This window comes from Pseudomonas sp. P7548, from assembly GCF_013386585.1.
Taxonomy (GTDB): Bacteria; Pseudomonadota; Gammaproteobacteria; order Pseudomonadales; family Pseudomonadaceae; genus Aquipseudomonas.
In genome coordinates this window covers 168828-223318 of the sequence record NZ_JACARO010000015.1, presented here as the reverse complement: position 1 = coordinate 223318, position 54491 = coordinate 168828, and the positions used below count along the sequence as shown (strand labels likewise).

59 protein-coding genes (2 of these 59 cut by a window edge) are annotated in these 54491 nt (G+C 62.4%); 30 read left to right on the top strand and 29 right to left on the bottom strand.

Going from position 1 to position 54491, the window contains the following annotated elements; genetic code table 11:
* From ahcY to HX803_RS08975, 5 genes are all read left to right on the top strand, one after another.
* Nucleotides 1-727, top strand: partial view of an adenosylhomocysteinase gene (ahcY, locus tag HX803_RS08995; protein ID WP_178920075.1) — the 3' portion only. It extends 683 nt beyond the left edge of the window; 727 of the gene's 1410 nt are visible here — the last part of the coding sequence; the start codon falls outside the window, past its left edge; it ends in the stop codon at nucleotides 725-727.
* Between the two features lie 171 nt (nucleotides 728-898).
* Nucleotides 899-1744 carry a methylenetetrahydrofolate reductase [NAD(P)H] gene (gene metF / locus HX803_RS08990; protein WP_178920074.1) on the top strand — a complete coding sequence of 282 codons (846 nt, stop codon included), beginning with the start codon at nucleotides 899-901 and terminating at the stop codon, nucleotides 1742-1744.
* 78 nt (nucleotides 1745-1822) lie between these two features.
* Entirely contained in the window at nucleotides 1823-2905 is a 1083-nt protein-coding gene (locus HX803_RS08985) for a hypothetical protein (protein ID WP_178920073.1), read from the top strand.
* Nucleotides 2906-2968: 63 nt separating this feature from the next.
* Nucleotides 2969-3772: an ABC transporter substrate-binding protein gene (locus HX803_RS08980; RefSeq protein WP_178920072.1), complete on the top strand. Its 804-nt coding sequence runs from the start codon at nucleotides 2969-2971 to the stop codon at nucleotides 3770-3772.
* Between the two features lie 221 nt (nucleotides 3773-3993).
* Nucleotides 3994-5871: a DEAD/DEAH box helicase gene (locus tag HX803_RS08975; protein ID WP_178920071.1), complete on the top strand. Its 1878-nt coding sequence runs from the start codon at nucleotides 3994-3996 to the stop codon at nucleotides 5869-5871.
* A gap of 185 nt (nucleotides 5872-6056) precedes the next feature.
* On the opposite strand, the gene HX803_RS08970 is transcribed toward HX803_RS08975, so the two are convergent.
* Together HX803_RS08970 and HX803_RS08965 are read right to left on the bottom strand one after the other, a co-directional pair.
* Nucleotides 6057-6635, bottom strand: a complete 579-nt coding sequence (locus tag HX803_RS08970) for a YceI family protein (protein ID WP_178920070.1) — start codon at nucleotides 6633-6635, stop codon at nucleotides 6057-6059.
* Between the two features lie 32 nt (nucleotides 6636-6667).
* Nucleotides 6668-7219, bottom strand: a complete 552-nt coding sequence (locus HX803_RS08965) for a cytochrome b (RefSeq protein ID WP_176996734.1) — start codon at nucleotides 7217-7219, stop codon at nucleotides 6668-6670.
* 272 nt (nucleotides 7220-7491) lie between these two features.
* On the opposite strand from HX803_RS08965, the gene HX803_RS08960 reads away from it, so the two are divergent.
* Both HX803_RS08960 and HX803_RS08955 read left to right on the top strand, forming a co-directional pair.
* The gene (locus HX803_RS08960) at nucleotides 7492-8898 is read left to right on the top strand and encodes an adenosylmethionine--8-amino-7-oxononanoate transaminase (RefSeq protein ID WP_178920069.1); all 1407 of its coding nucleotides are present in this window, start codon (nucleotides 7492-7494) and stop codon (nucleotides 8896-8898) included.
* A gap of 162 nt (nucleotides 8899-9060) precedes the next feature.
* Nucleotides 9061-9780: a 16S rRNA (uracil(1498)-N(3))-methyltransferase gene (locus HX803_RS08955; RefSeq protein ID WP_178920068.1), complete on the top strand. Its 720-nt coding sequence runs from the start codon at nucleotides 9061-9063 to the stop codon at nucleotides 9778-9780.
* 142 nt (nucleotides 9781-9922) lie between these two features.
* Here the strand turns inward: HX803_RS08955 and HX803_RS08950 are convergent, their stop codons facing one another.
* From HX803_RS08950 to HX803_RS08940, 3 genes are read right to left on the bottom strand one after another with little or no spacing between them, the layout of a single operon-like run.
* Nucleotides 9923-10825 carry a transporter substrate-binding domain-containing protein gene (locus tag HX803_RS08950; RefSeq protein WP_178920067.1) on the bottom strand — a complete coding sequence of 301 codons (903 nt, stop codon included), beginning with the start codon at nucleotides 10823-10825 and terminating at the stop codon, nucleotides 9923-9925.
* Between the two features lie 24 nt (nucleotides 10826-10849).
* On the bottom strand, nucleotides 10850-11200 hold the full coding sequence (locus HX803_RS08945) for a RidA family protein (protein WP_178920066.1): 351 nt from the start codon (nucleotides 11198-11200) through the stop codon (nucleotides 10850-10852).
* Nucleotides 11201-11209: 9 nt separating this feature from the next.
* Complete coding sequence (locus HX803_RS08940; protein WP_178920065.1) at nucleotides 11210-12442, bottom strand: D-amino acid dehydrogenase; 1233 nt, start codon at nucleotides 12440-12442, stop codon at nucleotides 11210-11212.
* 108 nt (nucleotides 12443-12550) lie between these two features.
* On the opposite strand from HX803_RS08940, the gene HX803_RS08935 reads away from it, so the two are divergent.
* Nucleotides 12551-13453: a LysR family transcriptional regulator gene (locus HX803_RS08935; protein ID WP_178920064.1), complete on the top strand. Its 903-nt coding sequence runs from the start codon at nucleotides 12551-12553 to the stop codon at nucleotides 13451-13453.
* 140 nt (nucleotides 13454-13593) lie between these two features.
* Here the strand turns inward: HX803_RS08935 and HX803_RS08930 are convergent, their stop codons facing one another.
* Nucleotides 13594-14211: a hemolysin III family protein gene (locus HX803_RS08930; protein WP_178920063.1), complete on the bottom strand. Its 618-nt coding sequence runs from the start codon at nucleotides 14209-14211 to the stop codon at nucleotides 13594-13596.
* Nucleotides 14212-14449: 238 nt separating this feature from the next.
* Between HX803_RS08930 and HX803_RS08925 the strand changes: the two genes are divergently transcribed.
* Genes HX803_RS08925 through HX803_RS08915 form a run of 3 tightly spaced genes read left to right on the top strand, consistent with a single transcriptional unit; the run spans nucleotide 14450 to nucleotide 16516 of the window.
* The gene (locus HX803_RS08925) at nucleotides 14450-15016 is read left to right on the top strand and encodes a chromate transporter (RefSeq protein WP_176996742.1); all 567 of its coding nucleotides are present in this window, start codon (nucleotides 14450-14452) and stop codon (nucleotides 15014-15016) included.
* A complete protein-coding gene (locus tag HX803_RS08920; protein WP_178920062.1) occupies nucleotides 15016-15558 on the top strand; it encodes a chromate transporter in 543 nt (180 codons plus the stop codon). The genes HX803_RS08925 and HX803_RS08920 overlap by 1 nt, the downstream gene beginning before the upstream one ends.
* A 37-nt stretch (nucleotides 15559-15595) precedes the next feature.
* The gene (locus HX803_RS08915) at nucleotides 15596-16516 is read left to right on the top strand and encodes a LysR substrate-binding domain-containing protein (RefSeq protein WP_178920061.1); all 921 of its coding nucleotides are present in this window, start codon (nucleotides 15596-15598) and stop codon (nucleotides 16514-16516) included.
* A 122-nt stretch (nucleotides 16517-16638) separates the two neighbouring features.
* Here HX803_RS08915 and madM read toward each other — a convergent pair whose 3' ends face one another.
* The 12 genes from madM to HX803_RS08855 all read right to left on the bottom strand — a co-directional run bounded on the left by madM (nucleotide 16639) and on the right by HX803_RS08855 (nucleotide 25408).
* Nucleotides 16639-17403 carry a malonate transporter subunit MadM gene (madM, locus tag HX803_RS08910; protein WP_176996745.1) on the bottom strand — a complete coding sequence of 255 codons (765 nt, stop codon included), beginning with the start codon at nucleotides 17401-17403 and terminating at the stop codon, nucleotides 16639-16641.
* Between the two features lies 1 nt (nucleotide 17404).
* A complete protein-coding gene (gene madL / locus HX803_RS08905; protein ID WP_178920060.1) occupies nucleotides 17405-17809 on the bottom strand; it encodes a malonate transporter subunit MadL in 405 nt (134 codons plus the stop codon).
* Nucleotides 17810-17876: 67 nt separating this feature from the next.
* The gene (mdcH, locus tag HX803_RS08900) at nucleotides 17877-18776 is read right to left on the bottom strand and encodes a malonate decarboxylase subunit epsilon (RefSeq protein ID WP_178920059.1); all 900 of its coding nucleotides are present in this window, start codon (nucleotides 18774-18776) and stop codon (nucleotides 17877-17879) included.
* Entirely contained in the window at nucleotides 18773-19360 is a 588-nt protein-coding gene (locus tag HX803_RS08895; RefSeq protein ID WP_178920058.1) for a malonate decarboxylase holo-ACP synthase, read from the bottom strand. Before HX803_RS08895 ends, mdcH begins: the two co-directional genes overlap by 4 nt.
* Nucleotides 19354-20124 (bottom strand): biotin-independent malonate decarboxylase subunit gamma, encoded by a 771-nt coding sequence (mdcE, locus tag HX803_RS08890; RefSeq protein WP_178920057.1) that lies wholly within the window; start codon nucleotides 20122-20124, stop codon nucleotides 19354-19356. The genes HX803_RS08895 and mdcE overlap by 7 nt, the downstream gene beginning before the upstream one ends.
* Complete coding sequence (locus HX803_RS08885; RefSeq protein WP_178920056.1) at nucleotides 20121-20963, bottom strand: biotin-independent malonate decarboxylase subunit beta; 843 nt, start codon at nucleotides 20961-20963, stop codon at nucleotides 20121-20123. Before HX803_RS08885 ends, mdcE begins: the two co-directional genes overlap by 4 nt.
* On the bottom strand, nucleotides 20956-21255 hold the full coding sequence (locus tag HX803_RS08880; protein WP_017139433.1) for a malonate decarboxylase subunit delta: 300 nt from the start codon (nucleotides 21253-21255) through the stop codon (nucleotides 20956-20958). The genes HX803_RS08885 and HX803_RS08880 overlap by 8 nt, the downstream gene beginning before the upstream one ends.
* Nucleotides 21255-22088: a triphosphoribosyl-dephospho-CoA synthase gene (locus tag HX803_RS08875; protein WP_178920055.1), complete on the bottom strand. Its 834-nt coding sequence runs from the start codon at nucleotides 22086-22088 to the stop codon at nucleotides 21255-21257. Before HX803_RS08875 ends, HX803_RS08880 begins: the two co-directional genes overlap by 1 nt.
* Nucleotides 22089-23759, bottom strand: coding sequence for a malonate decarboxylase subunit alpha (mdcA, locus tag HX803_RS08870; RefSeq protein WP_178920054.1), 1671 nt, complete (start codon nucleotides 23757-23759; stop codon nucleotides 22089-22091).
* 298 nt (nucleotides 23760-24057) lie between these two features.
* Nucleotides 24058-24297 (bottom strand): DUF6124 family protein, encoded by a 240-nt coding sequence (locus tag HX803_RS08865; RefSeq protein WP_178920053.1) that lies wholly within the window; start codon nucleotides 24295-24297, stop codon nucleotides 24058-24060.
* A gap of 330 nt (nucleotides 24298-24627) precedes the next feature.
* A complete protein-coding gene (locus HX803_RS08860; protein ID WP_178920102.1) occupies nucleotides 24628-25047 on the bottom strand; it encodes a hypothetical protein in 420 nt (139 codons plus the stop codon).
* Entirely contained in the window at nucleotides 25025-25408 is a 384-nt protein-coding gene (locus HX803_RS08855) for a polymorphic toxin type 44 domain-containing protein (protein WP_178920052.1), read from the bottom strand. Before HX803_RS08855 ends, HX803_RS08860 begins: the two co-directional genes overlap by 23 nt.
* Nucleotides 25409-25663: 255 nt before the next feature.
* Here HX803_RS08855 and HX803_RS08850 point away from each other — a divergent pair, with 255 nt between their 5' ends.
* Nucleotides 25664-25978, top strand: a complete 315-nt coding sequence (locus tag HX803_RS08850; RefSeq protein ID WP_178920051.1) for a HigA family addiction module antitoxin — start codon at nucleotides 25664-25666, stop codon at nucleotides 25976-25978.
* Nucleotides 25979-26125: 147 nt separating this feature from the next.
* Here HX803_RS08850 and HX803_RS08845 read toward each other — a convergent pair whose 3' ends face one another.
* The 6 genes from HX803_RS08845 to pilG form a co-directional block, all read right to left on the bottom strand.
* The gene (locus HX803_RS08845; protein WP_178920050.1) at nucleotides 26126-26581 is read right to left on the bottom strand and encodes a chemotaxis protein CheW; all 456 of its coding nucleotides are present in this window, start codon (nucleotides 26579-26581) and stop codon (nucleotides 26126-26128) included.
* Nucleotides 26574-32393 (bottom strand): Hpt domain-containing protein, encoded by a 5820-nt coding sequence (locus tag HX803_RS08840; protein ID WP_178920049.1) that lies wholly within the window; start codon nucleotides 32391-32393, stop codon nucleotides 26574-26576. Before HX803_RS08840 ends, HX803_RS08845 begins: the two co-directional genes overlap by 8 nt.
* 185 nt (nucleotides 32394-32578) lie before the next feature.
* A complete protein-coding gene (locus HX803_RS08835; RefSeq protein WP_176996757.1) occupies nucleotides 32579-34630 on the bottom strand; it encodes a methyl-accepting chemotaxis protein in 2052 nt (683 codons plus the stop codon).
* Nucleotides 34627-35151, bottom strand: coding sequence for a chemotaxis protein CheW (locus HX803_RS08830; protein WP_178920048.1), 525 nt, complete (start codon nucleotides 35149-35151; stop codon nucleotides 34627-34629). The genes HX803_RS08835 and HX803_RS08830 overlap by 4 nt, the downstream gene beginning before the upstream one ends.
* Before the next feature lie 12 nt (nucleotides 35152-35163).
* Nucleotides 35164-35529, bottom strand: a complete 366-nt coding sequence (pilH, locus tag HX803_RS08825; protein ID WP_016976047.1) for a twitching motility response regulator PilH — start codon at nucleotides 35527-35529, stop codon at nucleotides 35164-35166.
* A gap of 46 nt (nucleotides 35530-35575) precedes the next feature.
* Nucleotides 35576-35983, bottom strand: coding sequence for a twitching motility response regulator PilG (pilG, locus tag HX803_RS08820; protein ID WP_016972942.1), 408 nt, complete (start codon nucleotides 35981-35983; stop codon nucleotides 35576-35578).
* A gap of 239 nt (nucleotides 35984-36222) precedes the next feature.
* On the opposite strand from pilG, the gene gshB reads away from it, so the two are divergent.
* The 7 genes from gshB (at nucleotide 36223) to HX803_RS08785 (ending at nucleotide 42220) form a co-directional block, all read left to right on the top strand.
* Nucleotides 36223-37176, top strand: a complete 954-nt coding sequence (gene gshB, locus HX803_RS08815) for a glutathione synthase (RefSeq protein ID WP_159960633.1) — start codon at nucleotides 36223-36225, stop codon at nucleotides 37174-37176.
* A 77-nt stretch (nucleotides 37177-37253) separates the two neighbouring features.
* Nucleotides 37254-38159 (top strand): energy transducer TonB, encoded by a 906-nt coding sequence (locus HX803_RS08810; RefSeq protein ID WP_178920047.1) that lies wholly within the window; start codon nucleotides 37254-37256, stop codon nucleotides 38157-38159.
* A 177-nt stretch (nucleotides 38160-38336) separates the two neighbouring features.
* The gene (locus tag HX803_RS08805; protein WP_178920046.1) at nucleotides 38337-38906 is read left to right on the top strand and encodes a YqgE/AlgH family protein; all 570 of its coding nucleotides are present in this window, start codon (nucleotides 38337-38339) and stop codon (nucleotides 38904-38906) included.
* Nucleotides 38906-39343, top strand: a complete 438-nt coding sequence (gene ruvX / locus HX803_RS08800) for a Holliday junction resolvase RuvX (protein ID WP_003195067.1) — start codon at nucleotides 38906-38908, stop codon at nucleotides 39341-39343. The genes HX803_RS08805 and ruvX overlap by 1 nt, the downstream gene beginning before the upstream one ends.
* Before the next feature lie 73 nt (nucleotides 39344-39416).
* Nucleotides 39417-39923, top strand: coding sequence for a bifunctional pyr operon transcriptional regulator/uracil phosphoribosyltransferase PyrR (gene pyrR / locus HX803_RS08795; protein WP_178920045.1), 507 nt, complete (start codon nucleotides 39417-39419; stop codon nucleotides 39921-39923).
* A gap of 24 nt (nucleotides 39924-39947) precedes the next feature.
* A complete protein-coding gene (locus tag HX803_RS08790) occupies nucleotides 39948-40952 on the top strand; it encodes an aspartate carbamoyltransferase catalytic subunit (RefSeq protein ID WP_010207224.1) in 1005 nt (334 codons plus the stop codon).
* Entirely contained in the window at nucleotides 40949-42220 is a 1272-nt protein-coding gene (locus tag HX803_RS08785; RefSeq protein WP_178920044.1) for a dihydroorotase, read from the top strand. Before HX803_RS08790 ends, HX803_RS08785 begins: the two co-directional genes overlap by 4 nt.
* 125 nt (nucleotides 42221-42345) lie before the next feature.
* Here the strand turns inward: HX803_RS08785 and HX803_RS08780 are convergent, their stop codons facing one another.
* Complete coding sequence (locus HX803_RS08780) at nucleotides 42346-42774, bottom strand: TM2 domain-containing protein (RefSeq protein ID WP_178920043.1); 429 nt, start codon at nucleotides 42772-42774, stop codon at nucleotides 42346-42348.
* Nucleotides 42775-43024: 250 nt separating this feature from the next.
* Here HX803_RS08780 and HX803_RS08775 point away from each other — a divergent pair, with 250 nt between their 5' ends.
* A complete protein-coding gene (locus tag HX803_RS08775; protein ID WP_178920101.1) occupies nucleotides 43025-43663 on the top strand; it encodes a C40 family peptidase in 639 nt (212 codons plus the stop codon).
* Between the two features lie 137 nt (nucleotides 43664-43800).
* Here the strand turns inward: HX803_RS08775 and HX803_RS08770 are convergent, their stop codons facing one another.
* Nucleotides 43801-44835, bottom strand: coding sequence for a type IV pilus twitching motility protein PilT (locus tag HX803_RS08770; RefSeq protein WP_178920042.1), 1035 nt, complete (start codon nucleotides 44833-44835; stop codon nucleotides 43801-43803).
* A gap of 57 nt (nucleotides 44836-44892) precedes the next feature.
* On the opposite strand from HX803_RS08770, the gene HX803_RS08765 reads away from it, so the two are divergent.
* The 10 genes from HX803_RS08765 (at nucleotide 44893) to HX803_RS08720 (ending at nucleotide 52234) form a co-directional block, all read left to right on the top strand.
* Entirely contained in the window at nucleotides 44893-45579 is a 687-nt protein-coding gene (locus tag HX803_RS08765; RefSeq protein ID WP_178920041.1) for a YggS family pyridoxal phosphate-dependent enzyme, read from the top strand.
* Between the two features lie 33 nt (nucleotides 45580-45612).
* Nucleotides 45613-46431: a pyrroline-5-carboxylate reductase gene (proC, locus tag HX803_RS08760; protein WP_178920040.1), complete on the top strand. Its 819-nt coding sequence runs from the start codon at nucleotides 45613-45615 to the stop codon at nucleotides 46429-46431.
* 23 nt (nucleotides 46432-46454) lie between these two features.
* Complete coding sequence (locus tag HX803_RS08755; protein ID WP_176996769.1) at nucleotides 46455-47042, top strand: YggT family protein; 588 nt, start codon at nucleotides 46455-46457, stop codon at nucleotides 47040-47042.
* 207 nt (nucleotides 47043-47249) lie between these two features.
* A complete protein-coding gene (locus HX803_RS08750) occupies nucleotides 47250-48389 on the top strand; it encodes a homoserine O-acetyltransferase (protein ID WP_178920039.1) in 1140 nt (379 codons plus the stop codon).
* Between the two features lie 7 nt (nucleotides 48390-48396).
* Nucleotides 48397-49017 carry a methionine biosynthesis protein MetW gene (gene metW / locus HX803_RS08745; RefSeq protein WP_016972957.1) on the top strand — a complete coding sequence of 207 codons (621 nt, stop codon included), beginning with the start codon at nucleotides 48397-48399 and terminating at the stop codon, nucleotides 49015-49017.
* 21 nt (nucleotides 49018-49038) lie between these two features.
* Nucleotides 49039-49473, top strand: coding sequence for a DUF4426 domain-containing protein (locus HX803_RS08740; RefSeq protein WP_159960660.1), 435 nt, complete (start codon nucleotides 49039-49041; stop codon nucleotides 49471-49473).
* Nucleotides 49470-50066, top strand: a complete 597-nt coding sequence (rdgB, locus tag HX803_RS08735; RefSeq protein ID WP_178920038.1) for an RdgB/HAM1 family non-canonical purine NTP pyrophosphatase — start codon at nucleotides 49470-49472, stop codon at nucleotides 50064-50066. The genes HX803_RS08740 and rdgB overlap by 4 nt, the downstream gene beginning before the upstream one ends.
* Nucleotides 50063-51265, top strand: coding sequence for a radical SAM family heme chaperone HemW (gene hemW, locus HX803_RS08730; RefSeq protein WP_256732830.1), 1203 nt, complete (start codon nucleotides 50063-50065; stop codon nucleotides 51263-51265). The genes rdgB and hemW overlap by 4 nt, the downstream gene beginning before the upstream one ends.
* Before the next feature lie 18 nt (nucleotides 51266-51283).
* Complete coding sequence (locus HX803_RS08725) at nucleotides 51284-51607, top strand: DUF3392 domain-containing protein (protein WP_010207241.1); 324 nt, start codon at nucleotides 51284-51286, stop codon at nucleotides 51605-51607.
* Between the two features lie 78 nt (nucleotides 51608-51685).
* The gene (locus HX803_RS08720; RefSeq protein ID WP_178920037.1) at nucleotides 51686-52234 is read left to right on the top strand and encodes an RNA 2'-phosphotransferase; all 549 of its coding nucleotides are present in this window, start codon (nucleotides 51686-51688) and stop codon (nucleotides 52232-52234) included.
* Nucleotides 52235-52410: 176 nt separating this feature from the next.
* On the opposite strand, the gene HX803_RS08715 is transcribed toward HX803_RS08720, so the two are convergent.
* The 3 genes from HX803_RS08715 to HX803_RS08705 all read right to left on the bottom strand — a co-directional run.
* Nucleotides 52411-53223 (bottom strand): hypothetical protein, encoded by an 813-nt coding sequence (locus HX803_RS08715; RefSeq protein WP_178920036.1) that lies wholly within the window; start codon nucleotides 53221-53223, stop codon nucleotides 52411-52413.
* Between the two features lie 78 nt (nucleotides 53224-53301).
* A complete protein-coding gene (trmB, locus tag HX803_RS08710) occupies nucleotides 53302-54027 on the bottom strand; it encodes a tRNA (guanosine(46)-N7)-methyltransferase TrmB (RefSeq protein WP_178920035.1) in 726 nt (241 codons plus the stop codon).
* Between the two features lie 9 nt (nucleotides 54028-54036).
* Nucleotides 54037-54491 carry the 3' portion of a thiazole synthase gene (locus HX803_RS08705; RefSeq protein WP_105521099.1) on the bottom strand. It continues 340 nt past the right edge of the window, so 455 of the gene's 795 nt are visible here — the last part of the coding sequence; the start codon falls outside the window, past its right edge; it ends in the stop codon at nucleotides 54037-54039.

Here is a 54491-nt window from a genome sequence, read left to right as displayed (position 1 = left end):
CTACGGTGACGTGGGCAAGGGTTCGTCCCAGTCCCTGCGTCAGGAAGGCATGATCGTTAAAGTCTCCGAAGTTGACCCGATCTGCGCCATGCAAGCCTGCATGGACGGTTTCGAAGTGGTTTCGCCGTTCATCAACGGCCAGAACGACGGCACCGAAGCGAGCATCGACAAAGCACTGCTGGGCAAGATCGACCTGATCGTGACCACTACCGGTAACGTGAATGTTTGCGACGCAAACATGCTCAAGGCCCTGAAGAAGCGCGCTGTTGTCTGCAACATCGGCCACTTCGACAACGAGATCGACACCGCTTTCATGCGCAAGAACTGGGCATGGGAAGAAGTGAAGCCTCAGGTACACAAGGTTCACCGTACCGGCGCTGGCGATTTCGACCCACAGAACGACGACTACCTGATCCTGCTGGCTGAAGGCCGTCTGGTTAACCTGGGCAACGCTACCGGCCACCCAAGCCGCATCATGGACGGCTCGTTCGCCAACCAGGTGCTGGCCCAGATCTTCCTGTTCGGCCAGAAGTACGCCGACCTGTCGCCCGCCCAGAAAGCCGAGCGCCTGACCGTGGAAGTACTGCCGAAGAAACTCGACGAAGAAGTGGCCCTGGAAATGGTCCGCGGCTTCGGCGGCGTGGTCACCCAACTGACCAAGACCCAGGCCGACTACATCGGCGTGACCGTCGAAGGTCCGTTCAAGCCGCACGCTTACCGCTACTGATTTGCCTGCTGCCCGCCTCCTTCTGGGGGCGGGCCCTTGTAGGAGCTGGCTTGCCGGCGATGCAGGCGCCTCGGTGGCTCACTAAAATCGAGGTGATGCCATCGCCGGCAAGCCAGCGCCTACAGGGATTGCGCACGTCTTACAGGCCTTTGAGTTTCCAAGGATACGACCATGTCCCAAGACCGTCGCTACAGCTTCGAGTTCTTCCCGACCAAGACCGATGCTGGGCATGAAAAACTGATGGCGACTGCTACTCAGTTGGCCAGCTACAACCCCGACTTCTTTTCCTGCACCTACGGCGCCGGCGGCTCGACCCGTGACCGCACGATCAACACCGTGCTGCAGCTGGAAAGCCAGGTCAAAGTTCCCGCCGCTCCGCACTTGTCGTGCGTGGGCGACAGCAAGGCCGACCTGCGCGGCCTGCTGACCCAATACAAGCAAGCCGGCATCAAGCGCATCGTCGCCCTGCGCGGCGACCTGCCATCCGGCATGGGCATGGCCAGCGGCGAGCTGCGCTACGCCAATGACCTGGTGAGTTTCATCCGCGAAGAAAGCGGCGATCACTTCCACATCGAAGTGGCCGCCTACCCGGAGATGCACCCCCAGGCGCGCAATTTCGAAGACGATCTTCACAATTTCGTGCGCAAGGCCAACGCCGGCGCCGACAGCGCCATCACCCAGTACTTCTTCAACGCCGACAGCTACTTCTATTTCGTCGAGCGTGTACGGGCCATGGGCGTCAACATCCCGATCGTGCCGGGCATCATGCCGATCACCAACTACAGCAAGCTGGCGCGCTTCTCCGACGCCTGCGGCGCTGAAATCCCACGCTGGGTGCGCAAGCAACTGGAAGCCTACGGCGACGACGTCAAGAGCATCCAGGCGTTCGGCGAGCAGGTCATCACCGAAATGTGTGAACGTTTGTTACAAGGTGGCGCGCCAGGGTTGCACTTCTATACCCTGAACCAGGCTGAACCCAGCCTTGCCATCTGGAACAATCTCAAGCTGCCACGCTAAAGGTTGTCTGGCTGTACCAAGGCCCTCGCTCCGACGAGGGCCTTTGTCGTTTTAAATGCCCACGGAATCCAGCAGTCCATGAATACAGCCTCTCCGACGTCCCGCCCGCAACTGGTCTACCTGGTCTTCGGTTCCGAGACCTACCACCAGGAAGCGGTATTCAGCATCGCCAGCGCATTGGCCTTTCTGCAGGAAACCCCGGACGCGGCCCTTGATATCCAGGTATTCAGCGACAACCCAGAGCCCTATCGCCTGCTGCCCGTACGTGTGCGCCCGCTGGACGAGGCCACGCGCAAACGCTGGAGCGAGCCCCATGGTTACCACTTCCGCACCAAGCACGTGGTGCTGCGCCAAGTGCTGGAGGAGTCGCCGGTCGCGCTGCTGATCGACACCGACACCTTCTTCCATCACTCGCCCATGGCGCTGTTCGAGCGCGTGCAGCCCGGCACTTTGCTGTGCAACGCCTTCTATACCAAGTACGGCGATAACCACGAAAGCATCCTCTACACCGCCCTGCACCAGCGTTTACTGGACATGGGCGTGGCCGACGATGACATGATGACCCTCAACTCGGGCGTCATGGGCCTGACGCAACAGGACGCACACATCCTCGACCGCTCGATCGAGCTGATGGATGAACTGTTCCCCCATGCTCAGGGCGCCTACACCCTGGAAGAGTTCTGCTTGTCCATCGCCGCCTACCGTACCGTCAACGTGCGCGAGTGCCCGGACCTGATCCACCACTACTGGAGCCGCAAGCAGCTGTTCCGGGCCAAGGTCAAGGCGTGGATCGCCAAGCACGGGGCAAACCCTACCAGCGAACTGGCGATGGCCGACACCCGCCAGGTGTCCTCACACCTGCCGCGCCCACCGCGCCTGCAACGCCTGATGTACAAGCTGATCACGCTGCTGCTGCCCAAGCACCAGCAGCAGTTCATCCGTGAAATCCTCTACGGTTGCTACGAGCACGAGAATGAATTCGACCAGGCGTGCGGCCCGGTTTGGTGGGACAAGGCGCGACAAAATCAGGAAGAGCGCCAGCAGCGGCCGATTGACGCACACCAACTGGAGCACTGGTTCGCCAACCCGGTGGTGCGTCTGATTCTGGGCGAGCGGCGCAATGCGATCCACGAGCATCTGATGGACACACCGGCCAAATAGGACCGCCCGCAAATGCGTGTGCCAGAGCTTCTCTTTAGGGCAGGAGCGTCGTAACCTCAGGGCATGCCCGTTCTTCTCAAGCTGTTGACCGCTGCGCTTTTCACTTGCCTGAGCTTCGCCGCTCATGGCGAGAAATTGCGCATTGTCACCGAGCCCTGGGCGCCTTACGTCTACGACGACAACGGCACCATGCGCGGGCTGGACTACGAAACCACGGTGATCGTGTTCCAGCGCCTGGGGGTCGATGTGCAGTGGCAGTTCCTGCCCTGGAAACGCTGCCTGGCGATGCTTGACCAGGGCCACGCCGATGGCGCGCTGGACATCTTCCACAGCCACGACCGCGACGCCCTGCTGCTCTACCCCAGCGAGCCGTTGTCGGAAGTCGAGTTCGCGCTGTACTACGCCAACGAGCGCCCCCACCCCGTCGAAACCCTCGACGACCTGCGCGGCCTGACGGTCGGCACCTCACCGGGCTACCTCTATAGCGAGGCGTTCAGGGAGTCCACCCTGTTCAACCACGAGCCGGCTCCCAGCCACGAGGCCAACTTCGGCAAGCTGTCCCTGGGCCGCATCGACCTGTTGATCACTGACCGCCGCGTGGGCCAGCATGTGCTCAAGGCCCTGGGCCTGGAAGGCAAGGTCAGCCAGGCGCCCATGGTGGTCAGCCGCCAACAGCAGTTCCTGGCAGTGCGCCGTGGCGCAGGCATGGACCTGCTGGTGCAACGCTTTGCCGCCGAGCTCAAACGCTTCAAACAAGAGCCCGCCTACGCCGCCTTGAGCGAAAAATACGGCGGCGGCCCTGCCCCAACGGCCTCGATACCCGTCCCCGAACACACCGTTGAGCAGCAGGAAAGCAGCGCGCCGTGATTGCTCTGTTATACTCCGGCCTTTCCGCCAGGCTTACGCCCGGCCGCTGAGGTCTTGAAAAAGGCACCCAACCCCGCTACAGCGCAGCTTTCAGCCCGCGCGAGCCGGTGGAGTGCCCGCCAGACGCAGCAGGACCGGACGGGATAACGCTCCCCTAAGCGTCATTCACGCCCGGCAAGATTATCCCTCTGGGCCAAGCCCTAACTAAAACAGGATTACTCATGTCCTTTGCTTCCCTCGGTCTCTCCGAGGCTTTAGTCCGCGCCATCGAGGCAGCGGGCTATACCGAGCCTACTCCGGTGCAACAGCGGGCCATTCCCGCCGTGTTGCAAGGTCGCGACCTGATGGTTGCGGCTCAGACAGGTACTGGTAAAACCGGCGGCTTCGCCCTCCCGATCCTGGAGCGGTTGTTTCCCAACGGTCATCCGGACAAATCCCAGCGTCACGGCCCGCGCCAACCGCGTGTACTGGTCCTGACCCCTACCCGCGAACTCGCCGCCCAAGTGCACGACAGCTTCAAGCTGTATGCCCGCGACCTGAAGTTCGTCAGCGCCTGCATCTTCGGCGGCGTCGGCATGAACCCACAGGTTCAGGCCATGTCCCGTGGTGTTGACGTGCTGGTGGCCTGCCCTGGCCGCCTGCTCGACCTGTGCGGCCAAGGCAGCGTCGACCTGTCCCACGTGGAAATCCTCGTGCTGGACGAAGCCGACCGCATGCTCGACATGGGCTTTGTCCATGACGTGAAAAAGGTCCTCGCGCGCCTGCCAGCCAAACGCCAGAACCTGCTGTTCTCGGCCACGTTCTCCCAGGACATCACTGCCCTGGCCGGCAAGCTGCTGCACAACCCGGAACGCATCGAAGTCACGCCGCCGAACACCACGGTCGAGCGCATCGAGCAACGCGTGTTCCGCCTGGCCGCCAGCCACAAGCGTGCGCTGCTGGCTCACCTGATCACCGCAGGCGCCTGGGAACAGGTGCTGGTGTTCACCCGCACCAAGCACGGCGCCAACCGCCTGGCCGAGTACCTGGACAAGCACGGCCTCACCGCCGTCGCCATCCACGGCAACAAGAGCCAGAACGCACGCACCAAGGCCCTGGCTGACTTCAAGGCCGGCACCGTGCGCATCCTGGTCGCCACCGATATCGCCGCACGCGGCCTGGACATCGACCAATTGCCACACGTGGTCAACTTCGAGCTGCCAAACGTCGATGAAGACTACGTGCACCGTATCGGCCGTACCGGCCGTGCCGGTCGTTCGGGTGAAGCCATCTCCCTGGTTGCACCGGACGAAGAAAAACTGCTGAAAAGCATCGAGCGCATGACCAAGCAGAAAATCGCCGACGGCGACCTGATGGGCTTCGATGCCAGCGCCGTGGAGGCCGAGAAGCCAGAAGCGCGCGAACGTCCGGACGTGCGCAACCCGCGCAACCCACGCGGTCCGAAGGGCGATGGCCCGAACGGCGGCGGTGGTGGCGGTGGTCGTCGCGACAAGGGCAAAGACAAGGGCAAGGAAAAATCCGCCTCCAGCAGCCGTGGCGAACGCCCGGCCCGCGAGCAGAAGCCACGTGAAGGCACCCCGGCCCGCGAACAGCGCCAGCCGAGCCAGCCGCCACGCGCCGCAGCCGACCGCGCCCCAGACGAGTTCCTGGACGACGACGTGGACAACTTCGGTAACCGCGTCGACTACGTGCCCCAGGCCAAACCGGCCCAGGGCCGTGGCCGCCGCCCGGGTGCCCCGGCACAAGGTGCGGGTGCAGGTGCGCCACGTGGCGGTCAGCCACAAGGTGGCCGTCAGAACGGTCCGCGCAACAGCAGCGGCGGCACCACCGGTACCCCACCCGGCAAGCGCAACGGCCCACGCAACGGTGCACCACGTGACGGCCAGGCCCGTCGCGAAGACTCGCGCAACCGGCGCCCGTCCCGTGACGACCAAGCCCGTTCGTCCGAGCCAGCCGTGCAGAACCCGCGCGGCGGCCCGGCGCCGAAGATCATCCACAAGGAGTCGAAGGCAGACCGCTTCCCGACACCTGAGCAGTTGGATCAACTGCCGGGCCGTCCTCGTGGTGAGAAGCCAGCGCTGCTGACCCGTAACCGCTGAGTTTCAAAGCCCTATAAAAAATGCCCCGCCTCTTTCGAGACGGGGCATTTTTTTTGACTCAACACAGATCAACAGTGGATGGGCCCGCTCCCACAGGGGATCCCATGTCAGATCAATTGTTGTGTTGAACGGCTAGGCATAAAAAAACCGGATCGCGAGATCCGGTTTTTTTGTGCGGGCAGCAATTATTTCTGTTTCACACCTTCCAGCGAGATGTCCAGGTCTACAGTCTGCGAGGACGGGCCTGGGCCCTTGATGCCGAAGTCGTTCAGGTTAAGCGTGGTGGTGGCGTTGAAGCCAGCACGTTCGCCGCCCCATGGATCCTTGCCTTCACCGTTGAAGGTCGCCTTGAAGGTCACCGGCTTGGTCACACCGTGGAACGTCAGGTCGCCGGTCACGTCAGCGGTTTTTTCGCCGGTGGATTTAACGGCGGTGGACACGAACTTGGCGTCGGCAAACTTGGCGACGTCCAGGAAGTCCTTGCTCGCAACGTGCTTGTCACGTTCTGCGTGGTTGGACCACAGGCTGGCGGTTTTCACGTCGACAGCGATTTTGCTGGCTTCAGGCTTGGCGGCATCCCAGCTGAAAGTGCCATCCCAGTCCTTGAAGGTACCGTGGATGTAGCTGTAGCCCAGGTGGCTGATTTTCCAGTCGATGAAGGCGTGCTGGCCTTCCTTGTCGATCTTGTAGTCAGCAGCCATCACTTGGCCTGCGGACAGCAGGGCAGTACCGATTGCCAGAGCAGCGAGGGTCTTTTTCAACATGCGTTCTATTCCTTGTGAGTCGAGGTTGAACATCAGGCTTTGCGCCCCAGCATTCGCGTGAGGGTCGCATCACGATCGATAAAGTGGTGTTTCAAGGCAGCCACGCCGTGCAAGCCGGCGAAGACCACCAATACCCAGGCGAGGTACAGGTGCACCACGCCGGCGTTGTCTGCCTGGTCCGGTAGCCCGGAAACCACAGCAGGAATCTCAAACAGGCCAAACACCGGGATACCGACACCGTCTGCGGTGGAAATCAGGTAACCGGCAATCATCACGGCAAACAGCCCGAGATAAAGGAACGCGTGGCCAAATGCGGCACCGATACGGGTCAAGCGGCTGTAGCTGGCAAGCGGTGGTGGCGGCGGGCTGACCAGACGCCAGACGATACGCACCAGCATGATGGCGAACAGCGTGATGCCAATACTCTTGTGCAGGTCCGGCGCGTCTTTGCGCCAGGCGCTGTAGTAATCGAGCCCGACCATCCACAAGCCCAGGGCGAACAGACCAAACACCACCAAGGCTACGCCCCAGTGCAAAACCATGCTGACCCAACCGTAGCGGGCCGGAGAATTGCGTAACTGCATGTACTTAATCCCGTAAGAGCTGCGCCCAAGACTAGCGATTTACCTATCGAATTAAAGCGGAAATTTTCGCTTTGAAATATCGAGAAATACGATCTTGAGGGTATGAAGCGTAAATTAACAACGGATTAAGGACTATCCAGAAGAAACGTGACAGACCGTCCTGTGTTTACTGCCTATTCGCAGGTTATGGGTTGTGACACGGCCATCCATTGCATAGGCTTGCGCGATTGTTACGCCCGCGTGCCACGCGGGCCGCTTCGAGGAGACCCCAGATGGGCTTGAATAACCAGTGGATGCAACGCGACCTCGCCGTGCTGTGGCATCCCTGCACCCAGATGAAAGACCACCAGCAACTGCCCCTGATCCCGATCAAGCGGGGTGAAGGCGTCTGGCTGGAAGACTTCGAAGGCAAACGCTACCTCGACGCCGTCAGCTCCTGGTGGGTCAACGTGTTCGGCCACGCCAACCCGCGCATCAACCAGCGCATCAAGGACCAGGTGGACCAATTGGAACATGTGATCCTCGCCGGTTTCAGCCACCAGCCGGTGATCGAGCTGTCCGAGCGCCTGGTGCAAATGACGCCCGAAGGCCTGACGCGATGCTTCTACGCCGATAACGGCTCGTCGTGCATCGAAGTTGCGCTGAAAATGAGCTTTCACTACTGGCTCAACCGTGGCCTGCCGAACAAAAAGCGCTTCGTCACCCTGACCAACAGCTACCACGGCGAAACCATCGCCGCGATGTCGGTGGGCGACGTGCCGCTGTTTACCGAAACCTACAAGGCGTTGCTGCTCGACACGATCAAAGTGCCGAGCCCCGATTGCTACCTGCGCCCCGAAGGCGTGAGCTGGGAAGACCACTCGCGCACAATGGCCCAGGTGATGGAGCAGACCCTCGCCGAGCACCACGATAGCGTCGCCGCCGTGATCATCGAACCGTTGATCCAGGGTGCGGGCGGCATGCGCATGTACCACCCGGTGTACCTCAAACTGCTGCGCGAAGCCTGCGACCGCTACGGTGTGCACCTGATCCACGACGAAATCGCCGTCGGTTTCGGCCGCACCGGCAGCCTGTTCGCCTGTGAACAGGCCGGCATCCGCCCGGACTTCCTGTGCCTGTCCAAGGCCCTTACGGGCGGTTATCTGCCGCTGGCGGCCGTGGTCACCACCGATGACGTGTACGACGCGTTCTACGACGACTACCCGACCCTGCGTGCCTTCCTGCATTCCCACAGCTACACCGGCAACCCGCTGGCGTGTGCGGCGGCCCTGGCGACCCTGGATATTTTCGAAGAAGACAACGTCATCGAAAACAACAAGGCCCTGGCCCAGCGCATGGCCACTGCCACCGCGCACCTGGTGGACCACCCCCACGTGTCGGAAGTGCGCCAGACCGGCATGGTGCTGGCCATCGAGATGGTCCAGGACAAAGCCACCAAGACCGCCTACCCGTGGCAGGAACGCCGTGGCCTGAAGGTGTTCGAGCACGCCCTGGAGCGTGGTGCGCTGTTGCGGCCGCTGGGCAGCGTGGTGTATTTCCTACCGCCTTACGTGATCACGCCCGAGCAGATCGACTTTTTGGCCGAGGTTGCCAGCGAAGGCATCGATATCGCCACCAACAGCAAGGTCAGCGTTGCCGTACCAAAGGACTTCCATCCAGGCTTCCGCGACCCCGGCTGATCACCCACACCCTTGTAGGAGCCGGCTTCTGTGGCGAGGGAGCTTGCTCCCGCTGGGGTGCGAAGCGCCCCCAAAATCTGGCGACTGCTCCGCAGTCGAACGGGAGCAAGCTCCCTCGCCACAGCAAGCTCGCGCCTACATAAATATTTCCAGAGAACAGAAATGAGACTGTCCCGCTTTTTCACCGACACCCCGCTGAGCCTAGGCGAGCACGAATTGCCCGAAGCCCAGGCGCACTACATCAGCCGCGTGCTGCGCATGGGCGAAGGCGACGCCGTGCAATTGTTCGATGGTTCCGGCCAGGAGTTCCTGGGCAGCCTGCTGGAAGTCGGCAAGAAGCGCGTCACCGTGCAACTCACCCAACACTTCGATGGCCAGGCCGAGTCACCACTGCACATTCATCTCGGCCAGGGCCTGTCCCGGGGCGAGCGTATGGATTGGGCCATTCAGAAAGCCACCGAATTGGGTGTGAATGAAATCACGCCGATTTTCAGTGACCGCTGCGAAGTGCGCCTCAAGGACGAACGCGCCGACAAACGCCTGCTGCACTGGCGCCAAGTGGCGATCAGCGCATGCGAGCAGTGTGGGCGTTCAACCGTGCCGGTCATCCACCCGCCACTGTTGCTGGCGGACTGGTTGAAGCAGACCGAGGCCGATTTGAAGCTGGTGCTGCACCCGGTGGCCGAGCCGATGGTCAGCCACGCCAAGCCAGCGAGCCTGGCCTTCCTGATCGGGCCTGAGGGTGGGTTGACGGACAACGAGGTGCAAACTGCACAAGCGGCTGGCTACCACGCCGCTCGCCTGGGCCCGCGAGTGCTGCGCACCGAAACGGCACCGGTGGTGGCGTTGGCTGTGGCCCAACAACTGTGGGGTGATTTCTAACCCTGTCCCTTTGCAAACCCAATCCCCCCTGTGGGAGCTGGCTTGCCTGCGATGGCGGTCTTCCAGCCAACCCCACTGGCGCCTGACCCACCGCTATCGCAGGCAAGCCAGCTCCCACAGTGTTGATTGGGTGACCACTTCTTTATTCCACCGGGTCACTCACCGGCGTGGCAATGATCGCCTTCAACTCGCTGGTCATCGGGAACTCCAGGTTCAGCCCCTTGGGCGGAATCGGCTGTTCAAACCAGCGCTGGTAAATCCCGTTGATCGCCCCCGAGCGGTACAGGTCGCCCAGCGCGTCGTTGACCACCGCCAGGAACTGCGGGTCGTCCTTGCGCACCATGCAGCTGTAGATTTCCCGCGACTGTTCTTTACCCACCACCACCCAGTTGTGCGGGTCCTTGGCCTTGGCGCGCTCGCCGTAGAGCAAGGCGTCATCCATGTAGAACGCGGCCGCACGCCCCGTCTCAAGCATCTTGAACGCTTCGCCGTGGTCCTTGGCGCTGATCACGAACATATTGGCCTTGTGCTCGGCGTTGTAGCTTTTGAGGAACCGCTCATTGGTCGTGCCCGCCGTGGTCACCACGTTCTTGCCCGTCAGGTCCGCAAAGCCCGTGATGCCGCTGTCCTTGGCCGTCAGCAACTGGCCTTTCACGTAGATAAACCCGTAGGAAAACGCCACCTGTTTCTGCCGCTCGGCCGTCACCCCGGTGGAGCCGCATTCCAGGTCCACGGTGCCGTTCTGCACCAGCGGGATGCGCGTCTGGGACGTCACCAGGTTGTATTTCACCGCGAGGCTGGCCCCCCCGATTTTCTGCTGGACGCGTTCGACAATCTTGTTCGCCAGGTCCACTGAATAGCCCATCGGCTTGCCGCTGTGGTCGCCCACGTAGGAAAACGGCACCGACGCATCGCGATAACCCAAGGTGATGGATCGGGCGCTGGCGATCTTGCCCAGCGTGCCTTCCAGAGGCGCTTCATTGGCCTGTGCCTGTGCGCCAAACAAGAGCCCCAGGGTGCAGCCGGTCAACAGGATTTTTTTCATTGTTATGCTCCGTTGGTTTTTGAGTTATTTACGTACCGCGATCACGCTGATTTCCACCAGCACTGCCGGCCGCGCCAGTTCGGCTTGCAGGGTGGTGCGCGTCGGCGCGCAGCCCGGCGACAGCCAGGCCGACCACACGTCGTTCATCGGCGCAAAACCGCTGCCGATGTCTTTCAGGTAGATCGTCGCGTTGAGCAAGTGGTCCTTGTCGCTGCCGGCCTGGGCCAACAAGCCGTCGATCTTGGCCAGCACTTCTCGAGTCTGGGTCGCCACGTCCTGGCCATCGCCGGGCACCTGGCCCGAGAGAAACACCAGGTCCTTGAAGGTCACGGCGCCAGAGAGCCGGTCGTTGCTGCTGATACGGTGGATACTCATGGGTACACCTCAAGCGGCGCGGGGCACCAGGCCCTGCAGGTCAATGGAAGGCGTGCGTTGGTCGATCAGTTCGGCCAGCAATTGGCCGCTGCCGCTGGCCAAGGTAAAGCCAAGGGCGCCATGGCCCAGGTTGAGCCACAGGTTGCGGTAGACACTGGCGCCAATCAGCGGCACGCCGGTCGGCGTGGCCGGGCGCATGCCGGCCCATTCCACCGCCTGGGTGTAGTCGCCCGCCATAGGAAATGTCTCCAGCGCCTGGCGTTTCATCAGCGCCAGGCGCTTGGGCTCCAGGCGGGCGTCGAAGCCGACGATGTCCACCATGGCCGCCACCCGCAGTTGCTCGCCTATACGTGCGTAGACGATCTTGCGGTCGTAATCGGTGATGCTCACGCTTGGCGCCCGGTGCTGTGCGCCAATCGGCACGCTGAGGCTGTAACCCTTGAGCGGGTACAACGGCAGCGAAACACCCAACTCCGCGCTGCGATACCCCGCCGCCAGCACCAGGTTTTGTACCGGCATCACCTCATCGCCCATCTCGACCGCCTGCACTGCGCCGTGAGCATGACGAAGCCCAGTGACCTTGCGTCCGAGCAGGAAACGGCAGCGACCCGAAGCTTCAAGCCGCACGGCCATGCGTTGGCAGAAGGCATGACAATCGGCCACTTCTTCGTTTGGCGTATAGATCCCGCCGACAAAACCACCGCCCACCAAGGCCGGTTCCAGCCGCGCGCAGTCGTCAGCCGACAACACCTGCTGCTGCAGGATATCGGTGACTTTGCTGCGGGCATGCTCGAAGCTGCTGGCATTGCGGAAGGTCACCAGCTTGCCGTTGCGCCGCCAGTGGAAACCGTCCAGGTGATCGTCCTCGCGCCATTGCTGCAACGTGGCCTGGCTCAGGGACGCCAGGCGCAGCAGGTGCCCGGCATTGCGCGCGTTCACCGAGCCCCGGCAGGCGCCGAGAAACGCGGCCATCCAGCGCCATTGCTGCGGGTCCAGGCGCGGGCGCAGCTTGAGCGGCGAGTCCCCGCGCAATAGCCAGCCGATGGCTTGCAATGGCACGCCAGCATCTGCCAGCGGCGCGACATAGCGGTACGACAACTGCCCGCCGTTGGCGAAACTGGTTTCGCTGCCCAACGTGTCGCGGGCTTCGATCAGCGTGACCTCGTGACCGGCACGAACCAACGCATAGGCGCTGGCAAGCCCGACAACCCCACCGCCGATGATGCAAACCTGCTTGGCCATCCCAGCCCCCAGCCATTGAATGAAGAGGCCTCAAGCGTAGGGGCAGGTGACAGGCCATCGACAATGAATAAAGATGGGTCACCTATAAACAAAGGTTATGGACTTGCCATGCGCTTGCGTCATATCGAAATCTTCCAAGCCATCCGCCAGACCGGCTCCGTCAGCGCCGCCGCGCAGTTGCTGCACGTGTCGCAGCCGGCGGTGACCAAGGTGTTGCAACACGCCGAATTGCAGCTGGGCTTCCCCCTGTTCCTGCGGGTACGCGGCAAATTGCAGCCCACCCCGGAAGCCCTGGCGCTGGAAAGCGAAGTGGAGAAAGTCACCGAAAGCCTGCAAGGCGTGCGGCGCCTGGCCAAGAGCTTGCGGCGCGAACCCGGGCACAGCGTGCGCATTGGCGCAATCCCGGCGCTGGCCTTGTCGCTGCTGCCACCGGCCATCCTGGAATGGAAACGCGACTACCCGGACATGGCCTGCGAGCTGTCCAGCGACCATAGCCGCGAGCTGGTGCAGAAGCTGTTGATGCGTGAGATCGACCTGGCGCTGACCCTCAACTTTTCCGGGCATCCGGGGTTGACCACGCAAGTGCTGGCCAACGGTGTGCTGGTGGCATTGGCGTCCAAAGGCTATTGGTCTGAAGCCGCTTTGAGCACACCGTTGCCCTTGGCGGATCTGGCCGGTGCGCCGTTGATTGGCCTGTCCAGCGCCGACCCCTTGGCGGCCAAGCTCGACAGCTACCTGGAAAACGTCGACCCCGCGCCTCGGGTGACGATCTCGGTGCAGACCTATTCCCTGGCGCGTGCCATGGTGGAGTCCGGCGCCGGGCTTACCGTCATCGACCCCTTTACGGCACTCGGCGCCTCCACGGCCACCACCTGCATCCGTACACTCACCCCGCCGCTGCCAATCACCCTGTACGCCCTGACTCGCGCCGACGAACCGCCGCCGCATATGCTGGCCAAGCTGCTCAAGATCTTCGGCCACCGAGCCCAGGAACTGCTGAAACGCTTATAAGAACACCACTCTTAATACCGATGAAGATCCAATGTGGGAGCGGGCTTGCTCGCGAATGCGGTGTGTCAGTGAAGTAGATATTGGCTGAACCACCGCATTCGCGAGCAAGCCCGCTCCCACATTTTTGACCGGGCCGCCTATCAGAGCACGTAGTGCATGATTGCCACAAAGTGCAGCAGGCTGCCGCCGATGACGAACAGGTGCCAGATGCCGTGGGAGTGCCGCAGGCGATCTTCCAGGGCAAAGAAGATGATGCCCACGGTGTACAGCACCCCTCCGGCCGCCAGCCAGGTAAACCCCGCCGTGCCCAGCGCGGCGATCAGTGGCTTGACCGCCACCAGCACGATCCAGCCCATCACCGCGTAGATCACGATGGACAGCACCCGTGCTTCGGAGCGCGGCTTGATCTCCTGCAGGATGCCAATCACCGCCAGCCCCCAGACGATGCCGAACAACGTCCAGCCCCATGGACCACGCAGGGTGACCAGGCAAAACGGCGTGTAGCTGCCGGCGATCAGCAGGTAGATCGAAAAGTGATCGACCTTCTGCATGATCTCTTTTCGCCGCCCGCGCACGCTGTGGTACACGGTGGACGCGCTGTACAGCACCAACAGCGTAAAGCCATAGATCGCCACGCTGACGATCTTCCAGGGGCTGCCATCCAGGCTCGCTACCACCAGCATCCACACTGCGCCGGCAAAGGCTGCGACCGCCCCGAGCAAATGGCTCCAGGCGTTGAATCGTTCCCCGTGATACATGTGTCACTCACCTCGAATAACCGTTATCACCCTGAGCATTCTGACGCCAGACACTCACTTTCAGGTAACACCCTTTCTTCATTTGCCCAACGACCACTGCCCATCGGATGATTCGCACAATCCTGTGGGAGCTGGCTTGCCTGCGATGAGGGCCTGAGACTCAACATCTCTATCAACTGATAGACCGCTATCGCAGGCAAGCCAGCTCCCACATAAAAGCGCCCTATTGGTAATCGCCATGCCCGAGCTTGAACCCGACGCACCGCCCCCCAGCCTATGGCAGCTTTTTTACAACTTCGCCATGGTCGGCCTGTTCGGCTTTGGCGGCGTGATGCCCTGGGCGCGGCAGATGATGGTCGACCGCAGGCGCTGGGTCAGCGAGCAGGGCTTCAATGAACTGCTCACTACCGGCCAATTTTTCCCCGGCCCGAATATCGCCAACGTCGGCATCATCTTCGGCCGTCGCCTGCACGGCTTGCCGGGTGCGGTTGTGACCGTCTGCGGGCTGTACCTGTTCCCCTCGCTGATCACCGTGCTGGCCGGGTTCGCCTACGCCAAGTGGTGGAGCCATGAAGTGGTGCAGCAGATCTTCGGCGCGGTGATGCCGATTGCCACCGGGCTGATGTTGGGTACAACACTGCGCCTGCTCAAGGCCATGCCCCGCAACCTGGCCAACTACAGCGCCTTCGTGCTGACCTTCGTGTTGATGGCCGTGCTGGTGCTGCCGCTGTGGCTGGTGTTGCTGATCAGCATCCCCAGCTCCCTGGCCTTGAGTTTCATCGACACGAAAAAGGTGGCCGGCTGATGCAGACCGTCCTCCTGCACCTGATGATCCAATGCGCGCTGTGGTCGCTGATGGCGATTGGCGGCAACACCGTGGCCATTGGCGACATCCACCGCTACACCGTGGTGGACATGCATTGGATCACCGACGCGCAATTCGTCGCGTTCTTCGCCCTGTCCCAGGCGCTGCCGGGGCCCAACGGCATGTTCCTGGTGTTCATCGGCCAACAGGCGGCGGGGCTGCCGGGTGCACTGGTGGCCTTGCTGGCCAAGCTGGTGCCCTGTTCGGTATTGGCCTACGTCGGCGCCGGCTGGCTGGAAAAGCACACCCAGACGCCCTGGGTGCAACGGGTCAAGCGCAGCCTGCTGCCGATCTCCATCGGCCTGATCCTCGCCTCCACCTACATCCTGATGAACAGCCTGGAAAACAACACCACCAGCCTGGTCCTGACCCTGGCCAGCGCCGCCGTGGTCTATTACACGCGGCTCAACGCGATCTGGCTGATCATCGTCGGTGTATTGCTGGGCCTGGGCAGTGCATGGCTGGGAGTGAATTGGTTTTAGGGGCACAATCGACGGCATTCGAACAAGAGTGACCGCCATGCTGATCGACGAAGAGTTCACCCTCAAGAAGCTGGAAATCTTCCTGGCGTTCATGCGCACCGGCAACCTGGCCCGGGCCGCCGCCGAGCTGCAAACCAGCAACGTCAGCGTGCACCGCGCCATCCACTCCCTGGAAAACGCGCTGCGCTGCCCGCTGTTCAAGCACGAAGGGCGCAACCTCACGCCGCTGGAGAGCGCCTACGTGTTGGAGGAGCGCGCACAGAAACTGGTGGCCGACGTGGTCGACAGCGTACGCCTCACTCGCGAAGCGGCAGGCTATTCGGCGGAGCGTTTCAAGCTGGGGTCACTCTATTCGCTCACGGTGAAGACCGTGCCGCAATTGATCATGGGCCTGAAGATCCGCCGCAGCGAACTCAACATCGACCTGATCCTGGGCTCCAACTTCGACTTGCTCTACAAGCTCAAGAACATGGAAGTGGACGCCATCCTCATCTCCCTGGATGAGCATGCCAACGACCCCGACTGCGAGCAGATCGCGCTGTTTTCCGATGACATCTTCCTGGCCACCCCGGCCGACTCGCCCTTCGACCGCGAACAGCAGATCGACCTGGCGGATGTGCGCGACGCCACCTTCATCACCCTCACCCAGGGCTTCGCCACCCACCAGGATGGCAACCGCGTGTTCCAGCAGGCGGGGTTCGAGCCGAAGGTGGCGATGCAGGTCAATGACATCTTTACGCTGCTGAGCATGGTCAGCTCGGGCGTGGGTTACGCACTGCTGCCCGGGCGGATTGCGGCGGTGTATGAGAACCGGGTGAAGCTGATCCCGCTGCAACCCCGGTACCGGCTGCAGCAGCAGATAGGGGTGGTGTTCCTGAAGGCCAAGGAGCGCGACCCGAACCTGTTGGCGTTGTTGGCAGAGTGCCGGATGTACGCCAATCGCCAGGTGGCAACCTGATACACCGCATTCGCGAGCAAGCCCGCTCCCACATTCGACCGCATTTTCATGCTGGAACCCGATCAACTGTGGGAGCGGGCTTGCTCGCGAAGAGGCCCGACCAGACACCATAAATTCCGAAACTAGCCAACCAACCCACGAACAATGAAGTACAACACCGAAGGCCCCAGCAAACACCCAAGCCCGGTATGGAACGTCGCCGTCAGCGCGCCATAGGGCACCAACCGCCGATCCGTCGCCGCCAGCCCCGCGGTCACACCGCTGACCGTCCCCGCCAAGCCACCAAACACCATCGCCGAACGCGGGTTGTCCAGGCCCATCCAGCGCGCCGCCACCGGCGTGCCGACCATCACCAGAATGGCCTTGATCAAGCCCGTGGCAATCGACAGCGCCATCACGTCCGAGGTCGCACCAATGGCCGCTCCGGTCACCGGGCCAACGATGTACGTCACCGCGCCGGCACCGATAGTCGTCATGCTGATCGCATCACGATAACCAAATGCCCAGGCCATGCTCGCACCAACAATGAACGGCAACACCGTGCCCAACAGCAGCGCAATCACCCCGATCAATCCGGCTTTGCGTGCCTCGGTGGCTTGCACTTCAAACGCCGTGGCAACGATGGCGAAGTCACGCAGCATCGCGCCGCCCATCAGGCCAATGCCGGAGAACAGTGCCATGTCGGCCAAGCCTTTTTGCCCGCCAGTGACCGTGCCACCGACCCACGCCAAAACCAGGCCGATGACGATGGCAATCGCCGAACCATGAATTCGCCCAAAGGTGAGGCGCTTGGACAGCACCACGGAAATCCACATCACCACGCCGACGAAGGCAAAGGCGGTGATCAGGCCGTTATGTTCCAACCCTTTTTCGATGAGATCCCACATATCAGCGACCTCCCGCAGCAGCGATCAGCGGCTCTTCGGCGGGCAACGGTTCGCCCTTGTGGGTACGGCTGATGAGCGCGATGGTGCAACCACAGACCACCACGGAACCCATCGCCGCCAGGACCGCGACAGGACCGCCGTGCAAGGCCGTGACCACGTTCTGTTGCGCCGCCATCGCCACCACCACCGGGATGTACATGGCGCCCCAGAAGCCCACGCCCATCTCGCAATCCTTGGTCATGCCGCCACGTTTTTGCATCCACAAACGGGCGCAGATCAGCAGGATCATTGCGATGCCCACCCCGCCCACGTTGGATTTGACCCCCAGCAACACGCCGAGCATGTCGCCCATGATCACGCCCGCCAGCGTGCAGATCGCCAGCAATGCCACACCGTAGATAATCATCGTTGTTGTCCTCAAAGTGCTCGATCGAAATTGTTGTTGTTGTGCTTCGAAAGCCTTGGGTGGTGCTTTATCGGTGGCGGCGCTCCTCCTCTTGCAGCAGGGCCTGCAAGGTGTCCAGGCGTGCGCCCTCGCAGGCGATCACCGTGCCTTGCTCGAACACGCGGCGTGACAAGCCGGTGAGCACGGCGCCGGGGGGCAGCTCGATCTGCAGGCGCACGCCGCGCTCGTAGGCGCTTTGCACGGTGCCGCGCCAGTCGACGACGCGGCACATGTTGAAGGCGAGGTCGTCGCGCAGTTGTTCGGGGTTGTGCACAGGCCGCGCACGGGTGCTGCTCAGGTAGGTGATGCGCGGCGGCTTGAGCGCAACGAACGCCTGGGCCAACACCTGGGCCGGTTGCTCCAGCAGCGCGCAGTGAGACGGCACACTCACGGCCAGGCGCTTGGCCACGCCGTTGCCTTTGATACGTTGGGCGATACGCGTCATGGCGGCGTCGCTGCCGGCAATCACGGTCTGGTTGTCGGCGTTGATATTGGCCAGGTACACCGGGGTTTCCGGGCTATTCACTTCAGCCAGCAGCGCTTCGACTGTGGATAACGGCGGGCCGATGATGGCCGTCATCCCGTAGCCGTGTGGATAAGCGTTTTGCATCAGTTCGCCGCGCAGGCTGACCAGTTTCACCGCATCGGCAAACGCCAGGGCACCGGCGATCACGGCGGCCGGGTATGCGCCGATGGAAAGGCCCGCGACGTAATCCGGGGTGTGTTGCAACAGGCGGGCGTGGGCCACGCCGGCGATCAGCAGGCACAGCTGGACGGCGCGGGTATTGGCCAAGGCGTGCGCTGAATCCAGGGTGCGGACGTCTTCACCCAAGGCTTGGCTGGCTTCATCCAGCACATCGGCGGGCAGCGCCTGGAGCATGCCCGGCCGCTGGGCGCCTTGCCCGGGGAACACCAGAAAGCTGCTCATGCCACGGCCTGCCAAGGGTCGAGCACCAGATGGGCGCCACTGGTGGTTTTCAACAGCACCCGCCGTGAGGGGCCGGCCCATTCGCGCAAGGCCACTGCGCCGAAGGGCGTTTGCAATTGCAGGTCCACGGCGCACACGGCCTGGTCCAAGGTTGCCAACAGGTCGCGCGCCTCGCTGCGGTCCAGCGGCAGGGGCGTGCGCAGAATCAGATCCAGGTCGCTCTGGGCATGCAGCGCTTCAATGCCCGTGGCCAACTCAAATCCGGCGCTGCCGGTGACGCCCCAATTTAAGGTCGCCAGCACCGGCCGTAATTGATCCAGAGCCTGCAATGCGGGCAAGTCTCGTCGAGAGACAACATCACGCAATGCTTCCGGCGCTACCCGCCGTTGCACGGCAGCCAGCGGCATGAGTACGGCAAACCGTTGCTCACGCGAACGGCCACGCACGCCCACCGGGACATAACCTGCGGCAACCGTCGCGCGGCGCACCACCACCGTGCCCACCGCCTGCACCGCCCACGCCGGGGCGTCAGCGGGCAGGTGCGCCGGGGTCATGCCCCAGAGCAAGTCGTGCGCGTTCACCATTGCTCCCGTAGCAGTTGGCGCACGTGGCTGGAGGCGGCGCGATGGGCAGCACCCAGGCGGCTGCTCAAATCGGTGCCGTCGATGTCCTTGATTGCACTCACCAGGCAATCGCCCACCCGTGCCACATCCTGTGGCGTCGGCTGTTCGATCTGCTCAACCGACAAGGTCTCCCACAGCAAACCCAGGCTGGCATAGCTGTCGATGTCATACGCCATGGGCGGCACGCTGGCGGCCAACGCTTCCAGCTCCTCGACACTGCGCAAAGTAACCCGCGCCGCCGAGGCCTTGCCCATGGCGTGTACCATCACGCCCGGGTCGCGCAGGGCGATCAGGCGGTTGGCCTGGTAGCCGTGGGCGAGGAACGCGCCCGACATCGCCTTGCCCACCAGCAGCGCAATCACCGGGTGCCCGGCCAGCCGGGCGCGGGCATAACTGTCAGCGGCGGCGGCCAGGGCCTGATGGATACCGAGGGCTTCTTCGCGACGGCCGTAGGCTTGGCTCGGCACGTCGACGATAGCGATCAGCGGGCGCTTGTCGCCACGGGCGATGGCTTCATCCACCGCCTTGGCCAGGCCCCAGCCTTCGAGCAACCCGACCTCGCCGTTGCGTGCGCGGGGAAAGCGGTTGTGCGGGTCGGTGACCACGGCGATAAAGCGCACAGGTTGCCCGCCCAACAGGCCGTCAGCCACTTTCAGCGAAGCCGGCAAACCCTCGACGGGCGTTGCCCCCACGCTCAATGCGTTGAACCACTGCAAACCTCTCATGAGCGATCTCCTTGATACAGCGCACGCACCGTCGCCGCATCGATTTGTGGCGTGGCGCCCAGTTCGGCCAGGCGCGCCAGGTAGTGCTCGGCCTGGCGACTGCGTGGTTGAGCGGGTAGGCCCTGCTCCAGCAGGTCGCTGACGGTCTGCTGAATCTCGGCCACATCGTCGGCCACGTAACGGTCAGCCAACCCGCTGTTGAAGCGTTGCTCGCCACCGGTAAGGCTCCAGATGAATGGCCGGTCGCGGGAGTCGTATTCGTCCAGCCCGGCTTCCTGCTCGATCACTTGCGGGCCGTTCAGGCCCACCCGTGCTTCGCGGGTGACCACCAGGTAACTGCACAGCCCGGCCGCGATGGACATGCCGCCAAAGCAACCGACGCTGCCCGCCACCACACCGATCACCGGCTGGTACTGGCGCAGGTCGACAATCGCCGCGTGGATGTCGGCAATCGCCGCCAGCCCCAGGTTGGCTTCCTGCAGGCGCACGCCACCGGTTTCCAGCAACAGCACGGCACGCGTGGGAATACCCTTGCGGTTGTCTTCGGCCGCCAGCTCAAGCGCACCGGCGATTTTTGCCCCGCCGACTTCACCGAGGCTGCCGCCCTGGAAATTACCTTCGATGGCCGCGATCACCACCGGCTTGCCGGCGAGGCTGCCCTTGGCGATCACCACGCCGTCATCGGCTTGCGGCACCACGCCCTGGCGGCTGAGCCACGGCGACATGACGCGCTGGAACGGGTCGATCAATTCACGGTAGGTGCCGGCGTCCAGCAAGGCCTTGGCACGCTGACGTGCGCCGAGTTCGACGAAGCTGTGTTTGGCGAGTAAGTCAGTCATGGCCGATCTCCTCGAAACCTTGCTCCAGGCGCAAACGCACCACACCGGGTGTCGCGCCGAAGTCGTGGATATCGATCTTCAACGCCGGTGGCGTTTGCTCTTGAAAGATGCGTTCGAACAGGTGCTGCCAGCGCTGCTCGGCGCCGTTGACCGAGGTCTGCACCTGGATGGTCAGGGTGCCCGGCGTGCCCGGCTCCAGCAGCACTTCCAGGTCGCCGGAGCCGACACACCCCACCAGCGCACGGCCTTTGGGCGGCTGTCCGGCGGGGAATTCAAAGGATAAGGTTTCCATCACAACGCTCCGTCGAGGCGGTCGATAAACAGGCAGGCGGCCAACAGGTCGGCGGCGCCGCCCGGGGAGGCATTCAGGGCCAGCAGGTGTTGGTCCAGCGCATGCAGTTGGCGGCGACCGGCCAGGGTCGCGCTGCCGCCCGCGTCCAGCACGGCTTGGGCGCCGTGTTGCATGGCGCTGATGCCTTCAGGGCCTGCGCGGTAGAGCACACAGGTGTCGGCCAGCTCGGTCATGATCGCAAGCAAGGCGTCTAGGCGGGCGTTCTGCTCGCCGGCGTCTTGCAGACGACTTTTGCGCAGTTGCGGCAGGCCGCGCTGCATCACCGAAGGGAAGCCCAGTTGCGCTTCTTCACGGGCGCCGCGTGCGCCGTAGCGTTGCGCGACCTGGGCACCGTGGCTCATCGGTTGCGGGGCATAACGGTCGTTGAGCAAGGCCAAGCGGGCAGCGGTCAGCGTCACGGCACGGGGCGCCAGGGCTGCCGCAGCGGTGAGCAAACCGAGGGCCCAGATCGCGCCGCGATGGGTATTCACGCCGTCGGTGGTGGCGAGCATGGCTTGTTCGCCTTCGCGGCCGATCCGCCCCAAGGCTTCACGCAGGGGCAAGCCGACTTCACCGAACTCGATGGCCGCTTCGGCCATTTCCTTGAACATCGGCCACAACGACAGTGCCGAGGCGTGCATCAGGCCCAGGTGCAAATCGTTGTGGGCGCCGTTGCCGCGACGGTCGACCAGGGCCGGCTTGGGCGACAGGTCCGCCTCATCGATCAAGGCATCGACGGCCATGTCCGCGAGGCGGTCGGCGAGGGTCAATTCATGCAGTTTGAGGGCGCGCATTTACCAGCTCCTGAACTTGGCGGGCGGGTTGTACAGGCCACCGGACCAGTCCACCAGGTCGGCCACGCTCTTGGCGGCCAACAGCTCGCGAGTGGCGTCGGTGCGACGGATGCCCAAGTCTTCGGGCAAGGCGATCAGGCCTTCGCGGCGCATGCGCGCGGTGTCCTTGGGGTTGTGGCGCAGGCCGATGGCGGTGACGCCTGCGACGGCGGCGATCATCGCCTGGCGCTCCTCCAGGGAGCGCGCCTTGTACAGGTAGGCGATGCCTTCTTCGGTGAGCAGGTGGGTGACGTCGTCGCCGTAGATCATGATCGGCGCCAGGGGCATGCCGCTTTTGCGCGCGACTTCCACCGCGTCAAGGGTGTCGACGAAAGTCGGTTTGCCGCCTTCCTGGAAGGTCTCGACCATTTGCACCACCAGCTTTTTGCCGCGCTCCAACAGCGCTTCGGGCGCGTCGTCGTGGCGCATGTCCAGCCATGCCGGGGTGCCATGGCGGCGACCGCGTGGGTCGTGGCCCATGTTCGGCGCACCGCCAAACCCGGCGAGACGGCCACGGGTCACGGTGGAGGAATGGCCGTCGCCGTCGACTTGCAGGGTGGCGCCGATGAACAGGTCCACCGCGTATTGGCCGGCCAGTTGGCAGAACATGCGGTTGGAACGCATCGAGCCATCGCGGCCGGTGAAGAACACATCCGGCCGTGCGGCGATGTAGTTCTCCATGCCCAGTTCGGTGCCGAAGCAATGCACGCTTTCTACCCAGCCACTTTCGATGGCAGGGATCAGCGTCGGGTGCGGGTTGAGGGTCCAGTTGCGGCAGATCTTACCCTTGAGGCCGAGGGATTCGCCGTAGGTGGGCAGGATCAACTCAATGGCCGCGGTGTTGAACCCGATGCCGTGGTTGAGGGACTGCACATTGTGTTTTTCGTAGATGCCACGGATCGCCATCATCGCCATTAACACATGCACCGGCTTGATGTGGCGCGGGTCGCGGGTGAACAGCGGCTCGATGTAGAAGGGTTTGTCGGCCACCACCACGAAGTCCACCCAACTGGCCGGAATGTCGACGCGGGGTAAGTCGGTGACGTCGTCCACCAACTGGTTGACCTGCACGATCACGATGCCATCGCTGAAGGCAGCCGGCTCGATCAACGCGGGAGTGTCTTCGGTGCTGGCGCCGGTGTAGATGTTGCCGGCGCGGTCGGCCATGAAGCCGGCAGACAGGACGACATTGGGGATCAGGTCCACCACCAGCCGTGCGTAGAGTTCGATGTAGGTATGGATCGCGCCGATTTCCAGCAGGCCGTCTTCGAGCAACTGGCTGATGCGCAGGGACTGGGTGCCCGCGAAGGAGAAGTCGAGCTTGCGGGCGATGCCCTTTTCAAACAGGTCCAGGTGCTCGGAGCGGCCGACACTGGGCATGATCATGTGCAAATCGTGGAGCTTGGCGGGGTCGGCCTTGGCCAGGGAGCGGGAGAGAAAGTCGGCCTGTTTCTGGTTGTTGCCTTCCAGCACCACGCGGTCGCCGGGGAGGATCAGGGCTTCCAGGGCCTCGACGATCTTGTCGCTGGGCAACACGGCCCCGTCTGCATACTGTTTGACCCGCCCGAGCCGCCGCTGCTTCTCGTCGCGCCGCCGCGTCCAGCGCGAGTCGGGGGTGTTGGTTGTTGTCATGGTCGCTCCACGGGGTTTGCTGTCGTGGGCTGTACCTTAGGAGTGAATCGGGGGGGCATCAATCAAGCCCGGCGATGGATCGTTACGGCTGGAGTAACGGAACATCAGCAAATACGCCCTCAAGCCGGACGCAGTTCTAAATGTGGGAGCGGGATTGCTCGCGAATGCAGTGGGTCAGCTAATGAAGTGTCTGCTGACAGTCCGCATTCGCGAGCAAGCCCGCTCCCACATTTGTTCAGTGGCGCTTGTTAAATAGCGGTCCCCAAAAGGGAACGATCAGTCCCTGATTGGGGCCGTTTTAAGCAGCTGGCGCCGGGCTGACTTGCTCCAACGCCCTATCCACCAATAGCTGCCCCAGCTCTGCCATTTGCTGGATGCCGAGCAGGATGGCGCGCTGGGAGGTGTCCAGGTCGAAGGCCAGGTTGCAGGTGAGTGCGTTGAGGGAAGACAGGGTTTCGCTGGCGTTGACCAACAGGGTTTCGGTGTTTTGGTGAGGATTTACGCTGAAGAGAGGTGGATTGGGGGTAGGTTTGACCATGATTTACAGCTCCGATATGTGATGGAGACTGCCCTCTTCCGCTTGCACGCGAATTAAGGTGGCAGCTGTGCGCAGGTGTGCAAGACCGGGCATATCGGACCCCGGCAGACCCCGAGGGATCTCCCACGCACAGCCGCCATAACATATACAGCAGGCATAAAAAACGCCCGTTGAATGGCTATGGGCGCCGGTGCGCCGACATGTAACCGGACTTGCACGTCCGTGTCACCGTTTTTTGCGATGACGGGACGAAGACTAGGCGCGCCGCCTGCACGCGACAAGTTCACGCACACCTCCAAATCTCGCAGGAAAAATCCGAAGCCCGCCGGTCTACAACTTCATGTCTATGCTCACAGCCCCCAAACCTTCGAGCGGATAGCTGCGGTACTCATAAACCTCACCACGAACAATGAGGTGGATGACGCCATCCACCTGAGTGACCTGGACATCTGGCTTTTTGGTTTTCAAAAAGGGATGTGCCGACATCAGCGCTGTCAGTATCTCCTGGTCACTGCCCAAGTCCTTATAAACGTAGTACCTGTAGGAAAATCCCACTGTCGCGCCGCCCTGTCCGTCACGCGCTCCATAAATTGAGTTGCCGTTGCCCAACGAGTGTTTCAAAACCACTTCGTCCAAATCCGGTGTGCCGGATGACATGATCCAATGGCCCCCGATATACATCAGGCAGGCTACCAGCAGGCAGTTGCGCAGGACCGGAAAGAGGCCTTTAGTAGCCCTGAGAAATTGCATACTCAATCCCCCTCCTTATCCAATATTGATCGCGAGGATCATCGCCAAAAGGTTCTCCTCCCCACCATGACCCAAACTCCGGCTTGGTGGTTTCTGCGAATGTTTGAGCGACACCTGCTGCCCGTAACAGAACATGCTCGGGAATGCCCAGCACCGTACCTGTAGCACCATAATTGAAGTTTCCGAACGCCTCATACTCCAGGCTTTTCTGTTTGTAATCCCAAGGCCCACGCCCTCGGACCTGTGAGTAGAACCACGAATACATGAGCGCCGAACCGGGCTTCAAATGCAGCCTGCGGTTGTTGGCGATAGCGATATTGTCTTGCAGCGAAACGCCTGGGGGCGCGGGTGGAACGGCCATTTGCGAGTCCTTGCTGATGGAGTTGAGCAAGAAACGCTAGCACTCAACAATCGGCAAAAAATCCCGAGTTCGTACTTACAGAAACTTCACACAACCATTCGATCCATACCTTACGTCTCAGGTGTTAGGACAAGATTTGTCCAGGAACCATGAGGCACCGACAGTCAGATCGGAATGCTCTGACAGGCTATTCAGGTTGTTGCTCGGAACCGGTACCCCTAGCCTTTTCGGTCTGAATCGTCACGGGCATACCGCATGAATCTCACAGCTAAGAAGCGATGCAAGGACATCAACAACCCACCTCACCCAGGTGAGATCCTGCTTGAAGACGTGGTGCCAGCGTTGGGTATCACCATCACCGAAATGGCCCGGCGCCTTGGCTTCGCTCGCGAAACCTTTTCAAGGATCTTGCATGGCCACGCCCCAGTCAGCCCAGACCTTGCCGTGCGGCTGGAGCGGGCCGGGGTGAGTACTGCCCAGCTTTGGCTGTCGATGCAAAGCGCCTACGACTTGTGGCAGGCCGAGCATCGGGAACAGCCGGTAATTGAACGGTTTGCGCGGATTGATTGAGGTCTTGAGGCCAACACAATTTAATGTGGGAGCGGGCTTGCTCGCGAATGCGGGGCGTCAGTCAGCGCATCTGTGACTGATCCAGAGCTTTCGCGAGCAAGCCCGCTCCCACATTTGGATCTTCATAGGTTTTTGGATACAGGGTAATCAGGCCAGGCCGGACTCTATCAACAGGGCTTCAAGCCCCATCAAATCCGGCACTTTCGCCACATGCTCACCCACCTGCACTGCCGCCAGTTCCAGCGGGCACAGCGGCACGTCCACGTAGCTGAGTTGGCTGTCGAGTTTGTACGAGCGGGGGATCCCCTGGATCACCAGCGCAATGAACTTCAACGTCGGCCGCCCGCCCAGGGCGTTGAGCACCACGATGCGTGAGCGTTCACCGGCGACGATGGCTTCGCCGCACGCGGCTTCAAAGCTGATCAGCGGCAGTTGCTGATCACGCCAGGTCACTTGCCGCAGGTACCACGGCGGTGCGTCGCTGGCGGGTTCGCCGCGCTGGAAGTCGATCAGCTCGGCAATCGCGACGTTGGGCAGCACCAGGTGGCGGTCGGCCAGGGGCAGCAGCAGGCCAGTGAGTTGGCTGGTGCGGTGGTCAAGCATGGGACTTGCTCCAGTAGGCGATGCTTTCCAGCAGCACCGACTCTTGGTACGGCTTGCCGAGGTAGTCATTCACGCCAATCGCCATGGCGCGGTCGCGGTGTTTCTGGCCGGTGCGGGAGGTGATCATGATGATCGGCAGGCGCATCAGCCTAGGGTCGTTGCGCACTTGGGTGGCCACTTCGAAGCCGTCCATGCGCGGCATTTCGATGTCCAGCAGCATCAGGTCCGGCGTGTGTTCTTCCAGCACCGCGATGGCGTCGATGCCGTCCTTGGCGGTGAGCACGTTCATGCCGTTGCGTTCCAGCAGGCGGCTGGTGACTTTGCGCACGGTGACCGAGTCGTCCACCACCAGCACCAGCAACGGGCGCTTTTTCAGCGGGTCGTTGAGGATCAGCGGCGCGTCGAACGTCTGGGCCGGCAAGGCCGGTTGCCGGGCGCGGATGTGCGCCAGCAAATCGATGATCAGCACCACACGGCCGTCGCCCAGAATGGTCGCGCCGGACAAGCCCTGCACCCCCGCAAACTGTGGCCCCAGACCTTTCACCACGATTTCCCGCGTACCCGCCATGGCGTCCACTTGCACCGCCACGCGCCGCTCGTTGCACTGCACCAGCAGCACCGGCACGGGCTGGTACTGGCCCAGCAGTTTCGGACGGCTGACGGTGTGCAACAGGTCGCCGAGGTAGAAGAGTTCGTAGCGCTGGCCGGCATATTCATAACGTGGCGGGTCCTGCTGATAATGCCCCGCCAGCTCATGGGGCAGCACACTCACCAGGCCTTCGATGGTATTGAGCGGGATAGCGTATTGGTCGTCTGCGCATTGCACCATCAACGCCCGGTTGACCGACACGGTAAACGGCAAGCGAATACGAAAGTGCACGCCCACCCCAGGCGTCGACTCAATGAACATCGAGCCGCCCAGCTGGCGCACCTCTTCGTGCACCACGTCCATGCCCACGCCACGCCCGGAGATCTGCGTGATTTTTTCGGCCGTGGAAAAACCCGGCTGCAGGATGAACTGCAACACGTCGCGGTCGCTGATCTCCTGATTGGGGTCGAGCAAACCGCGCTTGATCGCCTTGCGCCGCACGGCCTCCAGCGGTACCCCGGCGCCGTCGTCGCGCATGTCGAAGACGATATCGCCGCCTTCGTGGGTCAGGTCCAGGGTGATGCGGCCCTTCTCCGGCTTGCCGGCCAGCAGCCGCGCATCGCGGGATTCCAGCCCGTGGTCCACCGCATTGCGCAACATGTGTTCCAGGGGCGCCGCCATGCGTTCGAGCACGTTGCGGTCCATCTCGCCCTCGGCGTTGCCGACCACGAACTCCACGTCCTTGCCCAACTCCCCCGCCACTTGCCGCACGATGCGCTTGAGGCGCGGCAGCATGCGTTCGAACGGCACCATGCGCGTGCGCATCAAGCCTTCCTGCAACGCGGTGTTGATGCGCGCCTGTTGCTGCAGCAGGTCATGGGCGTCCTGATTGCGACGGTCGAGCGTGTCCTTGAGGTCGAGCAGGTCGGAGGCGGATTCGGACAACGCGCGTGACAGTTGCTGCAACTGCGAATGACGGTCCATTTCCAGCGGATCGAATTCTTCGTAGCCCAGGCGCTCGGCCTCGGCCTGCTGACGGCTGAGGATGCGCCCTTGGGTTTCGGTGTCGAGCCGGCGCAGTTGGTCGCGCATGCGCTCAATGGTCGTTTCCACTTCGGTCAGGGCGATGCGTGCGTCGTTGACTTGTTGCTCGATGCGGCCACGAAAAATCGAGGTTTCGCCGGCCAGGTTAACCAAGTCGTCCAACAGCTCAGCGGAAATCTTCACCATGTCGGCCGTCGGGTCGACCGCCGCCTCGGCCTTGCCCGCGGGCAACGCCACCGGCACTACCGGTTCATCGCTGGGGTGCACCAGGCTTTTGATGCGCTGGATCAGCTTGTCCACCGAGCCCACCGGCAAGCCATCGGCCACCGCGTCGATCATCTGGGCCAGGCGGTCATGGCAGCCTTGCAGCAGCGCAAACAGTTCTGCCGACGGCGCCAGCAACCCGGCCGAGAGCCCTTCGTAGAGGGTCTCCAGTTCATGGGCCAGATCGCCGATCGGCCCGATCTCGACCATGCGCGCACCGCCCTTGAGGGTGTGCAGGTCGCGCAGCAGGGTTTCCACTTCCTGGCGATTGCCGGGCTCGGCTTGCCAGCGCACCAGCGCGCTGCTGGAGCTGTCGAGAATGTCGGCGGCTTCTTCGAGGAAGATATCCAGCAACTCAGGGTCGGCGCCCGACGCTGGCGCCACCGCTGCGGGCGCCGTCGGTGGGTTGCCCTGGCGTACCGCGCGCAACTTATCGACCAGCTCACGGCTGTCGCTCAAGGGTTGATGGCCTTGCAGCTCCTCCAACTGCAAGGCCAGGTGTTCATGGCTGGCCATCAGCACCTGGGACAGCTCGGCGCTGTAGCTGTAGCGGCGGTCTACCAGGCCTTCGTACAGGCATTCCAGCTCATGGGCCAGGTCGCCGATCGGGCCGATTTCGGCCATGCGTGCGCCGCCCTTGAGGGTGTGCAGGTCGCGTTGCAACGACGACAACGGCGCGGCGCTTTCGGGCTCCAGCAGCCAGCGCTTGAGGGACTGCCCGGCACTGTCGAGGATGTCCACGGCCTCTTCGAGGAAGATCTCGACGATCTCGTCGTCCATGGCCGTTTCATGCTCCAACTGCTGGGTCGCGGCACCCAGCTCGGCGATGCTCAGCGCTCGGCTGCCATCGCTGCGGATCAACCCGGTGGCGGACGGGTCGAGAGCCTCGTCCAACAGCTCGCGCAGCGCCTCGACCCGTGCCGGGGCCGGGCTGATTTCCTGGCCGGCCGCCAGTTGGTCGAGCATGTTGATCAGGGCTTCGTGGGCCTGTTCGGCCTCATGGAAAAACCGCTCGCTCACGGCCAGGCTGCTTTCTTCGACGGCGCCGTACAGGTCGAGCAACGCCTCGCACAGCGCGTCGATGGCATGCAGGTCGGCGACGTGCGCGCCCTCCCCCAGGGTGGTCAGCTCATCCAGCAACGCCGTCAGTTCCTGGCGTTCGCCCGGGTGCTGTTGCCAGCGGCGCAGCAGGTTCTCGGCGTCGAGCAGGATGTCCATGCCCTGGGCCAGGAAGTTGGCGATCAACTGCGGGTCGCGCTTGATGCGCAAGCCCGTATGGGGCGCGTCGAGCAGCGCGGTCAGTTGGCTGTCGAGCAGGCTTTGGGTGCGACCGATCAGGTCCTCGGCGCCCTTGATCGGCGCCAACGGGTCACGGTCCAACTGGCGCACCCCTCGCTGGAACAGGCCCTCGGCCTCCAGCAGCAGCTCCACTTCGTCCAAGTCCAGTGGCAGGCGGTGGGCCTTGTACTCGCGGGTCAGATGGTCAAGCGGGCGGGCCAGTTCGGCGATGGGCAACACGCCGGCCATATAGGCGCTGCCCTTGAGGGTGTGCAGGGCGCGTTGCAGTTCATCGCTGACTTGCAACGGCACATGCTCGGCAGCCTGTTGCAGGAAGTGGTTGAGGCTGTCCAGGTGGCTCTGGGCTTCGTTGCGGAAAATCTCCAGCAGCATGGGGTCATGGGCTTCAGCCGCTGGCTCGGGTGTGCCGCTGGCCAGGGCATGGGCGCGGGCGGCCAGGGCGTCGACTTCATCGCGCTGGTGTTGATCGTCGGTGGCGAAATCGGCGATCAGCTCCGGCAGCAAGGCCACCGCTTCATCCAGCACCTCTTGCACGTCAGGGCCCAGGGCCACGCTGCGTTCCAACACACGGTTGAGCAGGTTTTCCACGGCCCAGGCCAACTCCGCCAGCACCAGGGCGCGCACCATGCGGCCGCTGCCTTTCAAGGTGTGGAAGGCACGGCGCATTTCGCCCTGGGCGGTCTTGTCGGCACTGTTGGGCAGGTAGCGGTGCAGCACGTCGAGGACTTCGTCGGTTTCCTCAAGGAAGACTTCGCGCAGCTCGTCGTCGATGGGTTCTTCGTCGGCCGGTGGTGGCAACAGGCTGCCCGGGCGTTGCAGGGCCGGAGGGTTCAGGCGCGACGTCGGGCTGGCCAGTGCATCGAACTGGGACTGGCTGGGCGTGGCCTCGGTGGTCAACGCCCCCTCCGGCGCAACCAGCGCCTGGCGCCACGGTTTTTCAGCCGGCAGGTAACCGAGTGCCGCAAGGCCTTCGGTGGCCAACTCCAGCACCCGTTCACCTGCGGCGTCAGGGTCTTGGAGCATGCGCTCCAGGTAGTACTCCAGGCTGCTGATTACATCGGCAAAATGCCCCAACTGCGCCTCGTCAGGTGTCGCATCACCGCCCATCAGCTGTTCATCGACGTAGTCGGTGCAGCCGCGCATCAAGCTCGCAGCACGAGGCAGGGGAATCATCGCCAAGGCGCCGCGCACCTGGCTCAGCAGTTCCGGCAGGGACTCCAGGCGCTGGCGGTCCCAGTCGGCCTCGATGCAGTCGATCACCAGTTCCTTGGCTTGCTTGAGGCACTGGCAGGACTCACGGATCACCAACTGATGGATCTGGGTCAGGTCGGTGGTGGGCAGGCGGCTTTCTTCGCGGCTTTCCGGTTCGACGGTGCCGACCATCCCCGCCAGCGTGGCTTCGACATAAAGCAAGGCGCCTGCAACGTCCATCAACACGGCGTCATTGGGTTCGCGCTGACCCTGGACCAGGCTCAGTACCACGGCCAACTGGTCGATGATCACTTTGCGCGGTTGGCCAAAGCCCAGTACCGCCAGGGTGTCGGCGATCTGTCGCAGCGGCGCGAGCAAGGCTTCAAGGTCGCTGGTGTGCTGGCGATCGCTGCGCACGAACAGGTCGAGACGCTCCTTGACCCGCACCAACTCTTCGCACAACGCGCCGAGCACCGAGCCCATGGCATTGCGGTCCGGCCCGGCCAGGCGCGCACGCTCGGCATCGACCACGGCACTGTCGGGCAAGGCTTCGTCCAGGCCATAGCGTTCTTTCAGGCTTTGCATGCGCGGCGTCGGCCGGGTCACCTTGGCCACGTAGAACAGCAGGCTTTTGAGCAGTTCATCCGGCGCCGGCTGGTTGATGCCGCCGATGCCTTGGGCCAACAGGCGCTTGAGTTGCTTGTCACTGGCCTTGAGCAGGCTGCGCAGGGCCGGGCTGTTGGCGATCACGCCGGTGAGCATGCCTTCGACCAGCGCCGAGGTGACTTGCCACAACGGCAGCAACGGCGCGCCCTGGCACAGCGCTTCGAGGCGGGCGAAGACCCGCGCCATGTCTTCCAGGTTGCTGGGGCCGTGGTCTTCGCGCAGCAGGCCGGCGAGGGCCTGTTGCAGTAGTTGGTGCCACTGGCGCAGCTGTTCGTGCAGGTCGGGCAACGCACGTTGGGCCAGGGCTTCGTCGGGCAGCGGCGCAATCGACAGCAGCTGCGGGCTGAACAGGCTGGTCTCCGACAACAGGCTTTCGCCGCGCGCACTGCGCAGGTCGTTGAGCAGCGGCAAGACCACCAGCGGCAGGTCGCGGCGGGCGCTGTGCACGCGGTCCAGGTACAGCGGCAATTGGTTGAGCGCCTGTTGCAGCAGGCGGATGCTTTCGTCGCGCTGGCTGACGTGCCCGGCCTGGAGTGCCAGGGCGAGTTCTTCAAGCTCTTCGGCCAGCAGTGCCGCGCCGTAGAACTCGACCATCTGCAACGCGCCATGCACCTGATGGATGCCGGCCAGGCACTCGCTGATGGCCTCGGCGTCAGCGGTCTCGACAAAGGCGTCCAGGGCCGAACGCGCCTGTTTCAGGGTTTCGGCAATGTCGCCCTTGACCCATTCGAGGGCCACGTAGTCGTGCCGATCAACCATAACTGCTCCGCTTAGAATTCGTGGGTTGCTGGTGTTGCAGAGATCTCAAACCGAATGGAGATCTAGTGTGGGAGCTGGCTTGCCTGCGATAGCGGTGGGTCAGCTATACATGTGCCAGCTGATAGATCGCTATCGCAGGCAAGCCAGCTCCCACAGTTGGACAGTGGTGTGCTTTAAAATGCATTTCAATTATCGACCTGCTTGGGCGGCGGCAAGGTGAACCCCGACACCGACCGGCGCAACTGGCTGGCCATCTTCGCCAGGTTGCCGATGCTTTCGGCGGTGGCCGTGGAGCCCGACGAGGTCTGGGTGGTGATCTGCTGGATCACGTTCATGGTCAGGGAAATCTGCCCCGCCGAGGAGGTCTGCTGCTGCGCCGCGTTGGAAATGCTCTGGATCAACGCCGCCAGGGTTTTCGACACGCCTTCGATTTCTTCCAGCGCCACGCCCGCGTCCTGGGCCAGCCGCGCGCCGCGCACCACTTCGGTGGTGGTCTGCTCCATGGAAATCACGGCTTCGTTGGTGTCGGCCTGGATCGCGCGCACCAGGGTTTCGATCTGCCGGGTGGCCGCCGACGAGCGCTCGGCCAGTCGCTGCACTTCGTCGGCGACCACGGCAAATCCGCGCCCGGCGTCCCCGGCCATGCTCGCCTGGATCGCGGCGTTGAGGGCCAGGATGTTGGTCTGGTCGGCAATGTCGTCGATCAGGCTGACGATGTCGCCAATTTCCTGGGACGACTCGCCCAGGCGCTTGATGCGCTTGGCCGTGTCCTGGATCTGTTCGCGAATGTTGTCCATGCCGTGGATGGTGTTGTGCACCACCTCGTTGCCCTTGTTGGCGATCTCTACCGAGCGCTCCGCCACTGCCGAGGACTCAGCGGCGTTGGCCGACACCTGGTCGATGGACTGGGCCATCTCATTGATCGCGGTGGACGCCTCGGCAATCTGCTGGGCCTGGTGCTCCGAAGCCTGGGCCAGGTGCATGGCGGTGGCCTGGGTGTCTTGCACCGCGCCAGCGACTTGGCCAGCAGTGAGGTTGATGGTGGCGACCAGGTCGCGCAGCTGGTCCACGGAATAGTTGATGGAGTCGGCGATGGTGCCGGTGAAGTCTTCGGTCACCGAAGCGGTCACGGTCAGGTCGCCGTCGGCCAGGTCTTCGATTTCATCGAGCAGGCGCATGATCGCGTTCTGATTGCGCTCATTCTTCTCGGCGGTTTCGTGCAGCTGGCGGTTGGTTTCGCGCACCATCACCAGGCCGATCAGGATGATCGAGGTCAGCGCCAGCAAGCCCAGCACATAGCCGCCAATGGTGTCGAAACTGCGCCCGCTGGCGAGGTTTTCAAACCCGGTGGCCAAGTGTGAGGCTTCATCGAGCAAGGTTTGCGACAGGTTGAAGATATTGCTCGCCGACGCTCGCACCTGGAACAGCTGCGGCGAGGTTTCGAGGATTTCATCCACCGAGCCGGAGACGAATTCGAACAACTCGGCGATTTCCGCCAGCCGCGCCCGGGCGTCGTGGTCTTCGACCTGGCTGATGCGCAACCCGGCGTTGCCCTGGAGCATGCCGTTGAGCACCTGGCCGAAGCGGTTGGCGTCGCGCCCAAAGGCGTCGGCGGCCTGGGCGGCGGTTTCGTCGCCGGCCAGCACGGTGTTCACGGCACCCAGGATTCGTTCGGCCAGCAGCGACTGGCGTTGGGCCAAGGCCACTTGGCTGGCCGGGGCACCGCGTTGCAGCAGGATGTCGACGACCTTTTCCGATTCCATCTGCAACTGCGGCACCGTTTCGGCCAGGGTCGCGGCCACTTGGTGCAATGACAGCACCGTCTGCTCGCTGGCGAGGATCGCGTCGGTGTTTTTCAGCAGCGCTTCCCAATCGGTCTGCACCGCACGCATCTCGGCACGCACGGCGTTGGGTGCGGCGGGCAGGCCGGTCTCGATGTCGCCTTTTTTCAGGTAGCCCCAGCGCTGGGCGAAGTCGTTGCGCGCGTCAGACAGCAACTTGAACGCCGCCGCCTTGCCAGCCGCGGCTTCGGTGGCGTTCTTGGCGATACGCTGGGACAGCACGCGCAGCTCGCCGGCGTGGCCGATGTACTGTTTGTCGTAGGTGGACTGGGTGTTGAGGTACGCGAAGTTGGCGAACAGCAACATGATGAACACGATCAGCGCGATGAACAGCACGATGATCTGCGAGCGACTGCGCGACGCGGCTTGGGGTTTGGGCGTGGTAGCGGTGGTCATGCGGCGACATCCATGAAGCCTGGGGCCTGGGCCAGAGCGAAGGGGCTGAAGACCTGCCACAGCTGGTCGCCGTCGAACTGGCCCCTGATAAACGGCGCGCTGGAGAGCGTGCCCGTCAACAATGCGTCTTGCGCGAAATGCTGCATGCCCACCACCTCGTCTACCAGCAGCCCGACAAACAGGTCGTTGTATTCCACCACCAGTACCCGCCGCTGCTTGCGCACCCGGGACAACTCAAGGCCGAGAAAACCGCCGAGGTCCATCACCGGCAGCAAGCGCCCGCGCAGGTTGGCCACGCCCTTGACCCAGGGTTTTACTCCCGGCATCACGGTGCAGCGCGGTTCATGCAGGACTTCGGCGACTTCGCCCATGGGCGCCACGTACCAGTGCGGCCCCAGGCGAAAGCCGATCCCGCTCCAGCGTTGCAGGCGGGTTTCCTGGGACGGCAGGTCGGCGGCCAGCAGGCGGCAGCGGCGGTCGATGTCCAGCAGCAGCTCGAAGGCGGTTTGCGACTCGGTCATGGTGGCGAACCGTCAGCCGGCCAGCACCTTGTTCAGGGTAGCAATCAGGGTTTCTTCGTCCACCGGTTTGGTCAGGTAGTCCTTAGCCCCCTGGCGGGCGCCCCAGATCTTGTCGGTCTCCTGGTCCTTGGTGGTAATGATGATGATCGGGATACCGTTGGTTTCCGGCTCCTTGGACAGCTGGCGGGTGGCCTGGAAGCCATTGAGGCCCGGCATCACGATGTCCATCAGCACGGCGTCGGGCAGTTCCTGGCGGGCCAGGGCCACGCCGTCCGCGCCGTTTTCGGCTTTCAGGACCTGGTGGCCATGCTTTTCCAGCATGCCGGTCAGTTTGTACATTTCGGTCGGCGAATCGTCGACGATCAGAACACGTGCCATGGTTTTCCCCACTACATTGGTTGGCGCCGGCCCTTGTGAGGCGGCGTCAGTGTGCTTGTTCTACTGCGGCGAAGGCAGGCACGTAGGCCTTGATCGCGCCCAGCAGTTCTTCCTTGCTGAAAGGCTTGGTCAAAAACTGATCGACACCCACGATGCGCCCCTTGGCCTTGTCGAACAGGCCGTCCTTGGAGGACAGCATGATCACCGGGATCGACTTGAACGCCGGGTTGTTCTTCACCAGCGCGCAGGTCTGGTAGCCATCCAGGCGCGGCATCATGATGTCGACAAAAATAATGTGCGGGTGATGATCAACAATCCGGGCCAGGGCATCGAAACCGTCGATGGCCGTGATGACGTCGCACCCTGCGTTCTTCAACAGTGTTTCAGCGGTGCGGCGGATCGTTTTCGAATCGTCGATCACCATCACTCTCAAGGCGTTGGAATGCTGTTCCATATCTGCTCTACCATCGCCACAGCGAATCGGTTTTCGGTGTGTACTGCCTGATGTCTCACAGGATGGGCGCCGCAAGCCTTGGAATCCAAGGGCTGCTGCACCGTGGCAGTCTTTTTAGCACAGTCTTGGGGTGCAATCTATCGAGCGGCCTGCCCGGTGGTTTTTCCTTGACCCACAACAGCCGCAGCGCCACTCTGACGCCACTTTTATGCGCCCTAATTTGCTAGAGGAAATCCCCCATGAGCGTTCGCGTCGGCATTGTCATGGACCCTATCGCCAGCATTTCCTATAAAAAGGACAGTTCGCTGGCCATGCTCCTGGCCGCCCAGGCCCGCGGCTGGACCCTGTTCTACATGGAGCAGCGCGACCTTTACCAGGGCGACGGCGAGGCCCGCGCACGCATGCGCCCGCTGCAGGTGTTCGCCAACCCGGAGAAGTGGTTCGAGCTGGCCGACGAAATCGACAGCCCGCTGAGCGATCTGGACGTGATCCTGATGCGCAAGGACCCGCCGTTCGACATGGAGTTCGTCTACTCCACCTACCTGCTGGAGCAGGCCGAACGTGCCGGCGTGTTGATCGTCAACAAGCCGCAGAGCCTGCGCGACTGCAATGAAAAGCTGTTTGCCACCCTGTTCCCGCAGTGCACGCCGCCGACCGTGGTCAGCCGCCGTGCCGACGTGCTGCGTGAATTCGCCGCCAAGCACGGTGATGTGATCCTCAAGCCGCTGGACGGCATGGGCGGCACCTCGATTTTCCGTCACCGCGCCGGCGACCCGAACCTGTCGGTGATCCTGGAAACCCTGACCGCGCTGGGCACCCAGCAGATCATGGGCCAGGCGTACCTGCCGGCGATCAAGGACGGCGACAAGCGCATCCTGATGATCGACGGCGAGCCCGTGGATTACTGCCTGGCCCGCATCCCGGCAGCCGGTGAAACCCGCGGCAACCTGGCGGCCGGTGGCCGTGGCGAAGCACGCCCGCTGTCGGACAAGGACCGTTGGATCGCCTCCCAGGTCGGCCCGACCCTGCGCGAAAAAGGCTTGCTGTTTGTAGGCCTGGACGTGATTGGTGAAAACCTCACCGAAATCAACGTGACCAGCCCGACCTGCATCCGCGAGATCGACAACGCCTTTGGTACCAACATCGGCGAAATGTTGATGGCCGCCATCGAGCGCAAGCTACAAGCCAAGTGACATAGAACAGCCGGACACGCACCAACATTGCGCTATCATGCCCCACCTGTGAAACGCGCGATGTTGGTTTTTTTGTCATGACACTCCCGTCCGACCTGCCCCCCGAACTCTCCCACAGTGGCGTGCGCCCGGCTGATCGGCTCGGATTTACCCTGTTCCTGGCCGCATTGATTCACCTGGCCCTGATCCTCGGCGTGGGGTTCACCATGGTCGAGCCCAAGCAGATCACCCAGACCCTGGAAATCACCCTCGCCACGTTCAAAAGCGAGAAAAAGCCGGAAAAAGCTGACTTTCTCGCCCAGGAGAACCAGCAAGGCAGTGGCACCCTCGACAAGAAGGCCGTGCCCAAGACCACCGAAGTGGCGCCGTTCCAGGACAACAAGGTCAATAAAGTCACCCCGCCTCCGGCCCCCAAGCCCGAGGTCAAGCAGGCCGCCCCCAAGGCCGCCGTGACCACCGTCGCGCCCAAGCCGCAAAAAGCCCCGACCCAGCGCGAAAAGGCCAAGACCGAACCAACCCCAGAGCCGGTGAAGCCGGCGCCAACCTTCGACAGCTCGCAGCTTTCCGACCAGATCTCCAGCCTGGAAGCCGAACTGGCCAACGAACAGCAGCTGTACGCCAAGCGCCCGCGTATCTACCGATTGAACGCCGCCTCGACCATGCGCGACAAAGGCGCCTGGTATAAGGACGAATGGCGCAAGAAGGTCGAGCGCATCGGCAACCTCAACTACCCGGATGAGGCACGTCGCCAGCAGATTTACGGCAATTTGCGCTTGCTGGTGTCGATCAACCGCGACGGCACGCTCTATGAAGTGCAGGTGCTGGAATCGTCCGGCCAGCCGCTGCTGGACCAGGCCGCCCAGCGCATCGTGCGCCTGGCCGCGCCCTTTGCCCCATTTACCGGGGACCTGAACGACGTCGACCGCCTGGAAATCATCCGCACCTGGAAGTTCGCCAAGGGCGACCGCCTGTCCAGCAACTGACGCAGATCCCCTGTAGGAGCCGGCTTGCCGGCGATGCGGCCCTCAGGTCTTGCGATGCCCATGCGGACGCTATCGCCGGCAAGCCGGCTCCTACAGGGTTCGCGTTTGACATGAAAGGTGGGCATGCCATGCATCCCCGGCTTGTCAGTTCGCCCCTCCACCGCCACACTAGCGGACATGAAAAATGTCAGCCCGACCTACCTCAAGCACCAATTCCTGATCGCCATGCCCCACATGGCTGACCCGAACTTTGCGCAGACCTTGACCTACATCGTCGAGCACACGGCCAATGGTGCCATGGGGCTGGTGATCAACCGCCCGCAAGAGCTGAACCTGGCGGATATCCTTGAGCAACTGCGCCCGGAAATCGATCCGCCAGCCCGTTGCCAACATGTACCCATCTACATCGGCGGGCCGGTGCAGACCGATCGCGGTTTCGTGCTGCACCCCACCGGGCCGAAGTTCCAGGCCACGGTCGACCTTGAAGGGGTTTCGCTGTCCACGTCCCAGGACGTGCTGTTTGCCATCGCCGACGGCATAGGCCCCGAGCAGAGCGTGATCACCCTGGGTTACGCCGGTTGGGAAGCTGGCCAGCTGGAGGCCGAACTGGCCAGCAATGCCTGGCTGACCTGCCCGTTCGATGCCGAAATCCTGTTCAACACCCCCAGCGAACTGCGCCTGGAAGCAGCGGCGGCCAAGCTGCGGGTCAACCTCAGCCTGCTGACCAGCCAGGCAGGGCACGCCTGATGGCTTTGCGTCTGATTCTGGGGTTTGACTACGGCACCAAACAGATCGGCGTGGCGGTCGGCCAGGTCATTACCGGCCAGGCCCGCGAGCTGTGCACCTTGAAAGCCCAGAACGGCGTGCCGGACTGGAACCAGGTCGAAGCCCTCATTAAAGAGTGGAAGCCCGACGCCGTGGTGGTCGGCCTGCCCTTGAACATGGATGGCACGCCCAGCGACATGTGCCTGCGCGCCGAGAAATTCGCCCGCCGCCTCAACGGCCGCTACAACCTGCCCTTCTATACCCACGACGAACGCCTGACCACCTTTGAAGCCAAGGGTGAGCGCCGTGACCGTGGCGGGCAAAAGGGCAGCTACCGCGACAACCCCGTGGACGCCATCGCCGCCGCCTTGTTGTTGCAGGGCTGGCTGGATGAAAACACCGCTTTATTTGAATCCTGACTGACGCGGCTTGCCGCGTCTTTTTACGTTTGAGCCCGGACCCTGCCTGCGGCAAGGTCCTGAAGGAGCCTGCATGAGCCTGCCGAACCCCGCCGAACTGATCAGCCAGATGGCCACAAGCCTCACGGCCCATCTGCAACACCGCAACATCAGCGAGCCGCGCTTCATCGGCATTCGCACCGGCGGTGTGTGGGTGGCCCAGGCGCTGCTGGAAGCGCTGGGCAGCGATTCGCCATTGGGCACCCTCGATGTGTCCTTCTACCGCGACGACTTCAGCCAGAACGGCCTGCACCCGCAAGTGCGCCCTTCTGCCCTGCCGTTCGAGATCGAAGGCCAGCACCTGGTGCTGATCGACGACGTACTGATGAGCGGCCGCACCATCCGTGCCGCCATGAACGAACTGTTCGACTACGGCCGCCCGGCCAGCGTGACCCTGGTATGCCTGCTCGACCTCGACGCCGGCGAATTGCCGATCAGCCCGGATGTGGTCGGCGCCACACTGTCGCTGGAAGCCCACCAGCGGGTAAAATTGTCCGGTCCTACGCCGCTCGAACTCGAACTGCAAGACCTCGCCCTTTAAACCGCCTTGTAAAGAGTCCCCGCGATGACGCCTCTAGATGCCAAGCGCCCGCTGCAGCTCAATGCTCAGGGCCAGTTGCAACACTTCTTGTCCCTCGACGGTTTGCCCCGCGAACTGCTCACCGAAATCCTCGACACCGCCGACTCGTTCCTTGAAGTCGGTGGCCGGGCGGTGAAGAAGGTCCCGCTGCTGCGCGGCAAGACCATCTGCAACGTGTTCTTCGAGAACTCGACCCGCACCCGTACCACCTTTGAACTGGCCGCCCAGCGGTTGTCGGCCGACGTGATCACGCTGAACGTGTCCACCTCGTCGGCGAGCAAGGGCGAGACCCTGCTCGACACCCTGCGCAACCTGGAAGCCATGGCCGCCGACATGTTCGTGGTACGCCACGGCGACTCCGGCGCCGCGCACTTCATCGCCGAGCATGTATGCCCGCAGGTGGCGATCATCAACGGCGGCGATGGCCGCCATGCCCACCCGACCCAGGGCATGCTCGACATGCTCACCATCCGTCGGCACAAGGGCAGCTTTGAAAACCTCTCGGTGGCCATCGTCGGCGACATCCTGCACTCGCGGGTGGCACGTTCGAACATGCTGGCCCTGAAGGCCCTGGGTTGCCCGGATATCCGCGTGATCGCACCCAAAACCCTGCTGCCGATCGGCATCGAGCAATACGGCGTGAAGGTCTACACCGACATGGCCGAAGGCCTCAAGGATGTGGACGTGGTGATCATGCTGCGCCTGCAGCGCGAGCGCATGGCCGGTGGCCTGCTGCCGAGCGAGGGCGAGTTCTACCGCCTGTTCGGCCTGACCACTGCGCGCCTGGCCGGCGCCAAGCCGGATGCCATCGTGATGCACCCGGGCCCGATCAACCGTGGGGTAGAGATTGAGTCGGCAGTGGCCGACGGCCCACAGTCGGTGATCCTCAACCAAGTCACCTACGGCATCGCCGTGCGCATGGCCGTGCTGTCCATGGCCATGAGCGGGCAAACCGCGCAACGTCAATTCGAGCAGGAGAACGCCCAGTGAAGCTCAGCATTCTCGGCGCCCGAGTCATCGATCCGGCCAGCGGCCTGGATCACGTTACCGATCTGCACCTGGAAGCCGGCAAGATCATCGCCATCGGCGCGACGCCTGCGGGTTTCAGCGCAGTTGAAAGCATCGACGCCAAAGGCCTGGTGGCTGCACCTGGCCTGGTGGACTTGAACGTCGCCCTGCGCGAGCCGGGCTACAGCCGCAAAGGCAACATCACCAGCGAAACCCGCGCCGCTGCGGCCGGTGGCGTGACCAGCCTGTGCTGCCCGCCGCATACCAAGCCGATCCTCGACACCTCGGCCGTGACCGAGCTGATCCTCGACCGCGCCCGTGAAGCCGGCAATTGCAAGGTGTTCCCTATCGGCGCCCTGAGCAAAGGCCTGGAAGGCGAACAGCTCGCCGAGCTGATCGCACTGCGCGACGCCGGTTGCGTGGCCTTCGGCAATGGCCTGGAAAGCTTTCGCAGCACCCGCACGCTGTTGCGCGCCCTGGAATACGCGGCCACCTTCGACCTGACGGTGATCTTCCACTCCCAGGACCGCGACCTGGCCGAAGGCGGCCTGGCCCATGAAGGCGCTGTGGCCAGCTTCCTCGGCCTGCCGGGCATTCCGGAAACCGCCGAGACCGTGGCCCTGGCCCGCGACCTGCTGCTGGTGGAACAAAGCGGCGTACGCGCGCACTTCAGCCAGTTGACCAGCGCACGCGGTGTCGCCCTGATCGCCCAGGCCCAGGCCCGTGGCCTGCCGGTAACGGCGGACGTGGCGCTGTACCAGCTGATCCTGACGGACGAGGCGCTGATCGATTTCTCCAGCCTGTACCACGTGCAGCCGCCGCTGCGCACCCTGGCCGACCGCGAAGGTTTGCGCGCGGCGGTCAAATCCGGTGTGGTTTCGGCGATTTCCAGCCATCACCAACCCCACGAGCGGGATGCCAAGCTGGCGCCGTTTGGTGCGACCGAGCCGGGCATCAGCAGTGTCGAACTGTTGCTGCCGCTGGCAATGACGCTGGTGGAGGATGGTTTGCTGGATTTGCCGACCCTGTTGGCCCGCCTGAGCGCAGGCCCGGCCCAGGCACTGCGCCTGCCAGCGGGCAAATTGGCCGTGGGTTCGGCGGCCGACCTGGTGCTGTTTGATCCGGCCAGCTCCACGGTTGCAGGGGAGCAGTGGTTGTCCAAGGGTGAAAACTGCCCGTTCATCGGCCATAGCTTGCCGGCGACGGTGCGTTACACGCTGGTAGACGGACGCATCAGCTACCAGGCCTAAAGCGGGCATGGTAAAAATGTGGGAGCGGGCTTGCTCGCGAATGCGGTGGTTCAGTCAGTAAATTCGGTGACTGACACTCCGCATTCGCGAGCAAGCCCGCTCCCACATTTGGATCTCCACAAATCTTATCGCCCGGCGTTGCGCTCGGCATTGCGGACCGAAATCTGTGTATTCAGCGTCCAGAAGTCGTACAGCACCCCCACCAGGAACAAACCGCCGGTCAGCAGGTAGATCAGGCCGGTAATCCATTTGCCCTGGTACATGCGGTGCACGCCGAACACGCCAAGAAACGCCAACAGAATCCAGGCCACGTTGTATTCGATCGGTCCGGCGGTAAAACGCAGGTCCGCTTCACGGTCCATGGCCGGGATAAGGAACAGGTCAATCAGCCAACCGATGCCCAACAGGCCGAAGGTGAAAAACCAGATCGTGCCGGTGACCGGTTTGCCGTAATAAAAGCGATGTGCACCGGTAAAACCGAAAATCCACAGCAGGTAGCCAATCACCTTGCTATGGGTGTCTGGCTGGGAATAATCCTGTCGATAGGTGTTCATGAAGGACCTCTTTTGCCTCGATAGATAAATTTTTTCATTTTCTTTGTGACTTTTTTACGGGCGCCCGACGTACGGCAAATGGTATCTTCCCTCCCCTGAAAGCCTTATGCCACCTGACTTGTGTAGGACAATTGCGGCGATTCGTCGCGTATTTCCTGATTTTGACGTCAAGGTTCAGTCGACAAACGGCCTGAGAACGACACAAAAAGCTGTTATAAAGTTGCGCGCAAACCTAAAAGAGCCACGCCTAATGCGACCATTTTTCAAGACATGGCTAACCATCTGCCTATTAATGCCACTGGCCGCCCACGCCACCAATCGTGAGCAACGACTTCCGAACGTTAATGGTTTCACCCCTAAAGTCCACAGCACACCGAGCACCGCCAAGTCGGTAAAGCTGACCGTCAACCGCCCGACTCAAGTGAGCAAGGTTCACGGTAAAGCTGTTCACACCGCACTGGCTGCCAGCAACACCAAGCAAAGCAGCAACGTCCTCAGCCGCGCCGTCAACGTGCTCGGTACTCCTTATCGTTGGGGCGGCAGCAGCCCAAGTAAAGGGTTCGACTGCAGTGGTTTGGTGAAATATGCGTTTAACGACGTAAAAGCCGTGGATTTGCCGCGCACTTCCAACGCCATGGCCGCCGGCCACGGGCTGAAGGTTGATCGCAAGGACCTGAAACCCGGTGACCTGTTGTTCTTCAAATTGAAGAGCCGCCAGGTCAACCACGTTGCCATCTACCTGGGCAATGATCGTTTTATCCACGCACCGCGTCGCGGCAAGGCCGTCAGCATCGACACGCTGAAAAAGCCGTTCTGGGACAAGAACTACGTGATTGCCAAGCGGGTGTTGCCTAAAGAGCAGAACAACCTGCGCATCGTTCAGCGCTGATTACTGGCTGAACGCGTTACAACATGTGGGAGCGGGCTTGCTCGCGAATGCGGTGGTTCAGTCGATACAAAAGTTGACTGACACACCGCCTTCGCGAGCAAGCCCGCTCCCACATTGGTTTCAGCGTCGATAAGACCTCATATATCTGCAGGCACCCTCGCCTTCTCCCGCGCGTGCTCGCGACTGATCACCCCCTCGCTCACCAGCGCCTTCAAGCTCATATCCAAGGTCTTCATCCCCAACGCCCCGCCTGTCTGGATCGCCGAGACCATCTGCGCCACCTTGTCCTCACGGATCAAATTCCGGATTGCCGGCGTGCCCAGCATGATTTCATGGGCCGCCACCCGCCCGCCGCCGACCTTCTTCACCAGCACCTGAGACACCACCGCCTGCAGCGACTCGGACAGCATCGAGCGCACCATGGCCTTTTCACCGGCCGGGAACACGTCGACCAGCCTGTCCACGGTCTTCGCCGCCGACGTGGTATGCAGGGTGCCAAACACCAAGTGCCCAGTCTCGGCCGCCGTCAGCGCCAGGCGGATGGTTTCCAGGTCACGCAACTCGCCCACCAGGATCACGTCCGGATCTTCGCGCAACGCCGAGCGCAAGGCCGCCGAGAAGCTGTGGGTATCCCGGTGCACCTGGCGCTGGTTGATCAGTGCTGTTTTCGGCCGGTGGATAAATTCGATGGGGTCTTCGAGGGTGAGGATGTGCTGGCGCCGATGCCCATTGAGGTAATCGATCATCGCCGCCAGCGTCGTGGACTTGCCGGACCCGGTGGGCCCTGTGACCAACACCAGCCCACGCGGCAACTGGGCGATACGCTGGAACACCTCGCCCAGCCCGAGACTCTCCAGGCTCTGGACCTCGGCGGGAATCGTACGGAATACGGCCCCCATGCCACGGTCCTGCTGGAACACATTCACGCGGAACCGCCCCACGCCCGGCAGCGCGAAGGCAAAATCCGTTTCAAGAGATGTTTCGAAATCCTTTTGCTGATAATTGTTCAGCAACGGGCTCAATAAGTCCGCCACCTGCGGAGGTGAAAGCACCGGCCCGTCCAAAGGCCACACCTCCCCATCCACACGCAGCATGGGCGCCAGGCCAGCCGACAAATGCAGGTCGGAGGCGCCTCGGCGCACGCTAGCCGTCAGCAATTCAGTGATATCCATAGGGCTTTCCATTTCCAGTAGAATGCCGCGGACTCCATATCCACGGGCGCATCTTGAATGTCGACGATAGCAGACAACATTGGCCAGGTTAGCCAGCGCATCCGCGCCGCAGCCGACGCCGTGCAACGTGACGCAAGCAGCATCCACCTGCTGGCCGTGAGCAAGACCAAACCCGCGCAAGCCGTGCGTGAAGCCTATGCCGCCGGGATGCGCGACTTTGGCGAGAACTACCTGCAGGAAGCCTTGGGCAAACAGGCCGAATTAACCGACCTGCCCTTGAGTTGGCACTTCATCGGCCCCATTCAATCGAACAAGACGCGCGCTATCGCCGAGAACTTCGCTTGGGTGCATTCCGTGGACCGCCTCAAAATCGCACAACGCCTGTCCGAACAACGCCCGGCCGACCTGCCGCCGCTGAACATCTGCATCCAGGTCAACGTCAGTGGCGAAGCCAGCAAGTCCGGCTGTACGCCCGCCGACCTGCCGGCCCTGGCCGAGGCAATCAGCGCACTGCCGCGCTTGCAGCTGCGGGGCTTGATGGCAATCCCTGAGCCGACTGAAGACCGTGCCGCGCAAGATGCAGCCTTCGCCACGGTGCGTGAGCTGCAAGCCCGTCTGAACCTGCCGCTGGACACACTTTCCATGGGCATGAGCCACGACCTTGAGTCGGCCATTGCCCAAGGTGCCACCTGGGTGCGGATCGGTACCGCCCTGTTTGGCGCCCGCGACTACGGCCAGCCTTGAAATGGCTGACTTCCCTCTGAGTAAGGACCTGTCATGAGTAACACGCGTATTGCCTTTATCGGCGCCGGTAACATGGCGGCCAGCCTGATCGGTGGCCTGCGGGCCAAGGGCTTGCAAGCCCAGCAGATCCGCGCCAGCGACCCGGGCGCCGAGACCCGCGCCCGCGTCAGCGCCGAGCACGGCATTGAAACCTTTGCCGACAACGCCGAGGCCATCCAGGGCGTCGACGTGATCGTATTGGCGGTGAAGCCACAAGCCATGAAGGCCGTGTGCGAAAGCCTGCGCCCGAACTTGCAACCGCACCAGTTGGTGGTCTCGATTGCCGCCGGCATCACGTGTGCCAGCATGACCAATTGGCTTGGCGCACAGCCGATCGTGCGTTGCATGCCCAACACGCCTTCGTTGTTGCGCCAGGGTGTGAGCGGCCTGTATGCCACCTCCGAAGTCAGCGCCGAACAGCGCGGCCAAGCCCAGGAACTGCTGTCTGCCGTGGGCATCGCCCTGTGGCTGGAACAGGAGCAGCAGTTGGACGCGGTCACCGCCGTGTCCGGCAGCGGCCCGGCGTATTTCTTCCTGCTGATCGAAGCCATGACCGCCGCCGGCGTGAAACTGGGCCTGCCGCAGGAAATCGCCAAGCAACTGGCCGAACAAACGGCCCTTGGCGCCGCGAAGATGGCGGTGACCAGCGACGTAGACGCCGCCGAACTGCGCCGCCGCGTGACCTCCCCAGGCGGTACCACGCAGGCTGCCATCGAATCGTTCCAGGCCGGGGGCTTTGAAGCCCTGGTGGAAAAAGCACTGGGTGCCGCAGCACATCGTTCAGCCGAAATGGCCGAGCAGCTGGGCAAATAGTCGTCCCCTACAAGGAATCAAACATGCTTGGAATCAATGACGCTGCCGTTTTCATCATCCAGACCCTGGGCAGCCTGTACCTGCTGATCGTGCTGATGCGCTTTATCCTGCAACTGGTGCGGGCGAACTTCTACAACCCGCTGTGCCAGTTCGTGGTGAAGGCTACCCAGCCGCTGCTCAAGCCACTGCGCCGGGTGGTCCCGAGCATGTTTGGCCTGGACATGTCATCGCTGGTGCTGGCGCTGCTGCTGCAGATCCTGCTGTTTGCAGTGATCCTGCTGCTCAATGGCTACCAGGCCAACACCGTGCTGCTGTTGCCGTGGGGCCTGATTGGCATTTTCTCGCTGTTTTTGAAGATCATCTTCTGGTCGATGATCATCAGCGTGATCCTCTCGTGGGTCGCTCCCGGCAGCCGCAGCCCGGGCGCCGAGCTGGTGTATCAGATCACCGAGCCGGTGCTGGCGCCGTTCCGTCGCTTGATCCCCAACCTGGGCGGCCTGGATATCTCGCCGATCTTCGCGTTTATCGCGATCCAGCTGCTGCAAAGCTGGGTGATCCCGCGCCTGGCCTACTACGCGTTCATGCCTAAGGAATTGTTCGGCCTGATCTGATATGCCTCCTGTGCAAGCTGGCTTGTGTGGGAGCTGGCTTGCCTGCGATAGCATCACCGCGGTGTCACTGACACACCGAGGTGCCTGCATCGCGGGCAAGCCCGACTCCCACACAGGCCAACTGCCATATTTTGTATCTGCGCCTTTGCTTGCCGCTGGCCCCCCCGCTCTTTAGACTTACGCCTCATTTAAACGAGAGCAGGGTCGATGCCAGCTGCCTTCCCCCCCGATTCTGTTGGACTGGTCGTGCCCCAAGTGGCGCACTTCAGCGAACCGCTGGCCCTGGCCTGCGGCCGGTCGCTGCCAGCCTACGACCTGATCTACGAAACCTACGGCCAATTGAACGCCACGGCGAGCAATGCCGTGCTGATCTGCCACGCCCTGTCCGGCCATCATCACGCCGCAGGCTATCACTCGGCCGACGAGCGCAAGCCCGGCTGGTGGGACAGCTGCATCGGCCCCGGCAAGCCCATCGACACCAACAAGTTCTTTGTGGTCAGCCTGAACAACCTCGGCGGCTGCAACGGTTCCACCGGCCCGAGCAGCCTCAACCCGGAAACCGGCAAGCCGTTCGGCGCGGACTTCCCGGTGCTCACCGTGGAAGACTGGGTACACAGCCAGGCACGCCTGGCCGACCTGCTGGGCATCAGCCAGTGGGCCGCCGTGATCGGTGGCAGCCTGGGCGGCATGCAGGCCCTGCAATGGACCATCACCTACCCGGATCGCGTGCGCCATTGCCTGGCCATCGCCTCAGCCCCCAAATTGTCGGCGCAGAACATCGCCTTCAACGAAGTGGCGCGCCAGGCCATCCTCACCGACCCCGAGTTCCACGGCGGTTCGTTCCAGGAAGCCGGCGTGATCCCCAAGCGCGGCCTGATGCTGGCGCGGATGGTCGGGCATATCACCTACCTGTCCGATGACTCCATGGGCGAGAAATTCGGCCGTGGCCTCAAGAGCGAAAAGCTCAACTACGACTTCCACAGCGTCGAGTTCCAGGTAGAAAGCTACCTGCGATATCAGGGCGAGGAGTTCTCCGGACGTTTCGACGCCAACACCTACCTGTTGATGACCAAGGCCCTGGACTACTTCGACCCTGCGGCCAATCACGACGATGACCTGGCGAAAACCTTCGAGGGCGCCAAGGCCAAGTTCTGCGTGATGTCGTTCACCACCGACTGGCGCTTCTCGCCGGCGCGCTCCCGCGAGCTGGTGGATGCCTTGATGGCGGCGCGCAAAGACGTCTGCTACCTGGAGATCGACGCGCCGCAGGGCCACGACGCCTTCCTGATTCCGATCCCGCGCTACCTGCAGGCGTTCGGCAATTACATGAACCGGATTACTGTGTGAGAACGCCATGAGAGCCGACCTGGAAATCATCCAAGACTGGATCCCCGCCGGCAGCCGCGTGCTCGACTTGGGCTGCGGCGATGGCGAACTGCTGAGCTGGCTGCGCGACAACAAGCAAGTCACCGGCTACGGCCTGGAAAACGACCCGGACAACATCGCCCAGTGCGTGGCCAAGGGTATCAACGTGATCGAGCAGGACCTGGACAAGGGCCTGGGCAACTTTGCCAGCAACAGCTTCGACATCGTGGTGATGACACAGGCCCTGCAGGCGGTGCACTACCCAGACCGCATCCTCGACGAAATGCTGCGCGTAGGCCGCCAGTGCATCATCACCTTCCCCAATTTCGGCCACTGGCGCTGCCGTTGGTACCTGGCCACCAAGGGCCGCATGCCCGTGTCGGACTTCCTGCCGTACACGTGGTACAACACGCCGAACATCCACTTCTGCACCTTCGAAGACTTCGAAGCCTTGTGTGGCGAGCGTGAAGCCAAGGTGATCAACCGCCTTGCCGTCGATCAACAGCACCGCCATGGCTGGGCGAGTAAGCTGTGGCCTAATCTGTTGGGAGAAATCGGCATTTACCGGGTCAGCAGCCCTGGCCTGACCGACCACAAGATTGCCGTCTAATCATTTTCAAGAGGGACGCTCATGAGTCGTTTGGCTGTTTTTCTATTGACCGCACTGCTTGGCGCCAACGCCATGGCCGCCGACGTTATCGACCCTAACCGCACGAAGGAATTCGGCGATATCACCGTGCGCTACAACACCTTCACCTCCAGCTTCCTGCAGCCGGAAACCGCCCAGGCCGTTGGCGTGGTGCGCAGCAAGAACAAGGGCCTGATCAACGTGTCCGTGTTCAAGGGCGTGACCCCGGTGGTGGCGCAAGTGACCGGCACCATCAAGGACTCGCTTGGCAAAAGCGAAGTGCTGACCTTCAAGCAGATCACCGAAAAAGGCGTGACCAACTACCTCGCGCCCTACTCGGTGCCGCAGCAGGAATTCAAGACTTTCACCATCAATGTTGAAACCGGCGGCAAAGCCCACGGTTTCAGTTTTGTTCAAGAACTCTTCCCGGCCGAATGATGAAACTCACCCAACTCGTACTGGCCAGCCATAACGCCGGCAAACTCAAAGAACTGCAAGCCATGCTCGGCGACTCCGTGCAACTGCGCTCGATTGGCGAGTTCAGCCAGGTGGAGCCGGAAGAGACTGGCCTGTCATTCGTCGAAAACGCCATCCTCAAGGCACGCAATGCTGCACGCATTTCCGGCCTGCCGGCGCTGGCGGATGACTCGGGCCTGGCGGTGGACTTCCTCGGCGGCGCACCGGGCATCTATTCGGCGCGTTATGCCGATGGCAAAGGCGATGCAGCCAACAACGCCAAGCTGCTGGACGCCCTCAAGGACGTGCCGGACGCCGAGCGCGGCGCGCAGTTCGTCTGCGTGCTGGCCCTGGTGCGCCACGCCGACGACCCGTTGCCGATCCTGTGTGAAGGACTGTGGCACGGGCGCATCCTGCATGCGGCCAGCGGTGAACACGGTTTTGGCTATGACCCGCTGTTCTGGGTGCCGGAGCGCAATGCCTCCAGCGCCGAACTGAGCCCGGCCGACAAGAACCAGATCAGCCACCGTGCTCGCGCAATGGATTTGCTGCGCCAACGCCTGAGCCTGAAATGACCCAGAACACCTCTGCGCAGCCGCTGATCCACGGCGGCGCGCAAACTCCACGGGCGGCCCTGCCCCTGCTGCCGCCCTTGGCGCTGTATATCCACATCCCGTGGTGCGTGCGCAAATGCCCTTATTGCGACTTCAACTCCCACACCGCCAGCAAGGTGCTGCCGGAAGAAGCGTATGTGGACGCGTTGCTGGCCGATCTCGACCAGGACCTGCACGCGGTGTATGGCCGCGAGCTGAGTTCGATCTTCTTTGGTGGCGGCACCCCGAGCCTGTTCAGCGCTGCGGCGCTGGGCCGTTTGCTCAAGGGCGTGGAAGCACGCATCCCGTTTGCCAGCGATATCGAGATCACCCTGGAGGCCAACCCCGGCACCTTCGAGCAAGAGAAGTTCGTGGCGTACCGCAAGCTGGGGATCAATCGGCTGTCCATTGGCATCCAGAGTTTCCAGCAGCAGAAGCTTGAAGCCCTGGGACGCATCCACAACGGCGACGAAGCCGTGCGTGCTGCCGGCATGGCGCGCCAGGCCGGGTTCGATAACTTCAACCTGGACTTGATGCATGGCTTGCCCGATCAGTCCCTGGACGACGCCCTGAGCGACCTGCGCCAGGCGATTGCGCTCAAGCCGACGCATCTGTCGTGGTATCAACTGACCCTGGAACCCAACACGGTGTTCTGGAACCAGCCACCGGCGCTGCCGGAAGACGACACCTTATGGGATATCCAGGAAGCGGGTCAGGCGTTGCTGGCTGAGCACGGCTACGCGCAATACGAAGTGTCAGCCTATGCCCAACCGGGCCGTCCGGCGCGGCACAACCTGAACTACTGGAGTTTTGGCGACTTCATCGGCATCGGCGCGGGCGCCCATGGCAAGCTCAGCCACCCAGATGGGCGCATCGTGCGCACCTGGAAGACACGCGCACCAAAGGACTACCTCAACCCGGCCAAAAGCTTTCAGGCCGGCGCGAAAGAGCTGACGAACGAGGACCTGCCGTTCGAGTTCCTGATGAACGCCTTGCGCCTCACCGAAGGCGTGGACGCCAAGCTATACGCCGAGCGCACCGGGCTGGACCTGGCGAGCCTGGATGAAGGCCGTCGCGAGGCCGAACAAAGTGGCTTGATGCAGGTCGAACCGTCACGCCTGGCGGCGACCGACCGCGGGCAACTCTTTCTCAATGACCTGCTGCAGAAGTTTTTGAGCTGACGCTCTTAAGGAAATCACATGGATTTGGTACTCGACCTGCTCGCCACCGTATCCCGCTGGAGCCGTAGCAATCTGTCGGAAATCTCCCTGGCCCTGGTGGGCTGCTTGCTGGTGCTGTTTGGCGCCGACATCAAGGGCTGGGTGGAAGCCCGCCTGGGCAGCGTCGCCGGCGCCTTGCGCGTGCCGCTGATGGCGTTGCTGTGCATGATCGGCAGCGGCGCCGCGTTGATCTACGCCACGCCGTGGATTGTGCGGGGCTTGAGCCAGTTCAATAACTACAGCCTGGCACCGGTGCTGGTGGTCGTATTGGTACTAATTGGCGTAGTTGCAGACCGCCGCTGATCCAAAACCAACACACCCCCTGTAGGAGTGCGGGGCAGGTCGGCGCTAATTTCATCCAGACAAAGCCAAGGACATCTCATGAGCAAAACGCTTCTGGACGACACCAGTAAATTTCTTAGCTATGTACTGCGTCACGAGCCTCAGGCAATTGGTCTTTCCTTGGACTCAGAGGGCTGGGCAAGCGTTGCCGAACTGATCGAGACCGCTGCCAGCAACGGGCGCAGCCTTACCCGGGAATTGCTTGAGCAGGTGGTGTCCGGCAACGACAAAAAACGCTTTGCGTTCTCTGAGGACAACGGACGAATCCGGGCCGTGCAAGGCCACTCCAACAAGAACGTCCAGCTGCAACTCGACGAAAAACAACCGCCCGCGGTGCTTTTCCATGGCACCGCGACCCGCTTCATGGAGTCAATCAGCCAGCAGGGCCTGATTCCAGGCTCGCGTCATCACGTACACCTCAGTGAACAACTTGAGACGGCCAGAGAAGTCGGACAACGCTATGGGAAAGTGGCGATTCTGCAGATAGACACCCCGAAGATGCTCGCCGAGGGCTACAGGTTTTTTCAGGCTGAGAATGGGGTTTGGCTGACAGAGCGGGTGCCTGCGCGGTTCCTCAAAGTGCTTTGACTCGACAGATATCGTAGGAGCTGGCTTGCCGGCGATGGCGGTGTGTCAGGCAGTTCATTGGCCGCCTATAGACCGCTATCGCTGGCAAGCCAGCTCCTACAAGGGTGCGTTTTGGGCTGGCCGATTTTTTGAATTTCAGCGACACATGTCGCTGACCAGCGTTAGACGAAGCAGCCCTATTTGGACGCCTGCCCTCCAAACGCTTTCTCGTAATACTCTTTAAGCGTCATCGGGTCTTTGCAGCCCAACGCCAGCGCTTGGTTCAGATAGGTCAGGTTGAGGCTGTCGGGCATGCCTTTTTCGTTCATTCGAGTTGCAGCCAATATGTAGTAGGCGTCGGCTCGGTACTGGTCATAGGTCAGCATTCGCGCACTGGCCTGCGCCTGCTGGTTGGCTACGGTCCACTCCTCCTTGATCTCAGCCAGACGATCTTTCTCGAAACAGAGCGAGCGTTGTGTGTACAAAGGGTAATAGCCCTGAAATCCATCAGCGCGCAGGAGCATCTGCTTAAGATCCTCCAGATACTTCACATGGCCTGGGTCAAGAAAATTAAGGCGCATGTAAGTCTGGTCGCATTGGTAGTAATAACCTACCGCGGCTGCCAACAGGCCTTGATCCATTGCCCTGTGCATCGGCTCGCAGACCTGTTTGCGCTCGGCGTCCGACATCCCGAACCGACTTTGCATATTGGCCAGCATGTAAGTCGCTACCGTATGCCCACCGTCGGAAGCCATCTTCAGGTCGCTTTGCAACGCAGCTATCTTATCCTTACCTTCTTTGGCCAACTCAGCCGAGACCTTGGGATCCAGTTTGCCACTGGCTTCCAGAGGCAGGTTTTCCTCAATCAACACGCGCAGTTGTTCCGCTTTCTTTTGAGCACGCTCAAAGTAGTCGTCCGGAGAAATCACTGGAAGGGAGGCGGTCGTGGTGGCGAATACTGCCGCAGACAGCAGACTCAGCAGCAACAAGCAGGGGAACGTAAATTTCAAACCCTTGTATTCCTTTACAAGTAGAAACGAAAACGGCGGTGAAGCAAACCTGCTTCACCGCCGCTGATGCGTAGCCGTTTAAGCCAGCTTCTCGAACTTCAAATCCCACACACCATGCCCGAGTCGCTCACCACGACGTTCAAACTTGGTGATCGGGCGCTCCGCCGGGCGCGGCACGCATTTGCCGTCTTCGGCGATGTTGCGATAGCCAGGGGCGACGTTCATCACTTCCAGCATGTATTCAGCATACGGTTCCCAGTCGGTGGCCATGTGCAGGATGCCGCCCACTTTCAGCTTGCTGCGCACCAGTTCCGCGAAGGAGGCCTGGACGATGCGGCGCTTGTGGTGACGGGCCTTGTGCCATGGGTCTGGGAAGAACAGCATCAGGCGGTCGAGGCTGTTGTCGGCGATGCAGCGGTTGAGCACTTCGATCGCGTCGCAGTCATACACCCGCAGGTTGGTCAGGCCTTGGGTCAGCACGCCATTGAGCAGCGCGCCGACACCCGGGCGGTGAACTTCCACACCGATGAAATCCTGTTCCGGCGAGGCGGCGGCCATTTCCAGCAGGGAGTGGCCCATGCCAAAGCCGATTTCCAGGGAACGCGGCGCCGAACGGCCGAACACCTGGTCGTAGTCCACCGGCGCATCCGCCAATGGCAGCACGAACAGCGGCGTACCTTGCTCCAGGCCCTTTTGCTGGCCTTCGGTCATGCGACCGGCGCGCATCACAAAACTCTTGATGCGGCGGTGCTTGGACTCGTCGCCTTCTTCCACGGTGTTCGGCGTTTCGTTTGATTCAGTCATCAATGGCTCTTACTTGATCAGACCATCCAGCGGCGAAGAGGCGCTGGCGTAGAGTTTTTTCGGCATGCGACCGGCGAGGTACGCCAGGCGGCCTGCGACGATTGCGTGTTGCATGGCTTGGGCCATCATGACCGGTTGCTGGGCATGGGCGATGGCCGAGTTCATCAGCACCGCGTCGCAGCCCAGCTCCATGGCGATGGTCGCGTCGGAGGCCGTGCCTACGCCCGCGTCTACCAGCACCGGGATCTTGGCTTCTTCGAGGATGATCTGCAGGTTGTACGGGTTGCAGATACCCAGGCCGGAACCGATCAGGCCGGCCAGCGGCATCACCGCGATACAGCCGATTTCCGCCAATTGGCGGGCGATGATCGGGTCATCGCTGGTGTAGACCATCACGTCGAAGCCTTCCTTGACCAGGGTTTCGGCGGCCTTGAGGGTTTCGATCACGTTGGGGAACAGGGTTT

Excerpts from the sequence above, each read along its gene's own strand:
- metF (WP_178920074.1), top strand. The coding sequence starts at position 899 with ATGTCCCAAGACCGTCGCTACAGCTTCGAGTTCTTCCCGACCAAGACC.
- HX803_RS08985 (WP_178920073.1), top strand. The coding sequence starts at position 1,823 with ATGAATACAGCCTCTCCGACGTCCCGCCCGCAACTGGTCTACCTGGTC.
- HX803_RS08980 (WP_178920072.1), top strand. The coding sequence starts at position 2,969 with ATGCCCGTTCTTCTCAAGCTGTTGACCGCTGCGCTTTTCACTTGCCTG.
- HX803_RS08975 (WP_178920071.1), top strand. The coding sequence starts at position 3,994 with ATGTCCTTTGCTTCCCTCGGTCTCTCCGAGGCTTTAGTCCGCGCCATC.
- HX803_RS08970 (WP_178920070.1), bottom strand. The coding sequence starts at position 6,635 with ATGTTGAAAAAGACCCTCGCTGCTCTGGCAATCGGTACTGCCCTGCTG.
- HX803_RS08965 (WP_176996734.1), bottom strand. The coding sequence starts at position 7,219 with ATGCAGTTACGCAATTCTCCGGCCCGCTACGGTTGGGTCAGCATGGTT.
- HX803_RS08960 (WP_178920069.1), top strand. The coding sequence starts at position 7,492 with ATGGGCTTGAATAACCAGTGGATGCAACGCGACCTCGCCGTGCTGTGG.
- HX803_RS08955 (WP_178920068.1), top strand. The coding sequence starts at position 9,061 with ATGAGACTGTCCCGCTTTTTCACCGACACCCCGCTGAGCCTAGGCGAG.
- HX803_RS08950 (WP_178920067.1), bottom strand. The coding sequence starts at position 10,825 with ATGAAAAAAATCCTGTTGACCGGCTGCACCCTGGGGCTCTTGTTTGGC.
- HX803_RS08945 (WP_178920066.1), bottom strand. The coding sequence starts at position 11,200 with ATGAGTATCCACCGTATCAGCAGCAACGACCGGCTCTCTGGCGCCGTG.
- HX803_RS08940 (WP_178920065.1), bottom strand. The coding sequence starts at position 12,442 with ATGGCCAAGCAGGTTTGCATCATCGGCGGTGGGGTTGTCGGGCTTGCC.
- HX803_RS08935 (WP_178920064.1), top strand. The coding sequence starts at position 12,551 with ATGCGCTTGCGTCATATCGAAATCTTCCAAGCCATCCGCCAGACCGGC.
- HX803_RS08930 (WP_178920063.1), bottom strand. The coding sequence starts at position 14,211 with ATGTATCACGGGGAACGATTCAACGCCTGGAGCCATTTGCTCGGGGCG.
- HX803_RS08925 (WP_176996742.1), top strand. The coding sequence starts at position 14,450 with ATGCCCGAGCTTGAACCCGACGCACCGCCCCCCAGCCTATGGCAGCTT.
- HX803_RS08920 (WP_178920062.1), top strand. The coding sequence starts at position 15,016 with ATGCAGACCGTCCTCCTGCACCTGATGATCCAATGCGCGCTGTGGTCG.
- HX803_RS08915 (WP_178920061.1), top strand. The coding sequence starts at position 15,596 with ATGCTGATCGACGAAGAGTTCACCCTCAAGAAGCTGGAAATCTTCCTG.
- madM (WP_176996745.1), bottom strand. The coding sequence starts at position 17,403 with ATGTGGGATCTCATCGAAAAAGGGTTGGAACATAACGGCCTGATCACC.
- madL (WP_178920060.1), bottom strand. The coding sequence starts at position 17,809 with ATGATTATCTACGGTGTGGCATTGCTGGCGATCTGCACGCTGGCGGGC.
- mdcH (WP_178920059.1), bottom strand. The coding sequence starts at position 18,776 with ATGAGCAGCTTTCTGGTGTTCCCCGGGCAAGGCGCCCAGCGGCCGGGC.
- HX803_RS08895 (WP_178920058.1), bottom strand. The coding sequence starts at position 19,360 with ATGGTGAACGCGCACGACTTGCTCTGGGGCATGACCCCGGCGCACCTG.
- mdcE (WP_178920057.1), bottom strand. The coding sequence starts at position 20,124 with ATGAGAGGTTTGCAGTGGTTCAACGCATTGAGCGTGGGGGCAACGCCC.
- HX803_RS08885 (WP_178920056.1), bottom strand. The coding sequence starts at position 20,963 with ATGACTGACTTACTCGCCAAACACAGCTTCGTCGAACTCGGCGCACGT.
- HX803_RS08880 (WP_017139433.1), bottom strand. The coding sequence starts at position 21,255 with ATGGAAACCTTATCCTTTGAATTCCCCGCCGGACAGCCGCCCAAAGGC.
- HX803_RS08875 (WP_178920055.1), bottom strand. The coding sequence starts at position 22,088 with ATGCGCGCCCTCAAACTGCATGAATTGACCCTCGCCGACCGCCTCGCG.
- mdcA (WP_178920054.1), bottom strand. The coding sequence starts at position 23,759 with ATGACAACAACCAACACCCCCGACTCGCGCTGGACGCGGCGGCGCGAC.
- HX803_RS08865 (WP_178920053.1), bottom strand. The coding sequence starts at position 24,297 with ATGGTCAAACCTACCCCCAATCCACCTCTCTTCAGCGTAAATCCTCAC.
- HX803_RS08860 (WP_178920102.1), bottom strand. The coding sequence starts at position 25,047 with ATGCAATTTCTCAGGGCTACTAAAGGCCTCTTTCCGGTCCTGCGCAAC.
- HX803_RS08855 (WP_178920052.1), bottom strand. The coding sequence starts at position 25,408 with ATGGCCGTTCCACCCGCGCCCCCAGGCGTTTCGCTGCAAGACAATATC.
- HX803_RS08850 (WP_178920051.1), top strand. The coding sequence starts at position 25,664 with ATGAATCTCACAGCTAAGAAGCGATGCAAGGACATCAACAACCCACCT.
- HX803_RS08845 (WP_178920050.1), bottom strand. The coding sequence starts at position 26,581 with ATGCTTGACCACCGCACCAGCCAACTCACTGGCCTGCTGCTGCCCCTG.
- HX803_RS08840 (WP_178920049.1), bottom strand. The coding sequence starts at position 32,393 with ATGGTTGATCGGCACGACTACGTGGCCCTCGAATGGGTCAAGGGCGAC.
- HX803_RS08835 (WP_176996757.1), bottom strand. The coding sequence starts at position 34,630 with ATGACCACCGCTACCACGCCCAAACCCCAAGCCGCGTCGCGCAGTCGC.
- HX803_RS08830 (WP_178920048.1), bottom strand. The coding sequence starts at position 35,151 with ATGACCGAGTCGCAAACCGCCTTCGAGCTGCTGCTGGACATCGACCGC.
- pilH (WP_016976047.1), bottom strand. The coding sequence starts at position 35,529 with ATGGCACGTGTTCTGATCGTCGACGATTCGCCGACCGAAATGTACAAA.
- pilG (WP_016972942.1), bottom strand. The coding sequence starts at position 35,983 with ATGGAACAGCATTCCAACGCCTTGAGAGTGATGGTGATCGACGATTCG.
- gshB (WP_159960633.1), top strand. The coding sequence starts at position 36,223 with ATGAGCGTTCGCGTCGGCATTGTCATGGACCCTATCGCCAGCATTTCC.
- HX803_RS08810 (WP_178920047.1), top strand. The coding sequence starts at position 37,254 with ATGACACTCCCGTCCGACCTGCCCCCCGAACTCTCCCACAGTGGCGTG.
- HX803_RS08805 (WP_178920046.1), top strand. The coding sequence starts at position 38,337 with ATGAAAAATGTCAGCCCGACCTACCTCAAGCACCAATTCCTGATCGCC.
- ruvX (WP_003195067.1), top strand. The coding sequence starts at position 38,906 with ATGGCTTTGCGTCTGATTCTGGGGTTTGACTACGGCACCAAACAGATC.
- pyrR (WP_178920045.1), top strand. The coding sequence starts at position 39,417 with ATGAGCCTGCCGAACCCCGCCGAACTGATCAGCCAGATGGCCACAAGC.
- HX803_RS08790 (WP_010207224.1), top strand. The coding sequence starts at position 39,948 with ATGACGCCTCTAGATGCCAAGCGCCCGCTGCAGCTCAATGCTCAGGGC.
- HX803_RS08780 (WP_178920043.1), bottom strand. The coding sequence starts at position 42,774 with ATGAACACCTATCGACAGGATTATTCCCAGCCAGACACCCATAGCAAG.
- HX803_RS08775 (WP_178920101.1), top strand. The coding sequence starts at position 43,025 with ATGCGACCATTTTTCAAGACATGGCTAACCATCTGCCTATTAATGCCA.
- HX803_RS08770 (WP_178920042.1), bottom strand. The coding sequence starts at position 44,835 with ATGGATATCACTGAATTGCTGACGGCTAGCGTGCGCCGAGGCGCCTCC.
- HX803_RS08765 (WP_178920041.1), top strand. The coding sequence starts at position 44,893 with ATGTCGACGATAGCAGACAACATTGGCCAGGTTAGCCAGCGCATCCGC.
- proC (WP_178920040.1), top strand. The coding sequence starts at position 45,613 with ATGAGTAACACGCGTATTGCCTTTATCGGCGCCGGTAACATGGCGGCC.
- HX803_RS08755 (WP_176996769.1), top strand. The coding sequence starts at position 46,455 with ATGCTTGGAATCAATGACGCTGCCGTTTTCATCATCCAGACCCTGGGC.
- HX803_RS08750 (WP_178920039.1), top strand. The coding sequence starts at position 47,250 with ATGCCAGCTGCCTTCCCCCCCGATTCTGTTGGACTGGTCGTGCCCCAA.
- metW (WP_016972957.1), top strand. The coding sequence starts at position 48,397 with ATGAGAGCCGACCTGGAAATCATCCAAGACTGGATCCCCGCCGGCAGC.
- HX803_RS08740 (WP_159960660.1), top strand. The coding sequence starts at position 49,039 with ATGAGTCGTTTGGCTGTTTTTCTATTGACCGCACTGCTTGGCGCCAAC.
- rdgB (WP_178920038.1), top strand. The coding sequence starts at position 49,470 with ATGATGAAACTCACCCAACTCGTACTGGCCAGCCATAACGCCGGCAAA.
- hemW (WP_256732830.1), top strand. The coding sequence starts at position 50,063 with ATGACCCAGAACACCTCTGCGCAGCCGCTGATCCACGGCGGCGCGCAA.
- HX803_RS08725 (WP_010207241.1), top strand. The coding sequence starts at position 51,284 with ATGGATTTGGTACTCGACCTGCTCGCCACCGTATCCCGCTGGAGCCGT.
- HX803_RS08720 (WP_178920037.1), top strand. The coding sequence starts at position 51,686 with ATGAGCAAAACGCTTCTGGACGACACCAGTAAATTTCTTAGCTATGTA.
- trmB (WP_178920035.1), bottom strand. The coding sequence starts at position 54,027 with ATGACTGAATCAAACGAAACGCCGAACACCGTGGAAGAAGGCGACGAG.